Below are 57,671 nucleotides of genomic sequence, written 5' to 3'. Positions count from 1 at the left end.
CCGCCGCGAGAAGCGGCTCAGCACCCAGGTGACGGCGCCGAGACCGAAGACGAGCAGGATGGCGTCGGCCGTCATGGAACGCTGCGCGACCGAGATGGCTGCGAGCGTCGCAAGCACGACATTGAGGATGAACACCTCGCTGACGACGCGCGAGACGGTGAAGCCGTTATCGGTGGCCTGTTGATAGAAATGCGTGCGGTGCGCCGCCCAGAATGACTCGCGCCGTGCCATCCGCCGCAACAGGGTGAAGGTGGCATCGATCAGATAATAGAGCGGCAGCAGCAGCGCCGCCGCGACGTAGCCCTGCCAGGCAAGATGGAGCAGGCCCCAGCCGAGCAGCAGCCCGATCGGCAGGCTGCCGACGTCGCCAAGAAAGACCTTCGCCACGGGACGGTTGAATGGCGCGAAGCCCAGCATGGCGCCGCTAAGTGCGGCGGCGATCGCCGTTGCCGGCCACGGCAGCAATCCGGACACGCCGAACAGGGCGAGAGTCGCCGTGATCGGCGCGGCCTCGGCCACGGTCATCAGGTCGAGACCGTCCATGAAGTTGACCAGGTTGACGAACCAGAGGCCAGCGATCAGCAGCAGCGTGCGCTCGATCGCCAGCGGGATCTGAAAGAGTCTGAGATCGTCCGGCGCGGTGAAGACCACCAGGCCGACGGCAAGCCCCTGCAGGACGAACCGCGGCAGCACGGGAATCGGCCTGATGTCGTCGACCAGGCCGACCAGCGCCAGCATCGGTGCCGCGATGAACAGCATGAGCAGCGGTGCAAAGCCCGTCACGGATGCAAAGGCGCCGCCGACCACAAGCGTTGCGCCGACGACGGCAATGCCGGCACCCTGGGGCGTCGGGATCTTGTGTGAGGAGCGCGCGTTGGGCCGCGCCAGCGCGTAGCGCTGCAGCACCGGGCGCAGCAGCACGATCAGCACACCGCACATTGCGGCCGCGAGCACGGCAATGGTGACGAGAATTGCGGCTGGATGGACGATCATCCGCGCGCGTCCGGCGCCGAGGTGAGGCGGTCATAGAGCGCGACCACCGAGCGGCCGATGATCCTGGCCGAGAGCTTGTCCTCGACCAGTTGACGGGCCGCCGCGCCATAGCCGGCGCGCAGCTCGGGCGAGGTCGCCAGCTGCGCCATGGCCTGCGCCAGCGCGGGCGCGTCCTCGACCGGCACGGAGAGGCCGGTCTGGCCGTGGATCGCGATCTCGCGGCAGCCGGGTGCATTGGTGGAGATCAGCGGCCGGGCGCAGGCGGCGGCCTCCAGCAGGCTGACCGGAAGTCCTTCGCGATGCGACGGCAGCACGGCGACGTGGCAGCGGCGCCAGAGCTCGGTGATGTCCTTGATCTGGCCGAGCAGGGTGATGCCGGGTTCCTTCCGCCAGGCCTCGACCTCCTCGGCCGAGACCGAGGCAGGATTGGCCGGATCAGGCGAGCCGGCGATCAGCAACTGGTCGTCGCGGCCCTGCTGGCGCAGCATGCGGTGCGCAGCGACCAGGGCGCGGACGCCCTTGTCGGTCAGCAGCCTTCCTGCGAAGCCGAAGGTGATCGGTCCGTCCGGCTCCGGCAGCGGCTGGAAGCGATCGGTGTCGACGCCCGAGCCCGGGATCAGCGTGATCTTGTCGCCCCGGACGCCCATGGCTTGAAGCGCCTCGCGATCATCCGGATTCTGCACCAGCACGCAGCTCGGTGCCCGGTTCATCAGCCGCGGCAGCAGCCACAGCAGGCCCTGCTTGAGCAGACGCGAGCGCCAGCTCGCCGACGTGAACACATAGCCGAGGCCGGTCATGGCGTTGACGACCGGAGTGGTGCGTCCGAGCGCGGCGAGCGATCCGAGCACGCTCGATTGCAACCCGGAATGATGCACCACGTCGGGGCTGATCGCAGCCTCGACGGCGCGGATCGCGCGGATCGTGGGCAGGGCTGATGACGGCGACAGCCCGCCGCGCTGGAATGGGATCGGATGCAGCATGAAGCGCTCGGCGGTGATCGCGGCGGCACCGGCATTGACATTGGTCGCGACATGCACCTCGTAGCCGGCGTCGCGCGCTGCGCGCGCCATCGGCAGGCGATGCATCAGGAAGGCGTAATCCTCGTTGGCCACGTAGAGCAGGCGGCGCGGCGAAGGGAAGCGGGGCGAGGGCATCAAACTCACGATCTCGGGCGGTCTCGGCGCCGTATAGGCCAAGACCGGCCCCGGCGCGAGCCGTTATCTGTCCTGTGACGGGCGGAAAAACGCCTGCCGGGCACCCTTCGACCCTGAACGGCGGAGACGACGCCTCGAATGCCGCCGGTCCTCAGACCAGATGGAAGCTCGACAGGTGAGACAGCAGCTCGGCCGTCGACACGTGCTGAATCGTGATGGTGTCCAGTACCGCATCGGTGATGACGGCGTTGCCCGCCGCGTCGTCGTGGATGGCGGCCTGCAATGCGGACGGGTCTGCGAAGATGCTCTGGCTGAACGCGATCTTGTCGGTGCCGACCGCGAAGTCGGAAATGCTCACCTGACCGAAGTGCTCGGCGAACACGAAGGTGTCGTGACCCTGCAGCGACACCGATTGGGATGCCGTGCCGCCTGCTGACGCTGCCACGCCCGAGATCAAAGTGCCGGAGATCAAAGTGCCATCCTGGCCGTCAGTGGCGAAGTGGAAGTTGTCCTGCGACAGCGGGCCGACGAAATGCAGCGACGCGCTGTTCGTTCCATCGCTCAGCGACAGCATTCCGCTCGTCTCGTCGAAATGCATCTGAAGCGACGTGAATGCGATGCTCTTGAGATCGATCTGAGCGGCCGTGCCGCCGAATCCAATGAGATTGCCGCTGAAGGATGGCGCGGCGAGGACCAGGTCGACCGCGCCCGACGTCGTGGCCGCCTGTGCGCTAGCCGTCACCGAGCTGATGGTCGGGATCCCGATCGTGCCGTCGCCATTCAGGTCCTGATGGAAGCTGCTCTCGAGGGCTTCCAGGGACGACGAGCTGCCGGAAACGGCGCCGATGGCATTGCCGGTGTAGTTGCCGCTGCTATCGGTGTTCCAGACCGTGTAGAGGTCGGAGCCGTTCATCTTCCAGGCGACCTGATAGCCGCTGCCCGAGGCCTCCGCAGCGATCGCCGCCCAGCCGCTGAGCTGGCCGGCAACGATGACGTTGCCGCCGAACATGACCTGCGTTGCGGTACCTCCCGACACCGGCGCCATCAGGTAGGTCGTGCCCGACAGCGACAGGCTGGTCGACCCTAGCGCTTCGATCACGCTGCCGCCCGGTGTCACGCTCGGGGCGCCTATGGTGCCGTCGCCGTTCAGATCCTGGTGGAAGCTGGGCTCCAGCGCTTCCAGGGATGCGGAGCTTCCCGCAACCGCACCGATGACGTTGCCGGTATAGTTGCCGCTGCTGTCGGTGTTCCAGACGGTGTAAAGATCGGCGCCCGCCATTTTCCAGGCGATCTCATAGCCGCTGCCGGACGTCTCCGCGGCGATCGGCGCCCAGCCGCCGAGCTGACCGACGGTCACGATGCTGCCGCCGAACATGATCTGCGGGCCGGTGCCGCCGCCGACGGGATTGAGGAAATAGCTCGACCCGGCCAGCACCAGGCTTGTCGATCCCGCGGCCTCGATGACCGTGCTCGGAATGCCGATCATGCCGTCGCCGTTCAGGTCCTGGTGAAAGTTCAGCTCCAGCGCCTCGAGCGCGCTGCTGGTCCCATTCACTGCGCCAATGGCATTGCCGGTGTAGTTGCCGCTGCTGTCGACGTTCCAGACCGTGTAGAGGTCGCTGCCGGCCATCTTCCAGGCGATCTGATAGCCGCTGCCGACGGCCTCCGCAGCGATCGGTGTCCACCCGCCGAGCTGTCCGGGGCTGACAGTGCTGCCGTTGAAACTGATCTGCGGACCTGTCCCGCCTGCGACCGGATTGAGGAAATAGCCGTTGCCGGACTGTACGAGGCTGGTGGTCCCCACGGTCTCGATGACCGTGGTGACGACGCCGATCGTGCCGTCGCCGTTCAAATCCTGATTGAACGACGTCTCGAACGTTTCGAAAGCGGACGAGCTTCCGGAGACGGCGCCGATCGCGTTGCCGTTGTAGTTGCCGCTGCTGTCCACGCTCCAGACGGTGTAGAGATCCTGACCCTGGAATTTCCAGGCGACTTCGTAGCCGCCGCCTCCATTGGCTTCAACGCCGATCGGCATCCAGTTGCTGAGCTGGTGAACGACCACGTTGGCGCCGTTGAACCGCAGCGCGACCGAAATGCTGGTCCCGATGGTGTTGAGATCGTAGATCACGCCGTACTGGGCGAGGCTGACGGATCCGAGCGCCTCGACGATGGTGTTGGCGAAATAGGGCGCCGCACCGACGGCAGGATTGATCTGGGCCAGGCCCGCGCCCGCCACCGCCTGGTTGCTCATCGGTATGGCGGTCTGCTGCAGGATCTCCGAGACGTCGGCGTAGCTCAGCGTCGAATTGGCCGTCAGGATCAAGGCCGCGATCGCAGCAACGCTGGGGGCGGCTGCAGACGTGCCGTAAAAGGCGGTGAAACCCGAGACCGTCGTTGCGATGTTGTCGATGCCGGAGACCACGACAGGGCTGAGCTGAAGCGGCGTTGCGAGGCGTGTGCCGTCGTTGGCAAACAGGATCTCGGTTCCGGCTCCCGATGACGAAAAGCTTTCCGAGACCGGGGTATAGCCAAATGCCGGCGTATTGGCGCTATTGACCGCTCCGACGGTGATCACCCCCGGTGTCATCGCGTGACCGAAAACCGTTCCGACATTGGCGCCGGCGATGGACACGGGGACACCGTTGCCAGCCAGGATCTCCTTGATCGTCGATGGCGTGGGGCCCGAAACGTCCGCAATGACGATCTGATAGGTGCCGGACACCGAGAAATGCAGGCCGATCCACGGATTCTGATAACTGTTGGGAACGTGTCCGAGGTATTGTCCATTCTGGTACACGTTGACCGAGAGATGCGACGCGGCTTGACCCCAAGCCTGGTCCCATTGCACGAGCAGGTTGGCGCCCGCGGTCACGGTGATGGTTTGCGCGATGTTGCCGCCGAAGCTCAGCGCATTGCCATCGTAGTACATTCCTCCGATGCTGCCGGAGATCGAGGTCCAGGACGTCTGATAGGCCGAGCTTCCATTGTTGCCGGCTGACGTCACATAGGTCACGCCCATGGCCTGAACGGTCTGAATGGCCTGGGCGACAATGCCGTTCTGGAAGAACGGCTCGTCGGAGTAGCTCACATCATCGACGATGACCTTGCAGCCGGCATTGGCAAGCGCGATGATGCCGTTGGCGAAATCCTGCTCGCTCTGGAACGCCGTATAGAACGCAAGGCTCGCATCGGGCGCGATGTCGTGGATGATCTGCATCATCGCACGGCCTTCGTCACTGCCCCCGGAGGGCATGTCCTTCAAGATCTGGATCTTGGAAGCGGAGGGCAAGGCTCCGCTGGCTTCGTCAGCCGTCGCGCCGCCGAGATTGTCGAAGCTGCTGGAGAGGACACCGATCTTGAGACCGGCTCCCGTCACGCCGGTGGAATTTCCGCCGAGCGCCTGCACGACCTGGGCGCTGGTCGCACCCTGTCCATTCGCGGCCGACGCGATGGCTTCCGTCACCGCGTCCTGAAGCGACGGCGCGGGCTCGCCGCTCGGTCCGGCGTGCGCTGTCGCAACCTTTCCGGGGCCGCTCAGCGACCATGTCTGCAGCGATGCGCTGGCGCTTGACCATATCTCGACGCTGATCGAGAGGACGACTCCGCTCGAGTTGATGCTCTGCCCGGCATGCGCCGGTTCGATGGAGACGTTGCCGGCAACTGGTGTGGCCGGATCGACGGACGTCTCCTGGGTGACTTGCCAGGTCGAGCCGGCGGCCACCGTCCGAGCCGTTGGCTCTGCCGCCTCCTGAGCCGACGTTTGGGCCCGCGCGCTCACGTCCAAGAACTGTGCGACCACCGTTGCCCCGGCGTCGCCTTGCGCGAGGATGCCGGGCGTCTCGCTCGGAGTATCGGCGGTCGGCGCTGGGGCCGCAAGATCGATCTGCTCGGCCGGGCCGTGCTGCGTCTGCTCGATGGTGGAGGCCGGCTTGGGTTCGTCCGCGACGTCCGCGGCAGGCTGCTGCACATGCAACTCATGACGGCCAGCAGCAGGATCGAAAATGAGGGACTCGGCAGCTTCACGCCAACGGTCAGGGATGTCTTCGGTGCGGCCAGATTCGTAAAGCATGCATGCAACGATGGTGATCCTGTCCTCGAGGCCGACAGGTGAAATGGAATTGAAGCATCGTGTAGTGATGCCCCTCGATCTTGTATAAAATTGTACCGAAGAATGGCGGCTCCGACCATACGCCATTGTTCGATCTGTCCGATCGAGTTCAACCATTGATTGTGTTCATGAGGACGGCTATTGCCGCGGGTTCAAGCTAGCCTTCGCAGGGGGGCCACTCCGGACAGAGGCAGAGATCGGAGAGGGCGTTGCGTCGGATTGCTCCCGTCAGCCCGCCCCGAAGACTGCTGGCGTGCCGATCAGACCAGGTGGAAGCTGGACAAATGGGTCAGCAGGTCCGCCGTCGTGACGTGCTGGACGGTGATCGTGTCCTGCGCGGCATCGGTGATCACGGCGTTGCCGGCCGCATCGTCGTGAATCGACGCCAACAGCGCCGCCTGACTTGCGAACAGGTTGTGGCTGACGACGAGCGTGTCGCTGGCCAGATGGAAGTCGGCGATGCTGACCTCACCGAAATGCTCGGCGAAGACGAAGGTGTCATGTCCTGCCAAGGAGACGGCTTGTGGAGCCGGGCCGCTCGCCGGACCCGCGGTCGCGGCGATCATCGTGCCGCCCTGGCCGTCTTCGGTGAAACGGAAACTGTCCTGCGACAGCGGTCCGAGGAAATGCAGGGAGGTGCTGCTCGCGCCGTCGCTGAGCGACAGCAGCCCGCTGCTGTCATCGAATTGCGCCCGCAGCGAGTTGTAGGAGATGCTGTTGAGGTCGATCTGATCGCCGCTGCTGCCGAACCCGATCAGATAGCCGCCGAAGCTGCCGGGCACCGTCAGGACCACGTCCGGGTCACCGGCCAGCGTCAGGGCTTGCGTGCTCGCCGCGACGTGAGCGGGCACACCGATGGTGCCGTCGCCGTTCAGATCCTGATGGAAGCTGGTCTCCAGCGTCTCCAGCGCTGCCGAGCCGCCCGGGACGGCGCCGATTGCGTTGCTGACGTAAGCGCCGCCGCTGTCGGTATTCCAGACCGTGTAGAGATCGACGCCCGCCATCTTCCAGGCCACCAGGTAGCCGCCGCCGGAGCTCTCCGCGCCGATCGGGTTCCAGCCGCCGAGCTGACCCGCGGTGACGACGCTGCCGCCGAAGACGATCTGTGGCCCGGTGCCGCCACCGACCGGATTGAGGAAGTAGGTCGAACCGGATTGCACCAGGCTCGTCGACCCCAGGGATTCGATCACGGCCGAGGGGATGCCGATCGTGCCATCCCCGTTCAGATCCTGATGGAGGTTCGTCTCCAGCGCTTCCAGCCCGCTGTTGGTGCCATTGACGGCGCCGATCGCGTTGCTCGTATAGGCGCCGCTGCTGTCGGTGTTCCAGACCGTGTAGAGGTCCGCGCCGGTCATCTTCCAGGCGATCTGATAGCCGCCACCGACGGTGTCCGCCGCAATCGGCATCCAGCCGCCGAGCTGACCGACCACGAGAACAGAGCCGCCGAACTTGACCTGGGGACCTGTGCCGCCGCCGACCGGGTTCAGATAGTAGCTGGACCCGGACTGCACGAGGCTGGTCGATCCCAGCGCTTCGATGACGGTGGTCGGAATGCCGATCGTGCCGTCGCCGTTCAGATCCTGGTGGAGGTTGGTCTCGAGCGCTTCCAGGCCGCTGTCGGTCCCGCTGACAGCACCGATCGCATTGCTCGTGTAGGCGCCGCTGCTGTCGGTGTTCCAAACGGTATAGAGGTCGGCGCCGGCCATCTTCCAGGCGATCTGATAGCCGCTGCCCACGACGTCGGCGGCGATCGGCGTCCAGCCGCCGAGCTGACCGACCACCAGATTGGCGCCGCCGAACTTCACTTGCGGGCCCGTGCCACCACCGACGGGATTGAGGAAATAGCCGTTGCCGGCCTGGACGAGACTGGTCGATCCGACGGCCTCGATGACGGTCGTCGGAATGCCGATCATGCCGTCGCCGTTCAAGTCCTCATGGAAGGACATCTCGAACGCCTCGAATGCGGCCGTGCCTCCCGAGACGCCGCCGATGGCGTTGCCGGTGTAGTTGCCGCTGCTGTCGACATTCCACACCGTGTAGAGATCCGCACCCGACATCTTCCAGGCGACCTGATAGCCGCTGCCGCTGGTCTCGCCCGCGATCGGGGTCCAGCCGCCCAATTGTCCGGGCTGGACGACGCTGCCGCCGAACTTGATCTGCGGTCCGGTGCCGCCGCCGACCGGATTGAGGAAGTAGCTCAGTCCGAGCTGGACCAGGCTGGTCGATCCCAGCGCCTCGATCGTCACCGGCGTTGCGGAAACGAGATGGAAGCCGAGCGCGTCCATCTGCTTGAGATCCACGGCCGTCAACGTCTGCAGCGTGCTGTAGGTGTAGAATTCGTTGAACGGATCGTTGCCGCCCTGCACGCCGCTGTTCAGGAAGTCGCTGGGGTCCGAGGACTGGCCGTAATCCGCGAGCTTCGTATAGCCGCCGTCGAGGGAGAAATAGGCGGTCCCCGCCGTCGCGCCGCCGGTCATCAGCCGGACGCCCGGGCTGGAGAAGCGGAACAGATCGAACACGTCCGGCTGCGGCCCGTAGGGCACGCGGCCGAACGCGTGTGTCAATTCGTGCAGCGCCACGCCGACCAGCAGGTTTGAGTTGATGTCGGTCGCGAAGGTCGCGCTGCCGTCGTCGGTGGTCGCATCGTTGGCACCGAGGCCGCCCCACAGCTTCAGCTGCGAATTCCACACCGCGGCGTAGGACTGTCCCTGGATGCTGGATCCCGCCGGCAAGGCATTGAAGGTGGTATCGCCTGGGCTGGCATAGTTGATCAGGTTGGACCTGACGGAGGAGTAGCTCATCCACTGACCGCCGTCAGGACCGGCCGCCGCGCCGCCGCCGACGCCGCTATAGTCGATCTTGATATTGACGGTGATGCGATCCGAGATCATCGAGGTGAGGATCGCGGCGGCCTGCTGAATGCCGGCGCGAAAGCTCGCAGGCGCATTCATCGCCGCCGTGTCGAACAGCAGGTTGATCGTCAGTCCGCCGGCGCTCACCGCGGTGACGGCGCCGATACCCGCGAAATCGCCTTGCGCGAGCAGGGATTCGACGGCTTCTTCGGGAAGCTCGACGGGGTTGGACGGAGGAGGGCCGACCCCCTCGTCGATCGGGTCGGTGTTAGGGGAGCCCTGTAACAACGCTGGCATTGCCTCAGTCCCTGCCGTTCGGATCGACGGAGCACGGATCGCAAATGCCGAGTCTCGCTCGAGGCGATTCGCGACCGTGCCGACGTTACCTATCAGGCCGATCGTCTTGCCCGAAGGTTAATGGGCGTTGCGAGAGTGCGGAAAACGACGGGTGGCGACTGATGTGGGCGTCGATCGAACGGGCTTCGGTCGCGCGTTCATCCGAGCAATTCCGGAAGCCGATCGAGAAAATCCGGCACTGGTAATGCAGCACCAAAGTTATAGGGATTGCCGCTGAGTGCGGCGCGATAGCGATCGAGCAGGGGCCCTCCTGCGCGCAACGACCGGCCTGGTTCGTCCAGGCAGTCGAGCTTGTAGCGAACCGCTGCGGCGATGTCCTGCGCGGTATTCGGATGGATATCGAAACCGTGACGCGCCAGCACGGCTGTGTCGATCAGCAGCGCCTGCAAGGGCTGACGATAGGTCTCACGTAGCGACAGATAGCGCCGCGTACGGCGGTCGTAGACCGGGCGCACGGTGAAGTCGGTGTGCTCATGCCAGAACTGGCAGTCGTTGGAGATGCAGTTGACCAGCAGCATCGGCGTTCCCAGTGCCTGCACGGCCGTGGTCAGGCCCGATGTCGTGCCGACGAACAGACGAGCGGCGGCGCAGAGATAGACGTCCATCTCCGCCGATTTGATGTCGCTGTGCGCGTAGTCGAACACGCCGGCCATGCCGCGCAGCGGCGTCATGCTGCGATCGCCGAGCCTGACCACGGCGCCGCCGCGTGCGGTGATCGCGGCGATGGCATCGAGGTAGTCGCCGACATTGGCGGAGCGATGCTGCCGCGTGGTGCCGGGCCCGTCGCCGTGATAGCCGCCCTCGCGGATGTGCATCGCGACGAACCAGTCGGCGGTGACACCCGCGGCGCGCAGCCTGGCAGCCCCGGTTTCCATCAGCTCCGATGGGACCTTCACGATCGGCCGGCGCTGCTGTTCGGCCCAGGCGACCTGCGCACGCGACGCCGCGTGGGCCCATGGCTCGGCCAGGCCGTCCTTGCCCCGGACGGCGATGAACTGGTCGCCGACCAAACGCTGATACGGCAGCAGATCGTCGACGAGAGCGGGGTCTTCGACGATCGTGACATGCGGCGCGAACAGCCTGAGGAACGGCTGGTTGACCACCTTGCTTGGCGGGGCAAGCAGCACGTAGTTGGCGCGCGGCAGCATGCCGAGCGCGGCCATGCGCAAATGACAGTCGATGAAGCCGATGTGGCCGATCAGCGTCACCCATTCGTAGCCGAGCAGCCGGACCGGAAGCGCGGGATCGAAGATGTTGCTGGTGGAGGCGATGCGCTGGATCAGCGCGTCGGGAATCGACCATTTGGCCGCCAAGGCGTCCTGATGGTCGAGCGCGGCCTGATAGCAGCGGAACGTGTCCTCGTAACGGCCCTGGTGATAGAAGTTCTCGCCGAGCTGGATCAGATTGTCGTAGATCAGGAGCTCGCCGGCATGCTCCAGCTCCCAGGCGCTCGGCGTGTAGGTCGATGGATCATAGCCGCCGGCATAGTTCTGGTGCGCCATCACCGAGCGGGGATCGCGTGCGACTGACGCCTTGAAGCACGCGGCGGCCTGGACGTGGTCGCCCGCCAGGGCATGGACGGCACCGAGCTTGCGCAACGCGTTGCCGTCGCCCGAAGCCGCAGCCGCTGTCAGGAAATGCGCCGCGACCGGCAGATTGCCGCGATACATGTGAGCGACGCCGACCGCGAAATTGATGGCGAAGCTGTCGATCGTCTCGGCCCGTGGCACCTCGCGCACGATCCGGTCATAGGCGCTGCACAGCGCCAGGGTGGTGAAATAGGCCTGCGCGCCCACACCGGCCCGCGCGCGCACGTTGCTGCGGAAGATCAGGTTCAAGATCCGCACTGCACGCAGCGCGCTCGGCTTGCGGCTCGCGGCGAGATGAACCTGCGCCGCCGCGGCCAGCGTGGTCGAGGTCGTCAGCGCCAGAACCGGGCCGATGAACGTGCCTCGTTCGAGCTGCTTGTTCATCAGCCGCAGCAATCTCGCGCCGGCCGGTGCAACGACCAGCCTGCTGTCGACGATGTCAGCGGCGCGGGTGGTCAGCGGCAGCAATTGCCGGCGCCGCGCGCTCAGGAACGCATAGAGACGGAACGCCGATGCCGTCAGCCACGTCCGCGGCGACCAGCGGCTTCGTGGCGCCTGCAAGGGCGGTGCGGCGGGCACGCTGGGAGTCGGAGGGGACGTCAGCTGCCGCTTGCCAAAGCGATGACGCAGAGAACCGAAGGGGGCGCGCTTCGTCATGGCGCGCGGTACGCTGGCGTTGCGGAGATGATCTGACGTCGCGCCCCGTGCTGGGCGAGCAGGCGCGTCAACGACATCGGCCGCGTCCGCAGCGTGATCCAGGCCAGCGCAGCCAAATGGCCCAAGCGTCCTAAGCTCAACATCAATCCAAGCACGTACGTGTCGAATGCATTGCCGTCGATCAATGCGGATACGCGCGCGGCCCTGGCCGCCGGGGGCGTATCGCCGTCCAGCACCATCCGCGCCGCGCCGAAGCGATTGCGCCGCGCGAAGACCTCCTCATACCCTTCCGGGAACAGCTTGCTCTGAGCAATCAGTGCGCCGATGTCGGCCAGCCTGGCGTTGAGCACCGCCGGATCGGTTGCCGTCGCCGTCGAATAGTTCTGGCCGTGGATGCGCCAGTAGCCGAGCGCCTCGGCGACGAAGTAGCAGCCATAGGTCAAGGCCAGCCGCCGGGCGAGAAAGGCATCGGAGAACGAGCCGAGCTTGACGTCGAACCCGCCGAGCGCCTGCAAGGCCGTGCGGCGATAGAGCGAGGTCGTGCCGGAGAAGTAGTTGTCGCCCTGCCGCAGGATTCGGCGGACGTCCGCGGGCGCCAGCGTCGCCGATGACGACGCGGGCAGCATCATCGGCCGCAGCATCCGTCTTGCGGACGGCCCCTGAGGGCCGATGATCTCGCAGCAGGCGAAGACGAGACCGGCTTCGGGATGGTTGGCCGCCTGCGCCATCGCCTTTTCGAGATAGGCCGGATGCAGCGCGTCGTCGGCGCCGAGAAAGCCGATCCATTCGGTGTCCGCGATCGCCAGCGCCTCGTTCTGACCACGCACGACGCCCTGGTTGGCGTCGTGGCGGATCAGCCGCCAGCTCGGCCGGTCCGCTACGAAGCGTGAAATGACCGCGATGCTGTCATCCGTCGAGCAGTCGTCGATGATGATGACGCGGTCTGGGGCTCGGGTTTGGTTCGCGATGCTGCCGAGCGACTCGGGCAGGTAGTGGGCGTGGTTGAAGTTCGGGACGACCAGCGTGACGGTCGGGGAGGCGGCGCGGGCGGTCGTCGTGGTCATGGTTCAGCGAGCTTCCTGCCGCATGCTGTCGAGCCCGGCCGCTCAAACCTTGGGCAGCTCTTTGAGAACATCGTCCAGGGCGCCGAAGGCCCGCACGCGGCCGCCATCGAGATAGAGCCCGAGATTGCAGGTGTCGCGAAGCAGGCCATGATCATGGGTGGCGAGCACGACGATTCCCGAGCGCATCGTGATGTCCTGCAGCCGGCCGTGGGTCTTCTTGCGGAACTGCGCGTCACCGACCGCGATCCACTCGTCCATCAGGATGATGTCGCCGTGAATCGAGGCTGCGATCGAGAACACCAGACGCAGCAGCATACCTGAGGAATAGGTCCTGATCGGCAGCTCCAGATAGTCGCCGAGCTCGGCGAATTCGGCGATCTCCGGCACGCGCTGCTCGATCTCCTCGGGCGAGAGCCCCAGGATCAGGCCGCGAGTCCTGATGTTCTCATACCCCGACGCCTCTTCGTCCATGCCGAGACCGATGTCGAACATCGGAACGTTCCGTCCGACGACCCGCAACGAGCCGCGCGTGGGCTCGTAGATGCCGGCGAGCACGCGGATCAGCGTGGTCTTGCCGGCGCCGTTGTGGCCGATCAGGCCGAGCCGGTCGCCCTGCTTCAGGGTGAAGCTGATGTCGTCGAGCGCCTGGACGAACTGGAACGAGCCGTCGCTCTTCGAGACCCGGCCGCCGACGCGTGAGGCCGCCTTGATGGCCAGATGCCGGAATGATCGTGCGTTCGGCGGCGCGACCGGAAATTCGATACCGATTTGCTTGGCTTCAATGAGAGTCATTCGAGGCGGATCCAGAGCTCCCGGCCATGATATCAGGCCCAATACACGACGCGCGACCGATAGCGCGTGTAGATATAGATCATGGCGGCGGTCAGGACCGCGACCGATCCAATGGCACCGGCCCAGGTCGCAAGGCCGGGAACGTCGCCCATCAGCGGACCGCGCGTGACCGCCAACAGATAGGCGATCGGATTGAGCGTGACGATGAACTCGCCGCCGCGGATGCTCGACGGTTCCCAGATGATCGGAGAGACGAAGAACAAGAGCTGCAGCACAGCCGCCATGACCGGCGGCACGTCGCGATAGCGCACGCAGATCATTGAGACGATCACCGAGGCGCTGACGACGAAGACGTAGACGATCATCAGGCCGAGGATGGCCAGGACCATTCCGAATCCGATCGACCATGGATAGACGAGCCAGATGAACGGGATCACCGCGATGTTGTGCAGGAAGATGATCAGATTGCGCTGAACCATACGCATGACATGGATCAGAATCGGCATGTCGACGGCCTTGATCATGCCGCCTGCATTGATCATCGTGTAACAGGCTTCGCTGAGCGAGGACGAGATGAAGCTCCAGATGGTCATGCTGACCATGAAGTGGGGCAGGTAGGTCTTCATGTCGGCGCCGAGGAAGCGGCCGGCCACCGTGCCCATGATCAGGGCGGTGATCGCGTTGGTGGCCGTGATCCACCACGGGCCCAGCATGGTACGGCGGTATTTCGATCGGATGTCACCGGCAGCGAGCGCGCGCCAGGTGACGTGACGGGTGATGAAAGGTGCGATGTCCTCGCGGCAGCGCGCCCAGGAGATGCGACGCCGATCCGCAACCACGAACCGCTCGACCTGTCCATCGGTCAGGGTGGTCATCCTTGTACCTCGCGTGAGCCGTAAGTATTTGTCTTACCAGCCGAATGCGGTTGGACCCCCGCCACGCCGGCGGCCAATCGCCGGGGCTTGCTGGACCATGTTACGAGGGCACTGTCAACCGGTCAGCTCAGGCCGCCGCCGCGGCTCAGATCGCGACCGAGCCCGCGGCGCCGACGATCCGCGGCTCCGGCAGCGGCACCAGGAATCGGCCGCCTGCGTCCAGGTAGGCCTGGTTGCGCTTCAGGATCGGGTCCGCATAGATCCAGGCGAGGATGACGACGATGTCGGGCTTTCGCGTCGCGAGCTCGCTGGAGGGCAACACTGGGATGTGGGCGCCCGGGCTGAAGCGGCCGTGCTTGAGCTGGTTGTCGTCGACGATGAACTTGATCCGGCTCTCCAGCTCGAAATGGTAGAGCAGGGTGGTGGTGGTGGTCGAGGCGCCGTAGGCCGCGACCAGCTTGCCCGCGGCGATGGCCTCGTCGAGGGTGGCGAGCACCCTGCGCTTGCAGTTTTCGATGGCGACGAACCAGTCCCGGTAGATCTGCGGCTTGGTGACGCCGCGCCGCTCCTCCTCGGCGATCAGTTTCGACAGCTCCGCCGAGCGCGGCCGCTTGCCGGTCGATTTCGGCTGCGCAAAGGCCCGGATCGAGCCGCCCTTGGTGCCTGTCCTCTCGACATGGAACAGCGTCATGTCGTGCCGGTTCAGGAAGGTCTCGAGCGGGATCAGCGCGTGATGCGAGACGTGCTCGTGGTAGATGGTGTCGAACACCATGTTGTCGATCATGTCGACGATGTAGGAGACCTCGAAAACGAAGGCGCCGTCGTCGGCGAGCAAGAGGCGGATGCCCTTCACGACGTCGGACATGTTGTCGATATGCGCAAACACGTTGTTGGCGCAGAACAGCTTGGCTTCGCCCTGCTCCGACTTGATGCGGGCCGCCAGCGCGCTGGTGAAGAAATCCGGGATCGTCGGCACGCCTTCCTTGGTGGCGGTCGCCGCGATGTCGCGGGCGGGGTCGATGCCCTGCACGCGCATGCCCTCGTTCTTGAACGCCTTGAGCAGCGAGCCGTCATTGCTGCCCATCTCGGCGACCAGGCTGCCCTTGGGAATGGCGAGCGAGGACACCACCGATTGCGCATAACGCTTGAAGTGCTCGACGAGGCCGAGCGAGACCGAGGTGCGGTAGGTGTAGTCGCGAAACAGGATGTCGGGATCGACGACGTCGAGATTCTGCAGATGCCCGCAGTCGAGGCAGAGATAGCAGTCGAGCGGGTAGAGGTCCTGCGGCTCGCTCAGCCGGTCCGCCGTCACGAACGCGTCGCCGATCGCGGACGGCCTAATCGGCAGCACGTGATCGAGCGAGGTCGAGCCGCACAGGCGGCAATCGGTCTTGTGCTTGACGTGCTGCATGAGGTGTCGATCCTGGGTTGGCGATCCCGCAGGCGGGATGGTCGGCCGGAGAGGAGTTTGCGGCGGGTTTTACAGGCCCGCGAAGCTCTTGGCGACCTCTTCTTGCCAGACTGTGGACACTCCGCCATCCAGGAACAGGCTCTGCCCATTGATGAACGAAGCGCGCGGGCTGCAGAGGAAGTCGAGGGCGTCGGCGCATTCTTCGGCCGTCCCGAGCCGGCCCAGCGGGACCAGCTTCCGGTAGGTCTCCATCAGCTTCTCGTTCTGCTCATAGAAGATGCGCGATTCGCGCTTCAGATAGGTCAGCGGCATGATCGCGTTCACGCGGATGCCGCGCCGGCCGAGCGTCGCGGCGTAATGCCGGACCATCGCATTGAGGCCACCCTTCACGACGTGGTAGCCGACCGGCTGCGAACTGCCGACGAATTCGGCATAGACCGAGCTGACCACGCCGATGGCGCGGTCGCCATCATCGGCGAAATGGCCGGAAAAGCCCTCGATCAGGTCGCGCGAGGCGGTCAGGCCGACCTGGATTTCCCCGGCCCAGGGATCGCCCTGGCCGCGAAAGCGTTGGCTCAGGACGAGGTAGCGGACCGGGCCGCTGGCCTCGGCGATCTCACCCCAGAGCCCGGCAAAGCTCTCGCTGCGCTCGAGATCGGCGGAAAAATGCTTCAAGCCGGGCTGATCGGGAAAATCGGCCGGGCGCTGCCGCGACACGACGCTGACGGCGCAACCGCGCGCCAGGAAGCGTTCGACGACCACGCGGCCGAGGCCGCGGGTGCCGCCGACCACGACGGCATGGCTGGTCATGCGGCGGCGTCCTGCCGTGCGGCGACACGCCGGACGAGATCGGCCTGATAGGCCTCGGCCCCGGCGGTGTCGCTGTCCTCCGGCGCGAAGTCGGCGAACACGCTGGCGCCGGGGCGGAACGGGCCGTTGGTGATCTCGTGCACGATCAGCAGGTCGCTGCGGATGATCAACGTATGGAAGAACGCGTTCGACATCCGGTAGTAGAACGGCCGCGCTCCGCCCGGCGGCCCCAATTCGACCACGCGCTCGATCCGGCCGTCGTCGTCGAACACCACGATATCGACCTCGCCCTCGATGATGTGGAACGCTTCGCTCTTGCCCGGGTGCTTGTGCGGCCGGATGTAGGAGCTGGAATCGATCGCGATGATCATTTCATGCAGGGTGTCATCGCCGTCCGGATGGGCGTTGATCCGGGCCCGCCGCTTCGGGCTGGCCTTCACCGCGGCCTTCAGGGTGCTGATCTCGGATTGCCCGACCGCCGCAATCGGGCCCTCGGCGAGGAACACCTCGGGGGATTTCTGGACGAGCGTCATGCGTGATCCCTCATGATCGAATTGTCGAGCGCGGCGTAGATCGAGCGGAATTCCACGCCCCTGGCGGCAAGCGGAGCAAGCTTTTCACGCACCTTGCCCTCGATATGGGGGGCCACGGCGAACAGGCACAGCCTGATCCGTTCGTCATCCAGCAACCGTTGCGAGCCTACCACAGGCGTATGGAGGCCGGGGGGGAAAAAGCCCGCCTTGTCGGCGTCATCGTCGACGGCCACCGCGATCAGGTCGGCCAGGCCGAAGGCGTTGACGAACATGATGGCGTGATGGCCGATGCCGAACAGCGCGATCCGGTCGCGGTCGGGACCGGCCAGGGCCATCAGCTTGCTGCGCAGTTGCGCGCGGGTGGCGGCGAAATTGTCACGATAGGCCTGGAACAGGCTGGAAGGTCCGCGAGGCGCGACCGGCGGGGCGGGACTATCGGCCGGGGTGAGGACGGCGACCAGGGCATCTTCCAGGGCGCCCGGATAGCGAAGCAGGGCCAGAACGCGATAGCCGCTCACCTCAGCCAGACGCCGCAGCGTGTCCTCGACGAAGTAGCAGCTGTGCTCCTCCCACAGGAAGCAGTAGTCGCGAACCGCGAGGAACTTGCTGCTGTCGGGGACCTCGATCAGCAGCAGGCCATCGGGATTTAGCAGAACCTTGAGTGCTTGCAGCGCCTGCACCGGCTCCGGCGTGTGCTCGAGGATGTAGCGGCACGATACAATGTCGAAAGTGCCAAGCTGCGCCGCTTCTGCAGCCAGCCGTTCGGCACGGAGGGTGGCCTGCCAGGTTTCCAGATAGGGATAGCGCCCCGGAGCGCCGTCGGCACCGAGCGCAAGGGCGCTCGCGGTGAGCCCGCGGGCCTGCAATCTGCCCAGCAGGGGCCCCTCGAACGGACCGGTGCCGAGGGCGGTGCAGGCCCGCGGCTTCAACGACAGCAGTTCTCCGACCAGGGCGTCGAGATGGCCTTCCGGCTCCCGGTAGCGGATCCATGGCACCTCGGGAACAAGCACGTCTGGCGGCGGAGGCTCGCGGAGTTGGACGAGCTGACACGTGTCGCACGCGACGATGTCGAGGGTTATCCGAAGCTGGACATGGTTCTCACGCGCGAACCGGTTGCAGACCGGGAGCTCACCAAGCGGGAGCGCCTGCATGGAGATCGGCTGACCGCACAATCGGCAGCCGGATCGTGGTCCGGTGGACATGGCTCGGCTGGATCGCTCGATCAATGGACACGCTCAGGCTCGCCGCTGCGTCCAGCGCGCCGGCTGCTATGGATGTTGCCATCTGGAGGCAACCTCCATAGCAGTGTAATCGGGAACATGACAACGTAAAATGTTCGGCTTGGCACAGACCCTGGAACTCGCGTCATTTGTGATGTTTCGCGTTACTATTGCTCTTTGAGCGCTCGCATCACTCCTTCTCGGTTCAACCGACGAATCAGTGTCAAGAACGCCAGCAGATATTTGTTCTACAGTAGCGGGGATTGTGCGACTGGGCAGTCTTCCAGCGAAGATGCTACACATGATGACCAGGGGCTTTGGCGGCTATTGTTCCGCCGCATGAGATCTAACGTTGGTAAGAGGGGGCGCCGGCGTGAAGGATATGGTTTTCGTTTTAAGATCGATCTTGCGCACCGTCTGCGTGAGCACGGTCCTCTTCTGTGTTCTTCTTGCAGTCGGCGCAGGGTTCCTCAACGCCTTGCTTGCGGGATTTGTGGCTTTCGTCTTCATCTTGCTGGGGATCGGCCGGCTCGTGCTCGAGCGGCTGGCTCTGTGGTCGACAATTCTGCTGATTGTCGACAGGGCAGGGCTGTTGCCGATCACCGAGTGGGTTCACGGGATCATCACGCTCATTGGTCGCGGGTTGGCTTGACAGCCCGACAGGCATGCGGCGTGTATTGCCGACAGCCAATTCGAGACAGGCGACAAACGGCATAGCCTTCTCCTGGTCTGCCGCAGGGCGGTCTGGATGTTCGAGAACGGGGGCCTGGCCGTGAGCCGAAGACGGATTTGGGGTAGCCGATGCAGCGCTTCAAGGAGCCGCTAGTTCTGCAGAGCCCAGTGCGCAGACGCGGATTCCTTGAGCTGTTCAACGCACTGGAGACTCTGCCAGCCGAATCGGCCCGTTGGGGAGAGCGGTCTCTGCTGGGGCCGCAGCGATGGGCGCGCATCCTGATCGTCGGGACTGCCAAGCTGCTGCGCCTGCTGCCGCCGCGGCTGGCCTTCCTGATCCTCGCCTTCTTCGAGATCGGAGACCTTCGCGATCGCCGCCTGCTGCAAAGAGCCTATCAGGTCTACTGCGCGTCTCTGCTGGCGAAGGATCCGGACCTGCGGTTTTCGGGATTGCTCGGACGGTGCTTTCCAATGCTGTCAGCGGAACTGCTGCTTCGGATCGGGGCCGATTGGGAAGCCTATGATCTGGTCCTCCAGGATCAACTCGCAGCCCGCTCGCCGGAACTGGCGAACATGATGATTCGCGCGCTCTTCGAGCTCGGGGAGTTCGACAAGGCCTATCGGCTGGCCTCCCAGCTGGATCTGAGGGCAAGGTCGGAATCGGAGATACATCTCGCCTTTCTCAAGGGCATGCTCGAGATCATGGCAGGCAACGAGGCCCGCGCCGTCGAATGCATGTCGGACGCATGCCGTGGCATTCCCGACTACATGCGTCCTCACCAGAACATGGCGTCGCGGCCGGCGCGGAACTATCATCCCAACCCCCTCGATTTCACCTGCGGCTCCGCGGGCAGGCTGTTCGATCTCTGCAACTTCACCGGCCAGCGCGTGACTCATGTCGGCTCGGGCGACGTCGGCATCGGTCTGTTCACGAGAGCGCTTGCGGCGCAGTCGGAGCTGCTCGGCAAGGCGTCGCCGGCCGTATCAGCGGAGGTCAGCCACCTGTTGCGCAGGTTGGGAATTCCACTGGAGCAATTGCGGGTCCTTCCCGAGGAATGGACGACCCAGATCGGTCACCTCGGGATGCTGGACATCCTGTTCCGAATGCGCGACCTGGGGTGGTGGTCGGGAAGACCGCTGATCGTCGTGCGACCGAACTGCGTGGCGAACAGGGCGTTTCTTCGGCTGTTCGAAAGGTTCGCCGATATCGTCGTGATCGGGGAAACCATCTCTCACGCGCTCGGCGAAGAGCTGCTGTCGCTGCAGCGTTGGTACGGCATGAACTTCAATGTGTTTCGACTGCCGAACGGCGACGTGGTGCCGTGGCAGGAAGCCGGGGCGCTTGCCATCCTACAGTGGGAGCGGGATGGCCGCGGGCATCCCTTGCGCGACGAGTATGACCGCATCTACGAGGCGGCGCCGAAATTGCAGGACGACTATCGGCGGATGCGCGAATCCTGGGGCATGAAGCCGGACGACTGGTACGTGTGCCTGCACACCCGCGACGGTTCCCATTATTCCGAGGTCGACGGCACCGGCCAGACCCATCGCAATGCGCCGATCGAGACCTACCTCGATGCGATCCACGCGGTCACCCGCAGGGGCGGCTGGGTGATCAAGCTCGGTGGTCCAAATTCACCCGGACTTCCGCCGCTCGACCGTGCAATCGATTATGCTCAGAGCGGGTTCAGATCCGAACTGATGGACATCTGCCTCATCCGGAATGCCAAAGCCTTCATTGGCACGACTTCAGGATTGACGAATGTCGCGATCAGCTTCGGCATTCCAAGTGCCCTCGTGAATTGCATCACCACGGATCCACAATTGTGGAACAGCGCTGTTCGGTTTGCGCTGAAGCCGGTGCGTCTCGCCGACGGAAGGATGCTGACCCAGACTCAACTCACCTCGCCCCCCTGGCGCTGGCGCTTGTTCGACGCCTGCGTTCTCAGCCGCAACGGAGCGCAGCCGTTGAACAACACGTCAGACGAAATCCTCGCGGTCGTCGAAGAGGTCGTCGATCTCGCTTGCGGGCATGCGGCCAACACCGCCTCGCAGCAACTCCTGTCGCTCTGGAGGGAGCAGCTTCTGCTGCCTCACTATTACGGCGGCGGCACGATCAGTGCCCACTATCTCGCGAAGTACGAAAGTGCATTCTTGGTGCCTGGACCGGCTCCGCTGCGGAAGAGCCTCCCCGAGGCCGCCATGGCACGACAACGCTAGTCCGACAGCACGGCCCAACTCTTCGCGGCCGACGTCCTCAGGTGCGCGCCTGGTCCAGGCGGCATCGCTCGATGCGTTGCGCTGTCCTCACGGTTCTCTCAGCAGGTCCTGAGCGTATTTCTCGAGGAAATACCGGCTCGGCCGCGAACTGCCGAAGAAGCCCGGCACCTGGACGTGACGCTCCCATTTGCCGTCCACGCCGGGGGCGGGTCCTTTCCGCCGGGGATCGGAGATTTCGAGCACCTCGCGCACGGCTTCAAGGATTTCGTCGGAGCTGCTCTCGCTCACGACGAGTTTGGCACGCGCCATGGATTCATGGGTCGGGTAAGCCCAGCGATACTCTTCTGAGGTCCATTCGCTCAGCGAAAGCATCTGGCCGTCCGCCCTGTGCACGGGCTTGAGCGCAAAGCGGGTGTCCGTCGACCACAGCAGGCCGATCGAGCTCAATGCATTCACCATCGCGGTGGGGATGCCGAAGCTGCTTGCCACATAGGCAAAGCCGGAGGTCGTGCCGATGAACATGCGGGCACGGCGCATCAAGTGAATGTCCATCTCCGGAAACGCATCGTCGCTGCGGGCATAGTCCACCACCCGTTCCATTTGCGGGAACGGCGGCACCTTGCGACCGCCCATCCGGACAACCCATCCGCCGCATTCGGTGATGTGGCGGACCGCATCGAGATAGCTCGCGAGCGACGCGTTGCGGATGGATTCACCGACGCCTTCGGTATCATTCCGGGTCTGGGCGTCGCGCACGTGCAGGCAGACGAACCAGTCGCCGTCTGCCATGCCCCACCTGCGCCGGTAGTCCTGGTACGTCTGCTCGACGCGGTTGTCGGCAAGCAGTCGGCGGTCGTAGATGTCGCGCAGCGGAAAGCTTCGTTGCCGGCTTTCCCATTGCTTGAGCGCGAGTGAGCCCGCATCGTTCCAGTACACCGCGCGTCCGTCCTCGAAGCGGAATGCCTGGTGGGAATCCCCGATGAACGGGGTGAGGCTGGCGAGTTCGTGCCATAGTCCGGCGCTGACGTTCTCGCCCAAGGTGAGCGTCGGACAGATCTCGGAGAACAGCGACAGAAACGGCTTGTTGGCGATCCGGTCCTTGTAGGCCAGGAGCAGCGGCTGGCCCTGCCACCACTCCATCTCGCGCATCATCAGATGAACGTTGAGATGGCCGTTATGCCCGATCAACGCGCTCCAGTCCGGAGAGAGCAGCCTGACGTCCGACAGATCGGTGTCGAGCTTCTTGAGAAGGGCCTTGAGCTCGGGGCTTGGCGCGGGAAGATGACGGCGCAACCGCTTCTGTGTCTCCGTCAGCTTGGTGTAGACCTGCGGGACATGGAAGCCCTCGCCGCTGTGATATGTCGTCAGCAGAAGGTGGCGATAGGCGTAGAACAGGTTGATCTCCGACAACACCTTGCGCTGCGGATGGTCGGCGGGAAAGCGCTCCCAGTATTGGCCGCGGTCCTCGCGTGCGGCGAGGATATCGTCGTGCCGGGGGAGACCGAGCTGAGTGACGAGGGTCTCGATCAGCTCCTTGTCGCAGAAGAAGTTGGGAACGTAGCGGTCGAGCGGGGCTTCGAACAGCTCGGGGTCGCCGTCTCGGCGCGCATCGTATTGCCGTCCTTCGAAGGACGTCTGCTCGAAACGAAAGTTCCGGTGCTCCAGCATGATCTTGATCAGCTCGGCAAACCGGCGCAGGTCTTGCGGACGAAGTGCGGTCCAATTGATGGTGTGGGCCTGCGCCAGCAGCTCCATGAAGTAGCCGGACGTCAGCTTTTTCGTCAGTTTGCCGATCGCCTCCATGAACTCGTCATCGACCCGGTCCCAGTCGATTCTGGGAAACAGCTCCAGAACGCGCTTCTCCTTCTCGCACATCAGAAGGAAGAGGATCAGCTCGTTGCCGTACTGACCCGAGTGGCCGCGGGCGAGCACCCATTGCATCTCCTTTTCGATGTCGGGACCGCAGAAATAGCGAAACTGCCGGTCAAACTCGTTCCGGTGTGCATAGCGGTGGAAGACGAGCGCCACCATGAAGGCCTGTTTGAAGGTCAACAGGGCGAAGATCAGGTCCTTCAAAGATTCCGCCCGTTCCTGGCCGGCTGCATTCAGAAGCCAGCCGATCGCTCTCGCGGCACGTCCGGCGAGGTTCGACTTCAGCGCTTGTACCCGACTGCGTTGACGTGGCGCGGGATGCCCGGCTGGATCTGAGTGAACGGACTCGAAGAACATTTCCAAGGCCCCATGACGATATCGAAGGTTTCTCCGGCGCACTGCTTCTGCAGCCCAACCGCCCGGCATTGAAACGGGCCTGCCAGCTTTCCAGACCAGACAGGGATTGCGCCCAGGCGTGGCAGGAGCATAGAGCGCGAGTCGGTTGGCCGCCAGTCCAAGCACTCGCCGCCTGTCAGGAGAGGGGGATTTGAACGGACCGCTGCCAACGACGATGGCAGCTCTCCGACGGGGCCGTTCGGATGGCTGTTGGGCTCGCGAGAGCGGGTCCGGGGCCCCTGGGGCGTCGGCAAGTCCGGCGGCAGTGCTTCGCCCGATTGAACCCGGGCGCGCCGCAATTCTGACGGTCTCACCACAAGCGAAGGAGGCGAATTCACGCTGTCTCCGATGCAGGCATCACTAGGCACAACGTGCGGCTTATGTCCCCGAAGGCGGATCTCGAAGGCGGGCGCGGCGGCTCCTTCCGCCGGATTCGGGTTGATCGGGTGGGGCCTTCACAGTAATCGTTGCCTGCTGTTTCCGAGGTTGCGCCGGAGGTGCGGTTTGCCGCTCGACACCATTTCGACCGAGGGCCCGCCCGTCGGCAGCTCTCCGGTCCGCGACCTGACGCTCGCGGAACGTGCATTCGGACGGCATTATCCTCTATTGCGCCTTCTCGCGCGGCTTCCGGGTCGGCATTTTCTGCGCAATCTGGCATTCACGGTGTTGCCGTTCAGGGCGAGGTTTTGGCTGACGGTACAATTCCGCCACTTCTTCCGGCATCCGGGCCTGGACCGCCACTTCGTCTTTTTCTGCGGTCCCTTCCTGGGCCGGTACTTGCCCTGGATCTTCAACAGCTCTGTTTGGGAGCGCTACCCGAACGAGGTGGCATTCTATCTTCTACTCGCCGGGTACCGGAAAGAAGCGCTGCCGTTGTTCCGCCGGTTGAAGTGGGATGGCGAGCACCCGATTGCCGAGCTCGCCTTGCACGGAACAGGTGTCGTCGGTGACGGATACTCGATGGATATGCTGACGCAGATCCATTATCTTGACTGGCAGCAGGCTGCCGAGCGGTCGCCAGCGATGCGGACCTTCGTCCGGCTGATGTTGGAGCATCGCAACTTTCAATATGAAGAACGGGCTTTTCGCGGGCGTGTCGAGTTCGATCACGTTCCGAGGGACGTTCCGGCCGAGCAGTTCATTCCTTATTTCTTCCGCGACCGCGAGGTGATCGCGCGCCTGATGCAGGAACTCGGTCTCGTCGATTCGACGGGTGTCCTTCGAGAGCTGGATGAGTCCGGGCAGTACTGGGAAAGCCTCCCCGCGCATCTGCCTGATCGCGGGGTCTGTCTCGACATCTACTTGTTCTATGCTTATCGCGAACTCCTGCTCAGGACTTACCACAACGGTGAAGGAGATAAGGTCCCTCTCGTTTACAGACGCGGTCTGGACACGCAACGTCGCCTTCGCCGTCATCTTCCGAAGCCGTCTGCCGAGCTGAAGCGTGTGCTCGATGGGGTCGGTGCCGAGCTCGGCGATGTCAGATTGCTCTCACCCGATTGGAGCGCGCTGATCGGTCACAATGGTCATCTGAACGTGCACCTGATGATGCGGAGCATGGGGTGGTGGAAAGGACAGCCGCTCCTGCTCGCCTACAAGGATCGGATCGCCAACAAGCCTTTCCTTTCGCTGTTTTCCGAGATCTGTCCAACGCTCACCCTGGGCGAGAACGTTTCTCCCGGTGTCTGGTACGAGCTCGCCAGCCTGACGCCTTTCCTCGGTGACTCGCATCAGGCCTTCCAGTTCGAGGACGGCCGGACGATGTATTGGAACGATGCAGGCGCGATGGCTCTCCAGCAGTGGGAGCGCGAAGGCAAGGGGTTTCCTTTGCGCGACATCTATGACGCGCGCATGCAGGCGGACGACAGGACCGAGGTGCTGTACCAGGCGCTGCGTCGGAAATGGGGGCTTGCACCCGGCGATTGGTTCGTGTGCCTGCACATGCGCGACGCCGAGGCGCGCGGCGAGACCCTCGGCACGGGCGAGTCGATCCGCAGTGCCACCATCGGCAACTATCTCGAGACCGTCCGCTACATCACCCAGCAGGGCGGTTGGGTGATCCGCATGGGCGGACGCAAGGCGCCGCCGCTGCCGGACATGCCGCGCGTGGTCGACTACGCGAGAAACGAGGATCAGGTGGCGGAGATGGACATCCACCTGATGCGCCGCGCCCGCATGTTCATCGGCACGACCTCGGGTTTTGCCTATGTCGCGAGCAGCTTCGGCATTCCGACCGCCATGGTGAACGCCTTGAGCTCCGTCGGCCTGCTGTGGTCGAAGGACACGCGCTTCTCGCTCAAGCCCGTGCATACGCGCGAGGGACGCATGCTGTCATTGAGCGACGTCACCTCCGAGACGTGGCGCTGGACGTTTCCGACCTATGAGACGGTCAAGGCTGCCGGCCTCACCGTCGGCGAGAGCTCGGCCGACGAGATCCTGGAGACGACCCGGGAGGTGCTGGATCTGTCCTCCGGGGCGCCGCCCGTCATCCCGCCGGTCGACGATGCCTGGGAAAAATGTGTGAACATCCAGGGATTCTTCGGCAACTCGCGACCGTCCCGCTATTTCCTGGACAAATATGCGGCGTCGCTGCTCGATCGCTCCTGAAACGAACCGGTCCGATGAACTTTGCACAACCGAACATGTCCCTGGAAGAAGCCCGCGCCACCCCGCTCGGCTACCGCGAGGAGATCGACGGTCTGCGCGCCGTGGCCGTGCTGCCGGTTCTCCTCTACCACGCGTTTCCCTCAGCCGTGCCCGGCGGCTTCTACGGCGTCGACATCTTCTTCGTCATTTCCGGTTATCTGATCACCGGAATCATCCACAAGCAGATGCTGTCGAAGACGTTCAGCATCGCCGATTTCTATGCTCGCCGGATCCGCCGCATCTTTCCGGCGCTGATCACGGTGGTGCTGGTCACCTTCCTGATCGCCTGGTTCGTGCTGCCGCCGCGCGAGCTGAAATCGCTCGGCACCAACATCGCCGGCGGTGCCGTCTTCATCCAGAACTTCATCCTGCTCGGGCAGGTCGGCTATTTCGATCTTGCCGCCGAGAAGAAGCCGTTGCTGCATCTGTGGTCGCTGGCGATCGAGGAGCAATACTACATCGTCTGGCCGCTGCTTCTGATGCTGATCGGCTCATGGCGGCGCAGGAGCCTCGCGATCACGGTTGCGCTGGCGGCGGCGTCGTTCGTTGCGTGCCTGATCGTGCAGCCGCGCGCGCCAGAGTATGCGTTCTATCTGCCGGTGACGCGGGCTTGGGAATTGCTGGTCGGCTCGGCCCTGGCGCTCTGGGTCAATGGCCGCAGTGCGGAGGCTCGTCCGCAGCCGCTGATCGACGTCCCGTACGTCCGCGAGCTCATCGCGCTGGCCGCGCTGCTCGCGATCGTGGTCGCGTTCTGGCGCTACGGTCGCCTCACCCCGCATCCGGGCGTTCACACGTTGCTGCCCGTGCTGGGCGCAGCCGCCCTGATCGCGACCAGCGGCACGCTGGTGCATCGCTATGTACTGTCGTCGACACCGGCCGTCTTCGTCGGCCTGATCAGCTATCCGCTCTATCTCTGGCACTACCCGCTGATGGCCTATGCGCGCATCCAGTTCATCGATGCGGTGCCGGTGTGGGTCATGGTCGCGATCATCGTGGCCAGCATGGTGCTGGCCTGGGCCACCTACCGCCTCATCGAGCGGCCGATCCGCTTCGGCCGACGCCTGGTGCCGCTCAAGGTCGGTGGACTGCTCGGCGGCATGGTCGCGCTGGGCATCGTCGGTGTGGTCGCCGACCGTACCAATGGCCTGCCGGCGCGCATTCCCGCCGAGCTTCGCGGCTTCATGCTGGACGGCAGCGAGACTGCCCGCTTCTGGCGGGCCGACAAATGCCTGCTGAAGCCGGATCAGAGCGCGTCCGAATTCTCTCCGGAATGCGCGGGCACCGGCCGCCATCCGCTCATTTTGGTCTGGGGCGACTCCTATGCGGCATCGCTCTATCCGGGACTTGCTCATTTCGGTGCCGAGCGGGGATTCGAGGTCGCAGAATTCACCGCCTCCGCCTGTCCGCCACTGCTCGGTTTCGTCCATCCGGAACGGCGGTTCTGCAAGGGCGCGAACGACTTCGTCATCCAGAAGGTCGCCGAGCTGAAGCCGGATCTGGTCCTGTTCTATTCGACCTGGAGCTATGGTCCGGACGACCTGCGCAATGGGCTGGATAGAACGGTTGCCGCCTTGAAGGAGCTCAATGTTCCGAAGATCGTCCTGCTCGGGCCGCCGGCGACTTGGCTCGGCGAAAGCCTGCCCGCGAACATGCTCGACTATTATTTCCGGACGCATTCGCTGTTGCCGGAGCGCACCAAGTTCCGCTCCAACGACAACTGGACGCGGGCGCTCGACGAGTTCCTGGAGGCGCACGCGCAGCGCGTGGGCATTCAATACATCTCGGCGCGCCGCATGATGTGCAACGACGACGGATGTCTCGCCCGGATCGGCGCGGACGGATCCGACCTGACCGCGTATGACAGCGGCCATTTGACCTATCCCGGCTCCGTCTTCATTGCCAGACAGGCGCTGGAGGCGTTGCCTGGCTTCGACAAATAGCCGCGTCGTCCGCCCCGGGGCCGCCATGGATCGTCGGACAGAGCAGATCGGTTGGGCCGGGCATGAGGCCGGGGACGGCCTCGGCCGGGCAGGGCGCTATCTCGCCGGCCTGCTCGGGATGACGGCAGCGATGCTGGGCGGTGTCAGCCTGTGGCTGGCTGCGCAGGGCGGCGACCATTTCAGCGCGATCAGCAGGGCCGGGGATCGGTCATGGTACCGCAATTTCGGCGGCGACAGCGTCACCGAGATCCAGGACCAGGATCTGTTCTACCATGGCATCGGCCGCTCGATCGACAACGCCCGCCAGGCCGATGTCATCATCCTCGGCTCGTCTCTGGTGTCGTTTGCGGTCGACGAGACCGTCATGCGCGAGCGCCTCGAGCACCCCTATGGCCTCAAGTTCTACAACATGGCGTTCGTCGGCGTTGCCAGCGGCGAATTCGCGCGGCAGATCGCGCTGAAGCATCACATCCGCCCGCGGCTGTGGATTTTGAACGCCGACGATGGCGGAGGCGGCGGCAACTTCTTCCACCGCAACCTCACACGCGCGTTCGGCGCCGACGTCCGTCCGATCCCGAGCACGAAGCTCAGCCGTTTCGGCGCGACCTACGAGGTCATCCGGCGCAATCTGCGCTGGCGGTTCGAGGACGTGACGCGGCCATGGCGTCAGGCTCTCGCCGGTCCGCGGTCCGGACCGCTGCCGCGCTTCGACCGCGATGATCGCACGGGCGCGGCCGACATGAGCACGTTTCCCCGCTTTCTCGCCGAAGGCAATCCGGGCGTGAAGATGACGCGCGATCCCGACTGTCACACCACGCCCGAAGTGATCGCCAATGCGCGTGACCTCGTGCAGTCGCTCGGCGCGCCCGTGGTCTTGACTTTCGTTCCTAATTTTCACGGCTGCCTGACCCAGGTTCGTGAGATCGCGGCTGCGATCGGCGTCGAGACGGCGCTGCCGGCGCGGACCGACTATTCGAGCTGGGATGGCGGCGGCCATCTCGACGCCAGGGGCGCGGCTGATTTCACCCGCGACCTCGTCGGCGCTCTGGAAAAGACGCGAGCGTTTCAGGGAATGCGTGAGAATGGCGATCACCGAAAGCCTTGATCATGCGGCCGCAGCGGATCGCCATGAGCGGCCGATCAGCCGGGCGCACGCGCTGCTCTATCGTCCCGACATCGACGGCCTGCGCGCGATCGCCGTCGTCGCCGTGCTCGTCTTTCATACCTTCCCGCGGCTGCTGCCCGGCGGTTTTGCCGGCGTCGACGTGTTCTTCGTGATCTCCGGCTATCTGATCACGGGCATCATCGATCGGCAGTGCGCGGACAAGAGCTTCAGTTTCGCGACCTTCTACGCCCGCCGCATCCTCCGGATCTTCCCGGCTCTCATCACCGTGGTGCTGGCGACGTTCGTGATCGCCTGGTTCGTATTCCCGGTCGCCGAGATGGAAGCGCTCGGGTCCAACATCAAGGGCGCCGCCGCCTTCATCGAGAACTTCATGCTGCACGAGCAGATCGTGGGCTATTTCGATCCCGGTGCGGAGCGCCTCCCGCTACTGCACCTGTGGTCGCTCGGCATCGAGGAGCAGTACTACATCGTCTGGCCCGCGATGTTCGTGCTGATCTCCCGATGGCCGTCACGGAAGGCGGCCATGGTGGCCGCGCTCGGGCTCGGGTCGCTGGTGGTCTGCCTGTCGACCCCTGCAAGGGAGGCGGCGTGGGCATTCTATTCGCCGACCACGCGGGGCTGGGAGCTGCTGGCAGGCTCGCTCCTGGCGGTGTGGCTGCGGCAGCGTGCCGATCGCCCGATCGGTCCGACCACCAGCAGCATGCTAGCGGCTGTTGGTGTGGCGGGCCTCGCCGTCGCCTTCTTCGCGTTCAGCGCAGCCTCGCCATGGCCCGGCATTCGCACCATCGTCCCCGTGCTGGCGACCATGGCCCTGATTGCGGCCGGCGGCACGCTGGTTCAGCGGATGTTGGCGTGGCCCGCGCTGGTGTTCGTCGGCCTGATCAGCTACCCGCTCTATCTCTGGCACTTTCCGCTGATCGCCTTCACCAAGCTGCAGTTCGGCGGAGCGGCTCCGGCGTGGATCCTGCTCGCGGTGCTCGGGCTGAGCGTCGTGCTGGCCTTCCTCACCTATCGCTTCATCGAACTGCCGATCAGGTTCGGAGCCGCGCCCGTCGCGTGGCGGGCGTGGTCTTTGCTGGCCGTGATGGCGGCGATGATCCCGATCGGCGTCGCGGCGACGAGCACGCGCGGCCTGCCGGTCCGGTTCGCGCCGGAGATCAGGGGCTTCATGCTGTCGGGCAGCGAGACCAATTCGCATTGGCGCCGTGGCCGCTGCCTGCTGCTCCTGCAGCCTGCCTCCGCATTCGGCGCCGACTGCGCCGGGCAGGGACGCCGGCCGCTGCTGCTGATCTGGGGCGATTCCTACGGCGCGGCGCTCTATCCGGGGCTGCTGCATCTGTCGACGGAGCGCGGCTATGACGTCGCGCAATATACGGCCTCCGCCTGCCCACCGCTGATCGGCTACACCTTGGAGGCCCGGCCGTTCTGCAAGAGCATCAACGACGACGTCGTGTTGCGGATCGGCCGTCTCCGGCCGGACGTCGTCATCCTCGACGCGACCTGGGGCCACGCCGAGTCCGTGCTGCGCGAGGACCTGCCGCGCACGGTCGCGCTGCTCAGGGCCAACGGCATTGCGAAGATCGTGCTGATGGGACCGCCGCCGAGCTGGCAGGGCGTCGGCCTGTCGCACAACGTGCTCGACTACTACCGGCAGACCGGAATGGTGTTGCCGGAGCGGACCCTGTTCCGCTCCAACGACGAATGGACGCGCGGCCGCGACGCGCTGTTTCGCGAGCTGACCCGTGAGCTCGGCATCGATTATATCTCCGTGCGCGACGTGTTCTGCAACGACGAAGGCTGTCTCAGCCGGATCGGTCCGGACGGCTCGCAATTGACGGCATTCGATCCCGGGCACCTCACGGTGCCCGGTGCCGTCTTCCTGGCGCGCCACACCATCAACAGCCTGCTTGGCCCGGCCCGGCGGCCGTCGCCGTGAGCCGCATTACTCCGGATCAGCCGGGACGCCGCGATAGGCGTGGATGATGAAGCGGGTGCCGCCGACCGAATAGTCGCCGCCGTTGGAGGCCTCGATCGCGAACATCTCGACCAGCTCCTTCCAGGCCTGCCGTTCGCCCGTGGTCGGAATGGCACGATTGGCGTTCCAGTCGTCGAAGCAGATGACGGCGCCGGTCGAGATCATGCCACGCTCGAACAAGGGGACGAGCGCATCCATGGTCGACTGGTAGAGGTCGCCGTCGAAATGGATCATCGCAAACCGCGTCTCGGGCGGCAACGTCTTCACGGTGTCGGCGAACCAGCCTTCGTAGAGCTGAAAGCGGTGCGGCGGAATGATCTTGCCGATCACGGCGCGCAGCTGCGGCGCGGCCAGCACCTTGCAGCCGCCCTTGGCCCACGCGCCGGAGATGACGTGCGGAGCGACCTGGTCGACCGGCGAGGTGATCTCGGGCAGGCCCTCGAAGCTGTCGAACAGGCGTAGAATACGGAACGGGTTTTCTCCGGACGCGCTCTTGCCGAGCGGCTGGCGCTGCAGGTCGAACACCATCGACGTGGCGATCGCGCGGGCGCTGAAGCCGCCCATCGTGCCGAACTCGGCGATATCGCCGTTCACATGGGCGCTGTTGATGTATTGGACGCACAGGGTGAGCGTCTTGGCGATCTCCTGTGCCGGCAGGATCAGCACGTCGGCATAGCTGTAATATGCGCCGGGCGAGGGAAGCTGCCGCGCGCTGTATTTCTCCAGCGCGATGTCCTGGATGATGCGTCCGTCATCGACCGTGTCGGCGGACGGGGCTGCGATTGCCACGGCCGGAGGCCTGTCCTGTACGGTGGCGCTGCTGCCGTTCCCGTAGGGCCAGGGCAGCGGCGGCTCGAACATGATCGCCCGTTTGACCGAGCGCATCCAATACAGCGCGTCCGGCGGCAGCGAGGTGGCGAGCGCATTCTTCAACGGTTGCAGCATTCAAATTCTCCAACGCGGCGCTGTTCGATGACCGCAAAACGGCCTTGAGGGATGGCGCAGATGCGACGCTGCGCCGAAGAGAGGTGTTCGCCTGGCAACGCCCGACAGGCGGCGTCACGTCGAGACGGGATCGCGCGCTCGGTGACGGCGATATCGGCGGTGAGTGCGCGCCTTCTGCGTCGCGCGCAAGCCCACCTGCTGCCTTCTGGCTTAGCCGTCCTCCATCCATGGTGCAAGCGGGCGGCCATGCGTCAATAGAGGCTGGCAGCCCGGCGTCCGTCGGCCAATGCGTCGTGGGCGTCGGCGGGCCGCTCCTTCGGCAGCTTGACGAAGAACGGGTCGGCGGGCCAGTGGTTCATGCCGACGACCATGATTGTCATCTCCTCGTCGGGCATGCGCGGCATGAACACCAGATCGATCGCGGAGCGTGTCTTGTGCGATGGCGGGCTGCCGCGATGCATGAGGCGGGTCGCATCGAACACCAGCAGATCACCAGTCTTGCCCAGAACCGTGTGCTCCCGGTAATTCGCGTCGCGATACTGGAACGGACCGGTCTGCTCGTCGACATCGCAGAGATAGAGCACGCCGCGGATGACGCCGGCCGGGCAGCCGTCGCTGTGCCATTGCTGGGGACCGATGCCCTCGGTCAAATGCGGCTTCGAGCGCACCAGCCGGACATTGGCGACCTTGGCGGGGCAGCCGAGCACGCCGCGGAAGAAGGAATCGAAATCGCCGCCGCTGAACAGCGCGTGCAGATAGTCGACGAGCGCCGCCGAGGGCATCCCGGTCTGCAGATCCTGCGTGTAGGGAGCGACGCTGTTGCCGGCCCAGTCCCATGCCGAGTGGCGGTTGCTGACGTCGCGGTCGAAGCTCTCGGTTTCCCGGAACATGGCCGCCTTTTCCGGATTCGTGCTGATCACCGTGACGCCGTTCTGCTGGAAGGCGACGATCTTGTCGGCGAGCTGGCTCGGCGTCTTCTGCGGATCGAACTTCGGCGCATAGGCCGTGCACATCGGCGGCGCGCTGTTCGCGGCCGGCAGCAGCGTCAGCTGGCGCGGCTGCGCCGTGCCGTTCTTGTCTGCAGGGGCTGCGTCTGGACTGAGATGTCCGTTCAGGCGGTCGAACGTGTCGGCCCGCACCAGGCGGTAGCCGAGAGCGCTGAGCGCCTGGTTGACGCCGCCCTTGAGCCGCTGCTTGGCAGTGCTGATCATCGGTCCCAAGGCCATGATGTCCTCATGCTGCGTTCGGCTTGGTGGGCTGGAACGGATCCAGGCCGCACGCCATTCGATAATAGAGTTCGTATCGCGGGTGATTGGCGACGAGGCCGCGGCTGTCGATCGCATGATCGATCAGCGACTCGAGCAGGAGACGGGCGCCCTTGGGCGGCAGATGCACCCCGTCGAAATCGAACTCCGGACGCAAGAGATCGCCCTCGGTCAGGTCGGGCCAGCGGTCGACCGTGAAGAGGTTCACCGAACGCACCTTCTGCGCCAGCTTCCAGTTGAACGCCTGAACCAGCTTGGTCCGGACGGAGACAGGGCAGTCGTAGTTCTGCAGCTCTCGGATGCGCGCTTCCTGCCGGGTCGGGGGAACGACGCTCTGCACGTAGACGCGCTTGAAGCCGGCCTTGACCAGCTGATCGAGCCCGGCGACGAACGGCCCGAGCCGTGCCTCGATCGCCTCGTCGATGAGATCCCACGGCACCAGCGGCTTGTCGAGCAGAGGCAACGTGGTGGCGAACGGCGGAACGAAGTCGTGGGTGTCCTTGAGGAGTTGCAGGAGCGGACCGCGAACGTCGATCTCGCCGACGGTGATCATGATCAGCGGCGGCCGCACGGCCTGGCCGACCGCCTTGGCAATGGCGAAATCGACCTCGTCCATCGACAGATGCGTCGCGCGTCCGTTGCGCACCAGGCCTTCATATTCGAGGAAGGCGATGAAGTCAGGATGAAACTCGCCGGTGGCGGGATCATAGAACTCCCGCGCCGTGGCGCCGGGGATGTACTTGGTACGGGCCATCACCCAGGCGCCGGTCCACCGCTCCCGGAACACCATGTTCCGATACGGCAGGGAATGGCTGTCGCCGACGATATAGACCGGCAGAACCGCTTCGAGCTCGGTGTCCACGCTGATACGTCCCCCCTCACATCACAGGCTCGGCCGCGGCCGCCGCTCGTCCTCAGTTGTTACGGCTCGCGGCCAGTGCGCGGTAGAACTCGTCCTCGTCGCAGATGATCTGCGGCGCGGCCGGAGGAGCCGCCGGTTGCATTCGTTCGTCATCACGTGCGGATCGCACCTCTGCGCCAGCGTCCTCGCCGGTGAACTGCGCGAAGAACAGCTTCATCGCGCGCGCGACGCCCTCGGACGTGACCGAGCGCGCATCGTCGGCGAAATACGCCCCCGCGTTCTTCGCATTGGTGATGATCTCGTAGGACGCGAAGTAATGCACGTTGTCGAAGCGCCGGACCATCTCCTCGGCGGCGACGCGCAGCACGCTCTTGGAATAGGTCGTGGCCTGCAGCACGTGGCGCGGCTCCATGGTGGCCGCGAGCGGGACCGGCGAGACCGTCAGGATGATCTGCAGGCGCGGATTGGCTGCCGACATCAGGTTGATCGCCTCGGCAAGATAGCCGGTGGTCTCCATGACCGAGAGATTGTGGAACGCGTATTTGGCATCGTCGAAGTCGCCAGCGCTGCCGCACCCCGGACAGGTCGGATACACCGTGCCGTCGAGCTTGGACACCCAGCTCTCGGTCAGACCGAGCGTGAAGATGAAGATGTCGGTGGTTTCGAAGAGCCGCCGCACCGCCTGCAAATGCTGCTTCAGATCGGCCTCGGCCTCGACCATCGAGATGTAGCCGCGCGGCGTGATGCGGGGGCGCAGCAGATCGAACACCCAGCCGTCGCTGTCGGTCCAGAACTGATCGGCTGGCCGGAAAGCTCCGAACGCCCGCTGCAGCAGTTGCAGCAGTTGCAGGGTGCTGTAGACGTTGCCGTAGCGCGCGGAGAACACGCCATAGCCGAAGCGTTCCTCCTGCTCGGGCGTCAGATGCGGCGGCGCCGGCTCGGTGACAAAGTAATTGTAGCCGCGCTCCTTCAGGGCGCGCGAGATGTGCTGCGCGAAGCAACTGCCGGCCGAGGCGACGCGCTGATCAGGACCGAAGCGGAGCCGCGCGGTCAGATGAGGATCGAGATCGGATGGGCTGCGCTCGGCAACGGCCTGACGCCAGAAGCTGCTCGCGGGCAGCGTGGTGTAGGGACAACTCATGCACTCACCCTCTGACCGCATGGGGCCGCGACGCAACGAAAGCGAAGCGCATGCTGCTCAAGCCCTCGGCTTCATTCCGAGATAGGAATGAATGATGAACTTGGTGCCCTGGATCGAGTAGTCGCCGGAATGGCTGGCGACGATGTTGAAGCGGCTGACGAGGTCGGCCCAGGCCTTGCGCTCGCCGGCCTCGGGGTCGGCCTCGTTGCAGTTCCAGTCGTCGAAGCAGAGCACGGCGCCCTTCGAGATGAAGCCGCGTTCGAAGCACGGCACCAGAGCATCCATGGTGGATGAGTAGAGGTCGCCGTCGAAATGGATCAGTGCAAAGCGCGTGTCGTCCGGGAGCAGCTTCACCGTGTCGGCGAACCAGCCTTCATAGATCTCGACCCGGCTGGGCGGAATGATGGCCTCGACCATGGTCCGCAGATCCGCGGCGCTGAGAATCCTGCAGCCGCCCTTCGACCAGGTGCCCGATTTCACGTGCTGCGACTCGAGGTCGACCTGCGCCGTGATTTCCGGCAGGCCCTCGAAGCTGTCGAACAGGCGCAGCTTGCGCAGCGGCTGGTTCGGCTGATAGCGCGGGTCGAACACCATCGCGTTCGCCAGGGTGCGCGCGGTGAAGCCGCCCATGGTGCCGAATTCGGCGATATCGCCTTTGACATCGGCGCTGTTGATATACATCACGCTCAAGGTCAGCGTGCGCGCGATCTCCTTGGCGGGCAGGATCAGGACGTCGTCGATATCGAAGAACAGGTACGGCGCGCTAATCTTGTGGGCGTCGAGCCGTTCCAGGGCTTCGGTCTGCCGCGTCCGCGGCTCCGACCCCGCTCCGGCGGCCGGCGCGGGGACCGGTTGAGGCTCGGGTTCGGGCTTTGGCTCCAAAGCGGCCTGCGGCCGTTCCGGAGGCGGCTGCCCCATCAGCGCGCGCTTGATCGAGCGCAGCTTGAACAGGGTCTGGGGGGGCAGGCCTTCGGCGATCGCCACCTTCAACGACTTCGTCATGACAGCCCCGTTCCCTGCCGCTCGCGATGTTTCGCTGCCAATCTATAGATACATTTTGCAAAGATCGCAAAAGCGGCATGCGGGATCCGCACTCGTTTTGCGTGGGTCTTCAGCCGGGGAGGCCGACAAAGCCGCAATCCGGGTCGCCGGCGCTCGAGCCGGTTCCGACGTGCGCGTCGACGACGAATTGGCTCGCATCTTCAGGTGCATCACCCTTGTCCAGTCAGGTGACGAAAAATATTCTTCTTTCGTTTTTCCAGAAAACGTGGTTTTCTCTCGCCATCCCGCCTCGTGCAGAGGGACGTACGCGTCGTCACGATACGTGGAGGTGGGCTGCGATGGACGTGACGGCTGCGCCAGACGAGTGCAGCTGGCGCGGACGGCGAAGTCGTGTGGTCCTGGCCTCTCGACGCTGAGGTCTGCGCAACGCGCCAAAGGCGCGTTGTCGCAAAATGGGGGCAAGAACGCCGATCCCCAGGGAGAGCACGAAGGACACCGTTAAAACCGATCGCGCGGGGAAGGCCGGGATGTCCCAGCCGAACCTGTGGTACCTGCCGCCTGCATTTCTTTCTGCAGGCGGGCCATGGGGGCGGCAGGCTCCCGGCCTTCCTCGCGCCCTCTCAATCGAGAGGGCGATGGTCAACTCATAGCTCGGACGCCAATGCGTCGCGAGAGCGCCTGTCGACGCTCTCAGCTCACCCTCATTCGAAGAAGATGAATTCGTGGTCGCCGGTGTAGCCGGAGCGCTTGAATTCGAACGCCCATTCCTCGGGGGTGTGGAAGATGCGGCAGGTGAGCTGCCAGTACATCAAATTCACCTTCTCGCGCTCGTTGCGGTAGCCCTCGACGCAGAGATATTTGGCGCCGCGGCTGACGCGCTCCATCTCGCGCAGGGCGGCATCGAGATCGTAGTTGTAGAGGTTGTGCAGCGTGTTGATCGAGATGACCAGATCGAAGTGCTTGTCGGGGTAGGGCAGCTTGGCCGCGCTGCCGACCTGGCAGAACGGCTTCACGCTCTCCATCGTGTGCTCGACGCCGTAGGACGAGACGTCGATGCCGGCGACCTCGAGATCCGGGATGGCCTCGCGGAAATCGTGCAGAATGAAGCCCTTGCCGGAGCCGACGTCGAGCACGCGCATGCCCGGCTTGATGCCGTACGTCTCGATCATCGCGTCGGCGACCTTGCGCCAGCGGCCGTCATATTTGTAGCCGCCATAGCCGGTCTCGCGGCTGCCGTCCCAATAGTCGTAATCGTACTTGATCGCCATCTCCGCGACATCGGCCTTGTCGCGCTGGGTGACGCGCGCGAGATAGTCGCGCTTGGTCGATTTGTGGACGAGACTGACGAACTCGCGGTAGGCCATGAAGATCTCCGGGCGTGGGGATGGCGGTTAGTCGGATGTGGCGCCGATCAGGTCGAGCTTGGCGTCGGCCTTGGCGAGCTGCGCGGCGCAACGCTGCGCCCAGGCGCCGGTGTCGGCGAAGGCGCGCCTGGTGGCGCCGAGCGGCAGGAAGTCGTTCAGGATGATGCAGGTCCACTTGACCTGGTAGGCATCGAGCAGCAGCCGGCAGCGCGCCACGCTGGCCGCGTCGAGCCCGAGGCCCTCGGTCAGCCGCTCGGTGAAATGCTCATGCACGGCCAGCGGCACCGGCACCTCCGGCTGGCAGAAGAAGTCCGACGCCAGCTTGGCCGGATCGTCGCGGCCGGCATATTCGAAATCGAGGAAGGTCAGCTTGCCCTGGTCGTCGATCAGCGCGTTGTGGAAGCCGAAGTCGGACGGCGACAGGCAGACCTGATCGGCGGGGATGGCGGCCTCCAGGCCGAGCCCTTCGGCCGCGGCGCCGCTCAGAATGGTCGCCTTGACGTCTGCCCAGGCCGGCTGCAACTGCGTCGCCACGAATTGCCGGGCCTCGGCCACATGCGGTACGTCGGAATCGAGTGTCGCCAGCCGCGCCACACGGCGCTCGACGGTCGCGATGTGCTCGGCCAGCGAGAAGCAGGCTTCCGAGCCCGGCGCCAGCGCAGGGCGGGGTGGGGCGTTCACCGCGAGCACGAAATCGATCGCGGCCTCGACATGAACAGGTGCCAGCTCGGCAGCCGTCAGCTTGCGTCCTTCGACGAAGCTGTAGAGGCCAGCCTGCTCGGCGCGGTCGCAGGCCAGCGGTTCCGGCACGACGCGAACGCCGCGCGACCAGGCATGGCTGATGAAGCTCCATTCAGCGCCGAGCCGGTCGCGGGTATCACGGGCATCGGTGAAGTAACGCTTGAGCACGAGGGGACCGGCCTCGGTGTCGACGCGAAAGACCTGGTTGTTGCGGCCGCCGGCCAGCCGCGTCAGTCCCGTAGGGCTGGCCTTGCCGGCCTGCGCGGCGAGGCGCTGGGCGAGCGCCAGCAGGGCGGCGTCGGCGTTGGCCTCAGCCGCGGTCACGGACGACATCCGCCGCGATCTCGGCCCAGGAGGCGCGGCGCTCATAGCCCGTGGCCTTGGTCGCGAACTGGTCCTCCGGATCGAACAGCACCTTGCGCATGCCTTGCGGAAATCCGGCCATGGCCAGGATCTCCGGCAGGTCGTCGACGAACAGCTCGCAGGCCAGCGCGTGGGCGCGGGCAACCTTGTCGTCCTTGGTCAGCTCGAAGAACACCCGCTCCGGCGCGATCTGGCCGGGCGCTGATCCCATCAGGCCGCGGTCGGTCAGGAAGCCGCGCGCTGCGGCATGCATGTCGTGCTTCGGTCCGAGAATGGGGTGCCGGGTCTTATGGCTGACGATGAACAGGTCATGGCCGGCGGCACGGGCCGCATCGACGAACTCCGCGAAGCCGGGGTAGGGCGACACCAGGTCCATGCGGGCGCCGTAGACATAGCCCTGCAGCTCGGTGAAGTCGTCCTTGCGCCCGCTGCCGTTGAGATGGTCGCGGACGCTGTTCTTGTCGCGGCCGAGATCGGCCGGGATCAGGCCGCGCTCGAGCGCGGCCGCATGAAACACGCCGTCATAGCAGGCGATCGTGTTGTCGAAGTCGATCCCGATCCGCATGGCCTGGACTTAACGCAGCGACATGTCGATCAGCGGACGGCCGACCTTGCCGGCCGCGAGATCCTGCAGCGCCTGGTCGGCCTGGGCGAGGCTGTAGGGCTTCGACAGCAGATCCCGCACCGGGAAGCGGCCGGAGCTCAGCAGCCGGCCGTAGCGCCCGTAGTCGCGATCCGGCACGCTGTCGCCGCCCCAGGTGCCGAGCAGGCTCTTGCCCTGGTTGAAGACGCCGGGATTCAGCGTGAGCGCCGCGCCATGCTTGGCATTGCCGATCACGACCGCGCGGCCGCCCTGCTGGCGCGTCGAATTGATCGCCTGCTCCATCACGGCAGGAATGCCGGAGGATTCGACCGCGAGATCAACGCCCTGCGGCACGATCTTCTTGATCTCGGCCAGCACGTCGCCGCTGGCATCGATGATGTGAGTCGCGCCGTAGATCTGGGCGAGCGCGCGGCGGGTCGGGTTGGGATCGATGCCGATCACCGGCATCGCGCCGGCCAATGCCGCTGCCATCAGCGCGTTGAGGCCGATGCCGCCGGTGCCGAACACGGCGACGGCGTCGCCCGGCTGGACCTTGAGCACGTTGTAGACCGCGCCCATGCCGGTCGGCGCCGCGCAGCCGAGCAGCACCGCGACATCCATCGGCAGGTCGGGCGGCAGCAGGGTCAGGCGGTTCTCGCTGACGACCGCATGGCGCTGGAAGGTGGTGACGCCGCCGGCGTTGACCTTCTTGCCGTCCCAGTCATAGACGGCGCCGCCGGCCTCGATGCCCGTGCCCTTGATCCAGGACAGCACGACCTTGTCGCCGACCTTGACCTTGGTGACGGCGCTGCCGGCCTCGATCACCGTGCCGGTGCCCTCATGGCCCAGGCAGTGCGGCACCCATTTGTCCTCGCCCTTGTCGCCGCGCCACTCCATCACCTGCGTGCCGCAGGCGCCGGAATAGGCGATCTCGACCAGGACCTGCCCCGGCTTCAGGGCCGGCGTCTCGATCTCGGCCAGGACGAGCGGCTGGCCGGTCTGGACCAGGAGGGCAGCTTGGGTCTTCATGTGATGTCTCAGCTCAACGCGTGGATGATCTTGTCCGCGATCTGGTGGCCGGTCAGTCCCAGCACCTCGCGGGCGTATTCCTGTTCGCCTGATTTCTTGAAGAAGGCGTCCGGCGTGCCGAAGCGCAGGAACTTCTGGTGCTTCGTCTCGGTATCGGCGAGCCATTCGGAGACGGCGGAGCCGAAGCCGCCAATCAGCGAATGCTCCTCGATGGTCGCGACCAGCTTGAAGCGGCTGAAGGCCTGCTTGAGCTTGTCCTCATCCAGCGGCTTCACGGTGTGGAAGCTGACGACCTCGGCGGAGATGCCCTTCTCCTTCAATCTATGTGCGGCTTCAATGACTTCCGGCAGCATGTTGCCGGTCGAGAGCAGGCAGACGTCGGAGCCTTCCTCGATCGTGATCGCCTTGCCGATCTTGAAGTCCGTGATGGGGCCCTTGTGAACGACCGGCTCACCCTTCTTGCCCATGCGGATGTAGACCGGGCGGTCCTGCTGCATGGCCGCGCGCAAGGCGCCGCGCACCTCGAAGGCATCGCCCGGGCAGATCACGACCATGTTCGGGATCGAGCGCAGGAACGAGATGTCCTCGCAGGCGTGGTGGGTCGGGCCGAGGCCGGAATAGGCGAGGCCGGCGCCGACCGCGACGATGGTCACGGGGACCTCGTGATAGCAGACGTCGGTGCGGATCTGCTCCAGGCAGCGCGTCGTCACGAACGGCGTGATCGTGTAGGCGACTGGGCGCAGGCCGTTCATGGCCATGCCGGCGGCGACGCCCATCATGTTGGCCTCGGCGACGCCGCAGTTGAAGAAGCGGCTGGGGTGCTTGTCCTTGAACTTGTCGAACAGGCGGTTGCCGATGTCGCCCGAGAGCATGACGACGCGGCTGTCCTCGTTGCCGAGCTTGGTCAGTTCGTCAGCGAACGCGTTTCTCATGACAGGCCGAGCTCCTTGAACGACTTGACGACTTCCTCAGCGGTCGGGGCGCGATAGTGCCAGTTGTTGTCGTCCTCCATGAACGACACGCCCTTGCCCTTCACGGTGTGGGCGATCAGCGCCACCGGCTTGCCCGAGCCGTTCGGGATGTTCTGCATGGCTTCCGCCAGCGCGCCGATGTCATGGCCGTCGATCTCGTGGGCGTCCCAGCCGAACGCCGCCCATTTGTCGCGCAGCGGCGCCAGCATCAGGGTTTCGTTGGAGCGCGCGGTCGCCTGCCACTTGTTGTAGTCGACGACGACGCAGACATTCTCGAGCTTCTGCGCGGCGGCGAACATCGCCGCCTCCCACACCGAGCCCTCGTTGTTCTCGCCGTCCGAGAGCAGGGCGAACACGCGGTAGTTCTCGCCCTTGATGCGCCCTGCGAGCGCCATGCCGCAGCCGAGCGGCAGGCCGTGGCCGAGCGAGCCGGTGGCCGCCTCGACGCCGGGCAAAAGGTTCGCCGGCGGATGCTCGGCGAGCCGGCCGCCGTCCTGGCAGTAGGTGTCGAGCTCCTCGATCGGGAAGTAGCCCTTCATCGCCAGCGTCGCGAACAGCGCCGCGGCGGCATGACCCTTGGAGAGGATGAAGCGGTCGCGCAGCGGGTCGGTGGGATTCTTCGGGTCGATGTTCAGCACATGCCAATAGGCTGCGGTCATCGCATCGGCGCAGGACAGCGACGAGGCCAGATGCGCGGCCTGCGCCTTGTGCGACATCTCGATGATCTTGCCGCGCAGCCTTGCGGCCTGCGCCTTCAGGGCGGCGGCGTCAGGCTTGGCCGCCGGGCTCCGGACTGCAACGTTCATCGTGCTCTCCAGTCGCGCTTCTCCGGGAAGCGCAGGGGTCGATCAGGGTTTATGTTCGTACTTGGTCGGCAGCTTGGCCATGACATCCTCGAAGCGTCGCGCCCAGGCGATGACGTCGTCGATGCCCTGTTCCAGCGAGAACGTGTCGCGCCAGCCGAGCTCGGTGCGCAGCTTGAAGCTGTCGAGCGTATAGGCGGTGTCCTTGCCCGGCCGCTCCGGGCCGATCTCGACGCAATCCTCGAACGACTTGCCGAGACGCGCCAGGATCATCTCGACCAGCGTGCGGATCGAGACCAACTCGTAGCCCGAGATGTGATAGGTCTCGCCGAGCTTGCCGCTGCGACCGATCTTCACCGTCGCATCCGACACGTCGGTCATGTGGATGAAGACGCGGATCGACTTGCCGCCGCCGTCGAGCCGCAGCTTCTGCCCGGTCATCGCCGCCACGATGGTGCGCGGCACGATGCGATAGAGCTGCTGGCCCGGGCCGTACACATTGGCCGCACGTGTGAAGACCACGGGGAACTGGTAGTTGGCGAAATAGGTGCGCAGGCTCATGTCGCCGGCCGCGCGCGACACCGCGTAGGGCGTCGACGGGTTGAAGGCTGCGTCCTCGCGCACCCAGCCCTCGGTCGAGCCGTAGACCTCGGGCGTCGTGACGTGGACGTAGCGGTCGAGGCCGTCATAGTTGCGCAGGATGTCGTGCAGCCGGACCGCGGAGACGACGTTGGTCATCATCCAGTGGTCTGGATGCAGCCAGCTCTCGCCGACCATGCTCTGCGCCGCGAAGTTCACGACGTGAGTCGGCCGCTCCGAGGCCAGCAGCGCCTTGAGCGCATCGAGATCGTGATTGAGATCGACGCGCTGGAAGCGGACCTTGCCGGGACGCTTCTGCCATTTGTACGGCAGGAAGGCGTCATGCGGCTCGTCCGAGCGGCTGGTCGCGATCACGTCGTGACCGGCGGCAGCCAGGAAGTCGACGAAGGTTGCGCCCGAAAACGAGTTCGAGCCGAGGATCAGGTACTTTTCGTTCGCAGCCATCGTCCCTGTCCGTCAGACCTCGCGCGTCGTGATGATGTCGCCGCGCTGGGCGTACAGCCACTGCATGATCATGTGGCCGATCACCATCTGCGCGTCCTCGGCGATCTGCATGTCGTCGACCGCGAAATGGATCGGCACGTCGGCGAGCGCCTTGGCCTTGCCGCCGGAAAAGCCCAGCACGGCATAGCTGGTCATGCCGATCTTCTTGCCTTCTTCCAGCGCCTTCAGGATGTTCGGCGAGTTGCCGGAGCCGGAGAAGGTGATCAGCACGTCGCCCTTGCGCGCGAGCACCGCGAGCTGCAGCGAGAACACCTGGTCATAGCCTTCGTCATTGGCGAGGCAGGTGATCACGGATGGGTTCGACGACAGCGAGTGCACGCGCAGACCCGAGCCTGGCGTCTTCGAGAGCGCGTAGAGGAAATCGTTGGCGAGGTGGTTGGCGTTGCCACCGCTGCCGCCATTGCCGCAGAAGAACACCTGCCGGCCGGTCTGCCAGCAGTCGCGCAGATCATAGGCGAGCTTCTCGACCGGGCTCCAGTCGAAATCCTTCAGCACGGTGCTGAAGCGGCTGGTGTAGTCGGCGAACAGGCTGCCGGGGGTCTTGAAGGCCAGGACGTTCATTTCACGACCTCCTTCTCCATCCATTTCAGATTGTACCAGCGATCGTCGTTCTTGAGCTGGCCCTGCGAGTACATGCCGATGATTTCCTTGATCGCGTCTTCCACTGTCTTCTTCGGGCGGAAGCCGGTCGCGAGCAGGCGATCGGAGTTGACGCGATAGCTGCGCGGGTCGTTCGAGGGCGTCACGATGACCTCAGCCGGCACGTGCTTGGTGACCAGATTGGCGATGTCGAGGATCGAGATGTTCTCGAAGCCCGCATTATAGATCCCGGTGTGCTCAGGATGATCGAGCAGGAAGAGATAAAGGTCGGTGATGTCGTCGATGTGGATGTTCGGCCGGGTCTGGTCGCCGCCGAACACGGTGATGCGGCCGTTCATCAGCGCCTGCATCGTCAGCATGTTGACGGAGACGTCGAGCCGCTGGCGCGGAGAGTAGCCGCACACGGTCGCGGGACGGACGATCTGCACCACCATGTCATCCTTGTAGGACAGCACGATGCGCTCGCCGCACATCTTGGTCTTGTTGTACTCGGAGATCGGCAGCAGCTCGAGATCCTCGGTGACCTGCTCCTCTTCCTTCACGCCGTAGACGCTGCCGGAGGACGCGTAGATGAAGCGCTTGATGCCGTGGCGATAAGCGCGATCGGCGAGCTGCATCGTGGCGAGGCAGGAGATCTCCCAGGTCAGCTTGGGGTCGAGATCGCCGCAGGGGTCGTTGGCAACGCTGGAGAGATGGATGATGGCGTCGACCCCGGTCAGGTCGATCGCGTCGGGATTGCGGACGTCGCCCTGGACGACGGTGAGATCCGGATGCGGCTCGAGGAAATTGCCGAACCACATGATGTCGAACGCGACCACCTTGTGGCCGGCCTTCAAGAGCTTCGGCACGAGCACGCTGCCCTTGTAGCCGCACGCTCCGGTCACGAATATCTTCATCTGAGCAATCCCCGTGGCTCGCCTGTCGTGTCGCCGGCTGGCGCGTCGCGCGCACCTTTATACAAATTGGCTAGGGAAGGCGACCAGCCCGGCGGCGCAAGCCGCCCGTCAGACGTCCCCGCCACGGCGCGGTTCGTGATTAAACTCCAAATGGGCCCGGCGCAAGCTTTCCGGGTTACCGATATCCCGATGATAACCGCTGGTTTCCACGCACAAAATGCGTCCGAGATAGTTGGGGATGATTTCGGTGGAGAGATCGACGATCGGCTTTCCCAACGCGGCGATGTCGGCGATGACGGCAGGATCGAACACGTAGACCGCGCCATTGGCGAGGTTCCCAGGCGGATTCTTGACCTTCTCGTGGAAGGCGATCACCCTGTGCTGATCGTCCAGCTCGAGAATCCCGCACGAGCTCGGATCATCGGTGCGGAACGCGAGCATCGTCATGATGCAGCCATCAGGGCGGTTGCGATGGGCGGAGAGCAGCCCCGCGGCGTCGAAATCCGTCAGATTGTCGGCGTGAGCCACGAGGAAGGGCTGGTCGCCGAACCAGGCGCGGTTGGCAAGCACGGTGCCGCCCGTCCCGAGCAGTTCATCTTCGTGAACGAGATCGATGCGGTCCCGCCAGCGCGATTGCGCCACGTGCGCGCGCACCTGTTCGGCGAGCCAGTGTGTGTTGAGCAGCGCGCGCTCGATGCCGCCTTCGAACACGAGATCGAGCCAGTAGTCCAGCAATGGCCGGTCGTGCACACGCACCAGGCATTTCGGCGTCGTATTGGTCAGCGGGCGCAGCCGGCTTCCGATCCCCGCCGCGAGCAGGAGGGCACGCATGACGATATCCTACTCCTGGCTGAACCCGGTCTCGTCGATTTCCCGCACCAGCTCCGCCGTCGTCAACGGCAGGTTGCCGACGCGGGAGACCTGGAGGGCGGCCGCCAGCGATCCGAGATAGGAGGCCCGCCAGATATCGGCGCCCGCGCGCAGGCCCATCGAGCAGGCCATGAAGAAGCTATCGCCGGCGCCGGACACGTCCTTCGGCGACGGATTGAACGCCGGCAGCCGGTCCGAGGTGAAGGTGCCATCCGCCAAGGTGTTGATCAGCGCGCCTTCGGCGCCGAGCGTGATCACCAGATTCTTGGTGCGGGCCCGCTCGACCAGCCGCTCGCTGATCACGGCGAGGCCCGAGATGAAGTCGTTCAGCGCGACGCGCGCCTCGCGCTCGGTCGGCGTCAGTAGGGTCATGCCCTTGAAGCGGGAGACGTCGCCGGTCTGCGAGGACACCTGGCTGTCGGCCGCCATCATCACGCCCTGTGCGCGGGCGCGATCCGCGATCGCGTCGACCAGATCCTGCGGCAGGCAGCCATAGTTGAAGCAGGAGAACAGCAGCAGATCGCAGGTCTTCAAGGCACGCTCGACCGATGTCAGCATTTGCCGCTGCAGGTCGGCGTCCGAGGCGTGCTGGCGCAGATGGTTGACCCGCAGCAACGTCTTGTTGAGCGCGCGAAAACGCTGTTTGCGCGTGGTCGGCCGGCTCTGGTCGGTGAAGGCGTTGAAGTTGACGCCATGCTGTTCCAGCGTGTTGCGCGCGAATCGCGCCGCCTCGTCGTCGCCGACGAGCGTGAAGAACTTCACGTCCGCGCCGAGGCCATGGGCATGCGCCGCAACCGCGCCGGCACCGCCGACGAAGGTGCGGGTCATCAGCGGCGTCACCACGATGGTCGGATCCTCCTGGGACATGCCGACCGCATCGCAGGTGACATATTCGTCGACGATCAGGTCGCCGATGACGGCGACCCGCATGCCGGAGAGCTTGCGGAGCAGATCCTTCAGATTCGTGATCTCGAAGCCGTGGCGCTTGGGAAATTCCTGCGGTTTGCGAACCGTGGAGATGTCGATGTTGGCGTCGCGTTCCAGCAGCGACAGCGACGCAAAGCGCAACTCACCGGACGAGAAGATCAGCCGCCCGCCATAGACGTCCACGGCCTCCTGCTCGGGATTGGCGCGATCCTCGAACTCCTTGCCCTTGACGACGACGGTCGGCTTCAGATGCGCGATGAAGTCGGACGCCGACGTATCCAAGCGCACGGCATGGTGCACAAAGGCGATGGAACGCACATTTTCGAGGCGCATGTCCTGCGCCAGGGTCACGCCGGGCGTCGAATCGGGATTGACGCCCACGACCAGCACGTCGGCCTGCTCGGCGGCGAACTTCAAGAGCCGTAGATGTCCGGGGTGCACGACGTTGAAGTTGCCGGACACGAACGCAATCGTCTCCCCGGAGTCACAAGAGGCGCGAACAGTCTGGCAGGCCAGATCCATCTCACTCATATCGATCACCTGATCCAAGGAATTCACCTCCGGCTCGATCGGGCTGAGGTAGGACATCCGGCCAGGGTGTCATTCGCCGGCCGAAGAACTCCGATGCAAAGCGTCGCTGTCGCCCGGCACATCTGCACCGCGAATCCCGTTCCGATCTGCATCTTTCATGCCCGACATTGATTTCGTTGCGAAAAAAACAAGCGCGACCCCGAGATCGGAGCGATGGAGGGGCCGGCGGCCGATCATTTCCAATGGTCTCTTTATCAGGTGTGCGCAGCAGCACAAACAGTCCTGTTAGCTTGCGGTTGTGTGGTCGCGTCGGAATGCGGCTTCCGGAGAGCTCATCGTCCTTCACGGCAATGCTCGGCGCTGTGCAGACGAATCAGGCGAAGGATGGATCCAAGAATGCTCCGGCGAGAGACGGACTGCGTTGCGCTGGTCGGCGGGCCACGCGGAAAAGCCTCGGGGACGCCAGTCTCTCGCAGGACGTCTCAGTGATAGAGGTCGAACTGTTCACCTTGTCCTTTTTCAAGATCGGCCGTCAACGCGCTGCGGTCGATCAGCGGAAACAGCTTGCTGAACTCGGGGCGGTCCAGCAGTGCGAGGTAGGTCTTGAGCATGCCCCGTTCCGAAGGATGCGCGGGATCGAAGAAGTTGCCGGCATCGCGCGATATCTCGGTGCGGCTCATGTCGAAGAACTGAATGCCTAGCTGCGCAAATCTTTCGACGGTCTCTGGACTCCTGATCTCGCGCCAGAGTCCGGAATAGGGCCAATAGGCCTCATCGGTGTCGAGAAAGGCGGCAGCGCTCTCCAGGAGCGGATACTGGATTGCAATCACCGAGAACCCGCGCTCGCGGGACAGCCGAGACAGCCGCTCGATCTCGCCAAATTCGCGTTCGCTGAGATGGGGCGCGCCCGGAAACGAGGAGGTGACGTATTGAGCGCCGCGCGCCAAGGTTTCGCCTGCTGCATTCCGGTAAGGTGGCGCGACCATGACGGAACCATCCTTGCGGAACCCGAACTTGCCACGGATCGCCTCTGTTCCTATCAGCCTGTTGTTGTCAACAGGCTCGAGCTGCGGCGTCATCATGGCCGAACGGATTGCATCGAGGTCTCCGTGGGCCCGCGTGACGAAGTCTGCGACGTCGTGCAGCTTCCGCCGATGCGAATCGATGCCCTGGGCGAAGTCCATCGTGCGTTCTTTCCGCCAGACGTCAGCGAGGAAATCGCCAAACAGGAAGTAGTCCAGCGCTACGACGACTACGCGCGGCTTCGCCACCGTGGTTGCGCGATCGACAAAGTCCACAACGTGCGTGAGAGGCCAAGCCGTCAGGCACGCATTGTAGGTCACATAGGGGCGGAACATCTGCTCGCGCGCCTGACCGCACCGCGAACTTCCTACCAGCAGAACCTCAGGACGGACCTGTTTGATTCGTTCGAGCTTGTAGGGTGCATAGTCCTTGAAGGTGCCGAGCCAGACCAGCCGTTCTGTGCGCGATTGCTGGGCTGCAATCATGGAGAGCGGAACGGTCGCGCCCAATCGCCAGCCGGCCCATTCGAAAACAGCCAGCAGCGGCAGGAAAACGACAGCAAACAGCGCCACTACGATCGCAAGATACCGCGCCAAAGTTCGAGCCCGCCTTGATGATTGTGCTTCGGGAGTTAGCGAGTTTGGCTCGCAATCCGCGTCGTGCTGGGAGTTGATTGCGCTAGAATCAGGCTAATAGCTTGGCGTGGTTGCCGCAAGCGGATGATGCGCCAGCGCCACGCCGCCTGCCTGGACAGCTTCGACGAGAACATATTCGGATTCCTCAGCAGGATCGGCGCGATCGACGGCCCTTCTGCGTTCACTAAGCCAGAATGTCGGTGGCGAGGGCTCGAGGCCCGTCGCTTGCCACGCCCGGCTCGTTCAGAATTGGAAGTAGAGGAACTGCGAGGTGTCTCCGGCAATGATGTTCATCAGAACTGCCGCCACGAGCGCGATGGAAGTTCCGATTGCCCACGGCAAGGACGGTCGCCACTTCAGGTTCAGAATGCTCCAGGGACGAGGGTTGTGGTAGGTTTCCAGCCCGACCTTCCAACGCTCGAACATTGTGTTCACGTTGGGCAGGGTGAAACAGGCGACATAGCCTGCCAGGATCGCGATCATGACGCGCGGATCGACGAGGTTCGTTGCCGTGATCTTCTCCGGGTTGGACAGGGCGAGCATCCCCTTGATCAGCCTGACCGCGGCATTCGGATTGTCGGCCCGGAAGAAAACCCATGCCAGAACCACGACGAACTGTGTCAACAATAGAGCCGCCACCGCATACCAGGCGGTCGCCGACAGGCGGGTGAGGGCCGGTCGCTGCGCGACGAATTTGCTCCAGCGATGATTGACGATCAGAAACAGCCCGTGCAGGGCGCCCCAGATGATGAAGGTGAAGCCGGCGCCGTGCCAGAGACCGCCGAGCAGCATGGTGGCGAAGAGGTTGGCGTTTCTCCGGTGCTCGCCGTAGCGGTTGCCGCCAAGCGGGATGTAGAGATAGTCGCGCAGGAAGCGCGACAGCGAGATATGCCAACGGCGCCAGAATTCGACGATGCTCAGCGACTTGTAGGGGGAATCGAAGTTGAAGGGCAGCCGGATCCCAAACATGATCGAGATGCCGATCGCCATGTCCGAGTAGCCTGAGAAATCGAAGTAGATCTGCAGCGAGTAGGCGAGCGCGCCGCCCCAGGCGTCGATCAGGTGAAGGTGGCTCGAATTGGCGGCCTGGAACACGGGATTCGCGATCAGGCCGAACCCATCCGCGATGAACGACTTCTTGAATAGCCCAATGGTCAGAATCGTGAGGCCGATCGCGACTTTTTCGAGCGAAATCCTTCGGCTCTCCTCCGAGCCGAATTGCGGCATCATCTCGCGGTGATGGAGGATCGGGCCGGCGACCAGATGCGGGAAATACGTGACGAACAGGCCGTATTTCACGAAGCTTCGTTCATCGGAATACCCCCCGTAGACGTCGGCGAGGTAGGCGATCTGGGTGAAGGTAAAAAACGAAATGCCGAGCGGGAGAACGATCGCGAGCGAGGGGTGCTTCGACGCGGTGATCGCATTGAGGATCTGGATGCCGAAATTCGTGTATTTGTAGAACGCGAGCGCAGCCAGGTTGAGCGTGATGGCAGCTGAAAACAGGCCAGTGCGGAGCTTTCCGGTCTGTCCGGCAATCAGCAGACCCATCGTATAATTGAAGACGATGGAGACCAGGATGATCGGGACGAAGTGAATGTCCCAATAGCTGTAGAAGGTGAGCGACGCCGCGGTGAGCCAGCTGAGGCGCACGACGGGGGCGGCGAAAAAGCGAGCCAGCAGAAAATAGCCGACCAGGGTCACCGGCAGGAACAGGAACAGAAACTCAAACTGCGTGAAAAGCATAACAAGTTTCTTGATGTTGCTGCATATTGCGTTGCTTTATCAATGATTGAGGGCGCTGCCAAGTTGGGTGCACCTCTCCCGCTGCGAATTTCGGGGGATGCCGCCTCCTGACGGCAGCGACGTGCGGCCGGCCTCTCGAAAAGGGCGGGCCCTTTTCGATCAATGATTCTTCTGCTATGGCAGCTCGAAAATCTGACCAACGACGCCAATCCGACGACGCCATGATGGGGTTTCGCGCAATCACTCTCGCCGATGATCGCAGCGGCGAGGAAACCCTCTATGGGCCATGCAGATGACATCCCGATAGGTCTGCGCTCTCGCGCGCAAAGCAAACTGGGGAGGAGCGGGAAACCCTCTGTTCCACCGGCTGACGTCGTGTCTAGACTCTCGTTGTCGAAGCCGAAAGCAGCTGCCACGACACCCACCGAGACAACCTATCGAGCGGGAATTGCGTCATGTCGACAGTCGGCCGGTCTGCACCGGAAAAGTCAGCTGAACCGGGTGGATTCGGGCGCTATCTCATCGCAGTCGGAATTGTGGGCCTGGCGGCCGCGTTCGCGTTTTCGCTCGGTTTGTCGCTGTTCTCGTCCGACGTGTGGACGTTGCGCGACGGAGTGCTGCAGATTCCGCGCCAAGGCGACACCAACTGGTATCGTGATTTCGGAGGCCGCAGCATTCCGCAGATCCAGGACCAGGATATCTTCTACAGCAACCTCGGAGGATCGGTCGAAGCCGCCAAGCGGGCTGACATTGTCTTTCTTGGTCCGTCCTTCGTCAGCTATGCCGTGGACCGGCAGACGCTCGCGCAATCGCCGGTGCTCGGTCGATTGGGGATCTACAACATGGCCTTCGTGGGCATTCGCGGCGGTGAGTTCTCGCGGCTCGTGATCCAACGTTGGAAAATCCGTCCGCGTCTGTGGATCATCAATGCCGACGATCAGTTCGTGCACTTTTTCAGCAACGATCTCAACGTCACTCTTGGTCCGCAGAAACAGCCCATTGCCGCCGTCCAGCGCAATCGAATGCGGGGGTACCTGACGGTGATCGGCCGCAATTTGCACTGGCGTATCGAGGACTTGGTTGCGGCGTATCAGAATGGCTATTTCTCGCCCACCGGCCTCTATCGCAACATCACTGATGGTGACATGGCGCTGGATGCCAATCCGGGCTACGTCGCCTTGGGCAACAAGCCGATGCTGTCGGCCCGCAATCCTGACTGCCATACGACCCCCGCGATTGTCGACTATGCGAAGAGATTTCTCAATGAGGTGGGCGGACAGGTCGTGCTCACATTGGTCCCGCATAGCCAGTCTTGCGTCCAGCAGGCCGCGGAACTGGCGAAAGAATTGAACATCGAGTTGATCGCGCCGCCATTCGATGGCCTGACGACGATTGACGGCGGCGGCCATTTGGATCGGCAGGGCGCTCAGGTCTTTACGAGCCATCTTGCTCGCGAGATCGTCAAGACGGCGGCCTTCAAACGGGCATTTCCCGACGGCAAATGATTGTGCGGGATTTCAGCAAAAGGCGACGCCGGCGCCATGCCGGTTCGTCCGAGACGTCGACGTCTCCCTGCCATCAGGGGCGATGTGACCAGGTGCGGTTGGATGCCGGAATTTCTGAATTCTCCTCTCTCTTAGGTTTGCTCGCGTTCATCCCCATGTTCGGCTTGGAAAATTCCCGACACCTCTGTTATAGGTGCGATCCAAACGGTTCAATCCCTGGTTGGCATTTGCGGGGCGATGTCTCCTTGGGGGAATCTCGCATTCGACCCGGCGAGCGTGCTGTCCTCATCCCGAGAAGTGATCCCGGGCGCGCAGCGCAGGCGACTTGAACGGCCGGTCGTCCAAGCTCTGCCTTGATCCGAACGCGCGGAATCGGGGATTTCAAGGTTGTGTGGAACTTGGTCGTATGAAACTGCAAAAGCGAAGGCCGATGCGCGGCGGGCGCCGACGGTTTGTCTACCAGGTCTTTGTCATAGTCGGGGCGACCCTCAATCTGCTGCCGCGACGCGTGGTGTTCCTTGGTCTGGTGATCGCCTTCGCCGCGAGACTTCCGCTCAGGCGGCGCCTGGCTCAGGCGTATTTTCCCTATGTGACGTCATATCTTGCAACTCGGCCGGAGTTTCGTTTTTCGACGGCTCTCAGCCGCCATTTTCCCGCTGCCTCGCTTCGAGCCCTGAGCAGCATCGGTGCCTATCGCGAGGCCGCCGGCATGGTCGGCCGCGATGCCTTGGCGTCCGATGACGCGGAGACCAGATACGCGCTGGTTCGATCCTTGTTCGAGCTGGGCGAGTTTTCGGAGGCGCGCGACGCCGCGGCAGGAGCGAAGCCCGAACAGCTCGAGGCGATGGTCGATCTCGCCTTCTACAAGGCCATGGTCGACCTCATCGAAGGGGATGAACCGGCGGCGCTCGATGCGATGTTCTGGGCGTGTCGGAGCAGCCTGCATTTTTTCCGTCCCCACCAGAACATCGCGGCTCGGAATTCACCGCGTTACTTCCCGAACAGCCTCGATTTCCTCTGCGGGGCCCGCGGCCGGCTGTTCGACCTGTGCAACTTCACGGGCCAGCGCGTGATGCATGTCGGTCGCGGCGAGATTGCAATTCGCTTGTACGAGCGGGCTTTGAACGTGCAGCAGGAACTCCGGGCATCGCCGCCACCGCTTTCTGATGAGTTGAGGCGGCTGCTCGACCGGCTCGGCGTGACCCTGGATGCGCTGCGGCTCGTTCCTGAGGAATGGGCGACGCAGATCGGCCATCTGGGCATGCTCGACATCCTGTTTCGCATGCGAGAGCTGGGCTGGTGGTCAGGCGAAGCCGTGATCGTCGTCCGCCCCGACAGCATCGCCAATGCGGTCTTCTTCAAGCTGTTTGAAAGTTTCGGCAAGGTCGTGGTGATCGGTGAAACCGTATCGGAGCGACTGGGTGAAGAACTGCTGTCCTTGCAGCGCTGGTACGGGTTGAATTTCAACGCGTTCAGGCTGCCGGACGGGCGGGTCGTACCTTGGCAGGACGCCGGTGCGATCGCCATCGAACAATGGGAGCGCGAGGGAAGAGGGCATCCGCTGCGTGACGCCTACGATCGGAGTGCGGCCGCCGCAGCGGCTGGCTTCGACGCGTTCCGTTCCAGCCACGGCATGAAGCCCGACGACTGGTATGTGTGCCTGCACACGCGGGACGCTGCGCACTATTTCGAGTTCATGGGCACAGGGCAGACCCATCGCAATGCGCCGATCGAGACGTCTTTGGACGCCATTCGTCTGATCACCACCCATGGCGGATGGGTCATCAAGCTCGGTGGTCCGAACTCGCCGAGGCTTCCGCCGATGGCTCGCACGATCGATTACGCGCTGAGCGAATTCAGATCGGAGCTGATGGACATCCACCTGATTCGCCATGCCCACGCATTCATTGGGACGACGTCCGGGTTGACGAATGTCGCTGTCAGTTTCGGCATTCCTTGTGCGATCGTGAATGCGATCACGACCGACGCCCAGCTGTGGAACAGCAACGTCCGTTTTGCCCTCAAGCCCGTCAGGCTAGCAGACGGCACCGTGCTGACGCAGCATCAACTGACGACGTCGCCCTGGCGCTGGCGCGTGTTCGATGCGGCCGTGCTGGGCCGGAGCGGTGCGCATCCGGAGACCAACTCGGCGGACGACATCCGCCACACGGCCGATGAGGTCCTGGCCATCGCCGACGGTCGGTTGGCTGAATTCGAAGGCGATCACGATGGCGCAGGACTGTTGTCGCGCTGGAGGCGTGCGCTGGGGCTGCCCTATTACTACGGCACCAGCCGTCCGAGCCTCGGTTTCCTGGCCAATCATGAGACGGAGTTGCTGCGCGACGCCGTCGAGGGCCACTGAGCCATGCAGATGGGGGACGGGGTGGCGGAGATGGCACCATGTGCGGCATAGCCGGCCTGCTTCGCCCCGGCGGAGCCGACGAGGCCCAACTGACCGGAATCATTGATCGCATGACGACGGCGCTGGCGCATCGGGGGCCAGATGCGTCCGGCAGTTGGATCAGCGCTGCGAGGGGCCTCGCCTTCGGACATCGCCGTCTGGCGATCCTCGATCTCTCCGAGGCCGGGGCGCAGCCGATGCACAGTGCCTGCGGGCGCTACACCGTCACCTTCAACGGCGAGATCTACAACCATCTCGATGTCCGTGCCGAGCTGGAGGCCGGTGGCGACGCGCCGAATTGGCGCGGTCATTCCGATACCGAAACGCTGCTCGCCGCGATCAGCCGATGGGGCGTTCGACCGACGCTTCAGCGCCTGATCGGCATGTTCGTCTTCGGGCTGTGGGACGCCGAGACTCGGCAATTGATCCTGGCACGCGACCGCTTCGGCGAAAAGCCGCTGTTCTACGGCTGGAGCAACGCTGATCTGGTGTTCGGCTCCGAGCTCAAGGCGCTGGCGGCGCATCCCTCCTGGGCGCCGTCGCTCGACCGAGCGGCGCTCACGGCGTTCATGCGCTATTCCTACGTGCCGGCGCCCGCCACGATCTGGACCGGCATACGCAAGCTGCCCGCGGCGTCGTTCGTGAACTTCCCCGCGGATGCGACTCCTGGCGGCTGGCCGCTGCCGCAACCCTATTGGTCGCTGCGCGATCGTGTCGCCGCCGCTCAGGACGATCGCATTGCCGACGAGGGCGAGGCGGTCGAACGGCTGGAGCAGCTGCTGTCGGTGGCCGTGAAGCGACAGTGCTTGTCGGACGTGCCGCTCGGCGCGTTCCTGTCCGGCGGCGTCGATTCGTCGACGATTGTCGCCCTGATGCAGGCGCAGGCGGGCCAGCCTGTGCGCACCTTCAGCATCGGCTTCGCCGAAGGCGGCTACAACGAGGCCGAGGACGCGCGCAACGTCGCGCAGCATCTCGGCACCGATCACACCGAGCTCTATGTCGATGCGCGTACCGCGATGGACGTGGTGCCCAAGCTGCCGCGGATCTATGACGAGCCGTTCGCCGACTCCTCGCAGATCCCGACGCATCTGGTCGCGCAGCTCGCGCGCCGGCATGTGACTGTCGCATTGTCAGGTGACGCGGGCGACGAGCTGTTCGGCGGCTACAACAGGCATGTCTGGGGCGGCGCGCTGCAGGCGCGCCTTGGTCGCGTGCCGATGTCGCTGCGGCGTGCGATTGGTGCCGTTCTCGGTGCGATCGCCCCAGAGCCGGCCGATACGGTTCTCAGGGCGCTGCAGCCGGTGTTGCCGGCCCGATTGAAGGTTCGGCATGCCGGCGATCAGGCGGCCAAGCTCGGCCGCGTCATTGCCGCCGACGGCTTTGATGGCCTCTACCGGGCGCTGTGCTCGATCGATCAGGATCCGGCCGGGACGGTGGTGGGCGGCATGGAGCAGGAAAGTTGGGCAGGGAACGAGATGCGGCAGCTTGCGGCACAGCTCGACCCGCTCGACCGCATGACCCTGGCGGACTCCCTCAGCTATCTCAGCGACGACATCCTGCAGAAGGTGGATCGCGCGGCGATGGCGGTGGCGTTGGAGACGCGCGTGCCGTTCCTCGACAAGGACGTCGTCGAGTTTTCAGCCAAGGTTCCTTCCGGCATGAAGGTGCGGGACGGCCGCGGCAAATGGCTGGTACGGCAGGTGCTGTATCGCCACGTGCCGGCTGAGATGATCGATCGGCCGAAGACGGGCTTCAGCATTCCCCTCGACGCGTGGCTGCGTGGGCCGTTGAAATCGTGGGCCTCGGACCTGCTGTCGCCGGAGCGGCTGAGGCGGCAGGGTCTGTTCGATCCGGTGCGGGTGACGCGCATGTTCGACGAGCATCTCAGCCGCCGCCACAATCATTCCTACTGGCTTTGGAACGTGCTGATGGCGCAGGCCTGGCACGACGAATGGGCGCGCGCCGCTTAGAGCATGATCCGGAAAAGTGGAAACCGGTCTTCCGAAAAGATCATGCTCAAACAAAGAGGTGAGATCATGATGCGATTCCGTGGAATCGCATCATGATCCAGGTCAGTCTTCGACCGTCGCGGGAACGGCGAGGCGGCCAGCGCCCTTTTCGGCGCTGAGAATCCACACGAGGCCACCCATGCCGCCGACGATGAAGTAGACCACGCCGAACAGGATCGAGACCACGGTGCCGTCGGCCGGCGCAAGCCCGGCATAGCCGAATGCGACCATCATCGTCGCCTCGCGGACGCCCCAGCCAGCGATCGAGATCGGCAGCATCGTGATCAGCATGATCGGCGGGGTCAGCAGGAATAGCTGTTCGAATGCGGCTGGCGCCGCGATGGAGCGCACGGCGCACCAGGCGATGACGACGGCCAGCACGTGGATCGAAAGCGACAGCACGGCGATCTTCGCGGCCGTGGTCCGGCCGAAGATCACCCTGTTCGCGATCACCGAGCAGGCATAGACGTGGCGCGTCGGCCACCACGCCTTCATCCACGCCGCCGGCAGATGGCCGATGGTGAGGAAGCCGACGCCGGCCGCCAGTGCGGCGGCGTCGACCAGCACCAGGGCCAGGCGCCCGTGCTGGTCGGCGATCATGCCATAGCTCCACGGCAGGCTCGCGACGATGATCAGCGCCAGCGCGATGAAGCCGACGGCGCGGTCGGTCAGGATCGAGTAGCTGGCTGCGCGCCAGCCGGCGCCGGTGCGCCCGATCAGCCACAGCCGCACGGCGTCGCCGCCGATCGAAGACGGCAGGGTCTGATTGAAGAAGGCGCCGATCATGTTGTAGCGGAACGCCTGCATGTCCGTCAGCGGCGCGCCGCACAGCGCGGAGATCTCGCGCCACCGCAGGGCGCCGATGAAGATCTGCACCAGCGTGATGGCCACCGCCAGCCCGATCCAGCCGATGTTGATCTGACTGAGCCGCTCGCGGATCGCCGCAAAGTTGATCCCGCGCAGAGCGAGATACAGCAGAGCCAGCGACACCACGATCCGGAGGAGAAGAATCAAAAACGCACGCATGCCAGGCTGGCTTCGCTCTTGGTTGAAACGGTCCAAGCCGAGTGCGATACGCGCAACGCCCGTCCTG

At 64.5% G+C, this 57,671-nt stretch carries 41 protein-coding genes (1 of these 41 cut by a window edge); 9 read left to right on the top strand and 32 right to left on the bottom strand.

All coding sequences use genetic code 11. The features are described from left to right. From QX132_RS16605 to QX132_RS16550, 12 genes are all read right to left on the bottom strand, one after another. Positions 1 to 993, bottom strand: partial view of a glycosyl transferase gene (locus QX132_RS16605; protein WP_316161996.1) — the 5' portion only. It extends 9 nt beyond the left edge of the window; the window shows 993 of its 1,002 coding nt (coding positions 1-993); the start codon lies at positions 991 to 993; its stop codon lies off the left edge, out of view. Next, a complete protein-coding gene (locus QX132_RS16600) occupies positions 990 to 2,147 on the bottom strand; it encodes a glycosyltransferase family 4 protein (protein WP_316161994.1) in 1,158 nt (385 codons plus the stop codon). The genes QX132_RS16605 and QX132_RS16600 overlap by 4 nt, the downstream gene beginning before the upstream one ends. A gap of 151 nt (positions 2,148 to 2,298) precedes the next feature. Then, positions 2,299 to 6,216, bottom strand: coding sequence for a S8 family serine peptidase (locus tag QX132_RS16595; RefSeq protein WP_410052867.1), 3,918 nt, complete (start codon positions 6,214 to 6,216; stop codon positions 2,299 to 2,301). Between the two features lie 299 nt (positions 6,217 to 6,515). Then, positions 6,516 to 9,404 (bottom strand): NF038122 family metalloprotease, encoded by a 2,889-nt coding sequence (locus tag QX132_RS16590; RefSeq protein WP_316161990.1) that lies wholly within the window; start codon positions 9,402 to 9,404, stop codon positions 6,516 to 6,518. 197 nt (positions 9,405 to 9,601) lie between these two features. Beyond that, complete coding sequence (locus QX132_RS16585; RefSeq protein WP_316161988.1) at positions 9,602 to 11,710, bottom strand: TIGR04372 family glycosyltransferase; 2,109 nt, start codon at positions 11,708 to 11,710, stop codon at positions 9,602 to 9,604. Then, positions 11,707 to 12,774: a glycosyltransferase family A protein gene (locus tag QX132_RS16580; protein ID WP_316161986.1), complete on the bottom strand. Its 1,068-nt coding sequence runs from the start codon at positions 12,772 to 12,774 to the stop codon at positions 11,707 to 11,709. The genes QX132_RS16585 and QX132_RS16580 overlap by 4 nt, the downstream gene beginning before the upstream one ends. A 42-nt stretch (positions 12,775 to 12,816) precedes the next feature. Next, the gene (locus tag QX132_RS16575; protein ID WP_315738923.1) at positions 12,817 to 13,566 is read right to left on the bottom strand and encodes an ABC transporter ATP-binding protein; all 750 of its coding nucleotides are present in this window, start codon (positions 13,564 to 13,566) and stop codon (positions 12,817 to 12,819) included. Between the two features lie 32 nt (positions 13,567 to 13,598). Further along, positions 13,599 to 14,441, bottom strand: a complete 843-nt coding sequence (locus tag QX132_RS16570; RefSeq protein WP_315738922.1) for an ABC transporter permease — start codon at positions 14,439 to 14,441, stop codon at positions 13,599 to 13,601. 145 nt (positions 14,442 to 14,586) lie between these two features. Continuing rightward, positions 14,587 to 15,852 carry a class I SAM-dependent methyltransferase gene (locus QX132_RS16565; RefSeq protein WP_315813008.1) on the bottom strand — a complete coding sequence of 422 codons (1,266 nt, stop codon included), beginning with the start codon at positions 15,850 to 15,852 and terminating at the stop codon, positions 14,587 to 14,589. A 69-nt stretch (positions 15,853 to 15,921) separates the two neighbouring features. Beyond that, positions 15,922 to 16,662 carry an SDR family oxidoreductase gene (locus QX132_RS16560; protein ID WP_315782733.1) on the bottom strand — a complete coding sequence of 247 codons (741 nt, stop codon included), beginning with the start codon at positions 16,660 to 16,662 and terminating at the stop codon, positions 15,922 to 15,924. After that, a complete protein-coding gene (locus tag QX132_RS16555) occupies positions 16,659 to 17,195 on the bottom strand; it encodes a WbuC family cupin fold metalloprotein (protein WP_315738919.1) in 537 nt (178 codons plus the stop codon). Before QX132_RS16555 ends, QX132_RS16560 begins: the two co-directional genes overlap by 4 nt. After that, positions 17,192 to 18,397, bottom strand: coding sequence for a class I SAM-dependent methyltransferase (locus QX132_RS16550; protein WP_316161982.1), 1,206 nt, complete (start codon positions 18,395 to 18,397; stop codon positions 17,192 to 17,194). The genes QX132_RS16555 and QX132_RS16550 overlap by 4 nt, the downstream gene beginning before the upstream one ends. Before the next feature lie 400 nt (positions 18,398 to 18,797). On the opposite strand from QX132_RS16550, the gene QX132_RS16545 reads away from it, so the two are divergent. Further along, on the top strand, positions 18,798 to 19,067 hold the full coding sequence (locus QX132_RS16545; protein ID WP_315777190.1) for a hypothetical protein: 270 nt from the start codon (positions 18,798 to 18,800) through the stop codon (positions 19,065 to 19,067). A gap of 149 nt (positions 19,068 to 19,216) precedes the next feature. Next, positions 19,217 to 21,307, top strand: coding sequence for a TIGR04372 family glycosyltransferase (locus QX132_RS16540; protein WP_316161981.1), 2,091 nt, complete (start codon positions 19,217 to 19,219; stop codon positions 21,305 to 21,307). A gap of 87 nt (positions 21,308 to 21,394) precedes the next feature. Here the strand turns inward: QX132_RS16540 and QX132_RS16535 are convergent, their stop codons facing one another. Beyond that, a complete protein-coding gene (locus QX132_RS16535) occupies positions 21,395 to 23,701 on the bottom strand; it encodes a TIGR04372 family glycosyltransferase (RefSeq protein WP_316161979.1) in 2,307 nt (768 codons plus the stop codon). 378 nt (positions 23,702 to 24,079) lie between these two features. Here QX132_RS16535 and QX132_RS16530 point away from each other — a divergent pair, with 378 nt between their 5' ends. Genes QX132_RS16530 through QX132_RS16515 form a run of 4 tightly spaced genes read left to right on the top strand, consistent with a single transcriptional unit; the run spans position 24,080 to position 31,223 of the window. Further along, complete coding sequence (locus QX132_RS16530; protein ID WP_316161977.1) at positions 24,080 to 26,182, top strand: TIGR04372 family glycosyltransferase; 2,103 nt, start codon at positions 24,080 to 24,082, stop codon at positions 26,180 to 26,182. A 14-nt stretch (positions 26,183 to 26,196) separates the two neighbouring features. Beyond that, entirely contained in the window at positions 26,197 to 28,161 is a 1,965-nt protein-coding gene (locus QX132_RS16525; protein ID WP_316161975.1) for an acyltransferase family protein, read from the top strand. A 25-nt stretch (positions 28,162 to 28,186) separates the two neighbouring features. Further along, positions 28,187 to 29,266, top strand: coding sequence for a hypothetical protein (locus QX132_RS16520; protein ID WP_316161973.1), 1,080 nt, complete (start codon positions 28,187 to 28,189; stop codon positions 29,264 to 29,266). Next, positions 29,244 to 31,223: an acyltransferase family protein gene (locus QX132_RS16515; protein ID WP_316161972.1), complete on the top strand. Its 1,980-nt coding sequence runs from the start codon at positions 29,244 to 29,246 to the stop codon at positions 31,221 to 31,223. The genes QX132_RS16520 and QX132_RS16515 overlap by 23 nt, the downstream gene beginning before the upstream one ends. A gap of 6 nt (positions 31,224 to 31,229) precedes the next feature. Here the strand turns inward: QX132_RS16515 and QX132_RS16510 are convergent, their stop codons facing one another. From QX132_RS16510 to QX132_RS16425, 18 genes are all read right to left on the bottom strand, one after another. Then, complete coding sequence (locus tag QX132_RS16510; protein WP_316161970.1) at positions 31,230 to 32,207, bottom strand: TylF/MycF/NovP-related O-methyltransferase; 978 nt, start codon at positions 32,205 to 32,207, stop codon at positions 31,230 to 31,232. Positions 32,208 to 32,458: 251 nt separating this feature from the next. Further along, positions 32,459 to 33,433 (bottom strand): hypothetical protein, encoded by a 975-nt coding sequence (locus tag QX132_RS16505; RefSeq protein ID WP_316161969.1) that lies wholly within the window; start codon positions 33,431 to 33,433, stop codon positions 32,459 to 32,461. A gap of 7 nt (positions 33,434 to 33,440) precedes the next feature. Next, positions 33,441 to 34,334, bottom strand: coding sequence for a hypothetical protein (locus tag QX132_RS16500; RefSeq protein ID WP_315738908.1), 894 nt, complete (start codon positions 34,332 to 34,334; stop codon positions 33,441 to 33,443). Positions 34,335 to 34,386: 52 nt separating this feature from the next. Continuing rightward, a complete protein-coding gene (locus tag QX132_RS16495) occupies positions 34,387 to 35,475 on the bottom strand; it encodes a GSCFA domain-containing protein (RefSeq protein ID WP_315798940.1) in 1,089 nt (362 codons plus the stop codon). Positions 35,476 to 35,532: 57 nt separating this feature from the next. Beyond that, positions 35,533 to 36,477, bottom strand: coding sequence for a TylF/MycF/NovP-related O-methyltransferase (locus tag QX132_RS16490; protein WP_315738906.1), 945 nt, complete (start codon positions 36,475 to 36,477; stop codon positions 35,533 to 35,535). A gap of 701 nt (positions 36,478 to 37,178) precedes the next feature. Then, positions 37,179 to 37,841: a class I SAM-dependent methyltransferase gene (locus tag QX132_RS16485; RefSeq protein WP_315738905.1), complete on the bottom strand. Its 663-nt coding sequence runs from the start codon at positions 37,839 to 37,841 to the stop codon at positions 37,179 to 37,181. 27 nt (positions 37,842 to 37,868) lie between these two features. Then, positions 37,869 to 38,915, bottom strand: a complete 1,047-nt coding sequence (locus QX132_RS16480) for an aminoglycoside phosphotransferase family protein (RefSeq protein WP_316161967.1) — start codon at positions 38,913 to 38,915, stop codon at positions 37,869 to 37,871. Then, positions 38,893 to 39,510: a hypothetical protein gene (locus QX132_RS16475; protein WP_316161966.1), complete on the bottom strand. Its 618-nt coding sequence runs from the start codon at positions 39,508 to 39,510 to the stop codon at positions 38,893 to 38,895. Before QX132_RS16475 ends, QX132_RS16480 begins: the two co-directional genes overlap by 23 nt. Before the next feature lie 9 nt (positions 39,511 to 39,519). Continuing rightward, a complete protein-coding gene (locus QX132_RS16470) occupies positions 39,520 to 40,557 on the bottom strand; it encodes a zinc-binding dehydrogenase (protein WP_316161965.1) in 1,038 nt (345 codons plus the stop codon). An 8-nt stretch (positions 40,558 to 40,565) separates the two neighbouring features. After that, positions 40,566 to 41,489, bottom strand: a complete 924-nt coding sequence (locus tag QX132_RS16465) for a transketolase family protein (RefSeq protein WP_315738900.1) — start codon at positions 41,487 to 41,489, stop codon at positions 40,566 to 40,568. After that, entirely contained in the window at positions 41,486 to 42,334 is an 849-nt protein-coding gene (locus tag QX132_RS16460; RefSeq protein ID WP_315777122.1) for a transketolase, read from the bottom strand. The genes QX132_RS16465 and QX132_RS16460 overlap by 4 nt, the downstream gene beginning before the upstream one ends. A 42-nt stretch (positions 42,335 to 42,376) precedes the next feature. Further along, complete coding sequence (locus tag QX132_RS16455) at positions 42,377 to 43,375, bottom strand: NAD-dependent epimerase/dehydratase family protein (protein ID WP_315777123.1); 999 nt, start codon at positions 43,373 to 43,375, stop codon at positions 42,377 to 42,379. 12 nt (positions 43,376 to 43,387) lie between these two features. Then, on the bottom strand, positions 43,388 to 43,996 hold the full coding sequence (locus QX132_RS16450; RefSeq protein ID WP_315712798.1) for an SIS domain-containing protein: 609 nt from the start codon (positions 43,994 to 43,996) through the stop codon (positions 43,388 to 43,390). After that, a complete protein-coding gene (locus QX132_RS16445) occupies positions 43,993 to 44,931 on the bottom strand; it encodes an SDR family oxidoreductase (protein ID WP_315738896.1) in 939 nt (312 codons plus the stop codon). The genes QX132_RS16450 and QX132_RS16445 overlap by 4 nt, the downstream gene beginning before the upstream one ends. A gap of 108 nt (positions 44,932 to 45,039) precedes the next feature. Next, positions 45,040 to 45,762: a nucleotidyltransferase family protein gene (locus QX132_RS16440; protein WP_316161962.1), complete on the bottom strand. Its 723-nt coding sequence runs from the start codon at positions 45,760 to 45,762 to the stop codon at positions 45,040 to 45,042. Positions 45,763 to 45,771: 9 nt separating this feature from the next. Beyond that, on the bottom strand, positions 45,772 to 47,259 hold the full coding sequence (locus tag QX132_RS16435) for a PfkB family carbohydrate kinase (protein WP_409997764.1): 1,488 nt from the start codon (positions 47,257 to 47,259) through the stop codon (positions 45,772 to 45,774). 482 nt (positions 47,260 to 47,741) lie between these two features. Beyond that, positions 47,742 to 48,854, bottom strand: coding sequence for a hypothetical protein (locus QX132_RS16430; protein ID WP_316161961.1), 1,113 nt, complete (start codon positions 48,852 to 48,854; stop codon positions 47,742 to 47,744). 306 nt (positions 48,855 to 49,160) lie between these two features. Further along, on the bottom strand, positions 49,161 to 50,663 hold the full coding sequence (locus QX132_RS16425; RefSeq protein WP_316161959.1) for an MBOAT family protein: 1,503 nt from the start codon (positions 50,661 to 50,663) through the stop codon (positions 49,161 to 49,163). Positions 50,664 to 51,118: 455 nt separating this feature from the next. On the opposite strand from QX132_RS16425, the gene QX132_RS16420 reads away from it, so the two are divergent. The 3 genes from QX132_RS16420 to asnB all read left to right on the top strand — a co-directional run bounded on the left by QX132_RS16420 (position 51,119) and on the right by asnB (position 56,539). Continuing rightward, complete coding sequence (locus QX132_RS16420; RefSeq protein WP_315777126.1) at positions 51,119 to 52,168, top strand: hypothetical protein; 1,050 nt, start codon at positions 51,119 to 51,121, stop codon at positions 52,166 to 52,168. Positions 52,169 to 52,574: 406 nt separating this feature from the next. Beyond that, positions 52,575 to 54,530, top strand: coding sequence for a TIGR04372 family glycosyltransferase (locus tag QX132_RS16415; RefSeq protein WP_316161956.1), 1,956 nt, complete (start codon positions 52,575 to 52,577; stop codon positions 54,528 to 54,530). 38 nt (positions 54,531 to 54,568) lie between these two features. After that, positions 54,569 to 56,539 (top strand): asparagine synthase (glutamine-hydrolyzing), encoded by a 1,971-nt coding sequence (asnB, locus tag QX132_RS16410; RefSeq protein ID WP_316161955.1) that lies wholly within the window; start codon positions 54,569 to 54,571, stop codon positions 56,537 to 56,539. Between the two features lie 102 nt (positions 56,540 to 56,641). On the opposite strand, the gene QX132_RS16405 is transcribed toward asnB, so the two are convergent. Further along, positions 56,642 to 57,604, bottom strand: a complete 963-nt coding sequence (locus tag QX132_RS16405; RefSeq protein ID WP_316161953.1) for a lysylphosphatidylglycerol synthase transmembrane domain-containing protein — start codon at positions 57,602 to 57,604, stop codon at positions 56,642 to 56,644. Between the last annotated feature and the right edge of the window lie 67 nt (positions 57,605 to 57,671).

Origin of the sequence: Bradyrhizobium sp. SZCCHNRI20481 (genome assembly GCF_032485055.1) — a bacterium.
Lineage (GTDB): Bacteria > Pseudomonadota > Alphaproteobacteria > Rhizobiales > Xanthobacteraceae > Bradyrhizobium.
This window is presented reverse-complemented; position numbering and strand designations above follow the sequence as displayed.

What these genes read in the sequence shown, in the direction of transcription:
- QX132_RS16600 (WP_316161994.1), bottom strand. Translation starts at nt 2,147, where the DNA reads ATGCCCTCGCCCCGCTTCCCTTCGCCGCGCCGCCTGCTCTACGTGGCC.
- QX132_RS16595 (WP_410052867.1), bottom strand. Translation starts at nt 6,216, where the DNA reads ATGCTTTACGAATCTGGCCGCACCGAAGACATCCCTGACCGTTGGCGT.
- QX132_RS16590 (WP_316161990.1), bottom strand. Translation starts at nt 9,404, where the DNA reads ATGCCAGCGTTGTTACAGGGCTCCCCTAACACCGACCCGATCGACGAG.
- QX132_RS16585 (WP_316161988.1), bottom strand. Translation starts at nt 11,710, where the DNA reads ATGACGAAGCGCGCCCCCTTCGGTTCTCTGCGTCATCGCTTTGGCAAG.
- QX132_RS16580 (WP_316161986.1), bottom strand. Translation starts at nt 12,774, where the DNA reads ATGACCACGACGACCGCCCGCGCCGCCTCCCCGACCGTCACGCTGGTC.
- QX132_RS16575 (WP_315738923.1), bottom strand. Translation starts at nt 13,566, where the DNA reads ATGACTCTCATTGAAGCCAAGCAAATCGGTATCGAATTTCCGGTCGCG.
- QX132_RS16570 (WP_315738922.1), bottom strand. Translation starts at nt 14,441, where the DNA reads ATGACCACCCTGACCGATGGACAGGTCGAGCGGTTCGTGGTTGCGGAT.
- QX132_RS16565 (WP_315813008.1), bottom strand. Translation starts at nt 15,852, where the DNA reads ATGCAGCACGTCAAGCACAAGACCGATTGCCGCCTGTGCGGCTCGACC.
- QX132_RS16560 (WP_315782733.1), bottom strand. Translation starts at nt 16,662, where the DNA reads ATGACCAGCCATGCCGTCGTGGTCGGCGGCACCCGCGGCCTCGGCCGC.
- QX132_RS16555 (WP_315738919.1), bottom strand. Translation starts at nt 17,195, where the DNA reads ATGACGCTCGTCCAGAAATCCCCCGAGGTGTTCCTCGCCGAGGGCCCG.
- QX132_RS16550 (WP_316161982.1), bottom strand. Translation starts at nt 18,397, where the DNA reads ATGTCCACCGGACCACGATCCGGCTGCCGATTGTGCGGTCAGCCGATC.
- QX132_RS16545 (WP_315777190.1), top strand. Translation starts at nt 18,798, where the DNA reads ATGGTTTTCGTTTTAAGATCGATCTTGCGCACCGTCTGCGTGAGCACG.
- QX132_RS16540 (WP_316161981.1), top strand. Translation starts at nt 19,217, where the DNA reads ATGCAGCGCTTCAAGGAGCCGCTAGTTCTGCAGAGCCCAGTGCGCAGA.
- QX132_RS16525 (WP_316161975.1), top strand. Translation starts at nt 26,197, where the DNA reads ATGAACTTTGCACAACCGAACATGTCCCTGGAAGAAGCCCGCGCCACC.
- QX132_RS16520 (WP_316161973.1), top strand. Translation starts at nt 28,187, where the DNA reads ATGGATCGTCGGACAGAGCAGATCGGTTGGGCCGGGCATGAGGCCGGG.
- QX132_RS16515 (WP_316161972.1), top strand. Translation starts at nt 29,244, where the DNA reads ATGGCGATCACCGAAAGCCTTGATCATGCGGCCGCAGCGGATCGCCAT.
- QX132_RS16510 (WP_316161970.1), bottom strand. Translation starts at nt 32,207, where the DNA reads ATGCTGCAACCGTTGAAGAATGCGCTCGCCACCTCGCTGCCGCCGGAC.
- QX132_RS16505 (WP_316161969.1), bottom strand. Translation starts at nt 33,433, where the DNA reads ATGGCCTTGGGACCGATGATCAGCACTGCCAAGCAGCGGCTCAAGGGC.
- QX132_RS16495 (WP_315798940.1), bottom strand. Translation starts at nt 35,475, where the DNA reads ATGAGTTGTCCCTACACCACGCTGCCCGCGAGCAGCTTCTGGCGTCAG.
- QX132_RS16490 (WP_315738906.1), bottom strand. Translation starts at nt 36,477, where the DNA reads ATGACGAAGTCGTTGAAGGTGGCGATCGCCGAAGGCCTGCCCCCCCAG.
- QX132_RS16485 (WP_315738905.1), bottom strand. Translation starts at nt 37,841, where the DNA reads ATGGCCTACCGCGAGTTCGTCAGTCTCGTCCACAAATCGACCAAGCGC.
- QX132_RS16480 (WP_316161967.1), bottom strand. Translation starts at nt 38,915, where the DNA reads ATGTCGTCCGTGACCGCGGCTGAGGCCAACGCCGACGCCGCCCTGCTG.
- QX132_RS16475 (WP_316161966.1), bottom strand. Translation starts at nt 39,510, where the DNA reads ATGCGGATCGGGATCGACTTCGACAACACGATCGCCTGCTATGACGGC.
- QX132_RS16470 (WP_316161965.1), bottom strand. Translation starts at nt 40,557, where the DNA reads ATGAAGACCCAAGCTGCCCTCCTGGTCCAGACCGGCCAGCCGCTCGTC.
- QX132_RS16465 (WP_315738900.1), bottom strand. Translation starts at nt 41,489, where the DNA reads ATGAGAAACGCGTTCGCTGACGAACTGACCAAGCTCGGCAACGAGGAC.
- QX132_RS16460 (WP_315777122.1), bottom strand. Translation starts at nt 42,334, where the DNA reads ATGAACGTTGCAGTCCGGAGCCCGGCGGCCAAGCCTGACGCCGCCGCC.
- QX132_RS16455 (WP_315777123.1), bottom strand. Translation starts at nt 43,375, where the DNA reads ATGGCTGCGAACGAAAAGTACCTGATCCTCGGCTCGAACTCGTTTTCG.
- QX132_RS16450 (WP_315712798.1), bottom strand. Translation starts at nt 43,996, where the DNA reads ATGAACGTCCTGGCCTTCAAGACCCCCGGCAGCCTGTTCGCCGACTAC.
- QX132_RS16445 (WP_315738896.1), bottom strand. Translation starts at nt 44,931, where the DNA reads ATGAAGATATTCGTGACCGGAGCGTGCGGCTACAAGGGCAGCGTGCTC.
- QX132_RS16440 (WP_316161962.1), bottom strand. Translation starts at nt 45,762, where the DNA reads ATGCGTGCCCTCCTGCTCGCGGCGGGGATCGGAAGCCGGCTGCGCCCG.
- QX132_RS16435 (WP_409997764.1), bottom strand. Translation starts at nt 47,259, where the DNA reads ATGAGTGAGATGGATCTGGCCTGCCAGACTGTTCGCGCCTCTTGTGAC.
- QX132_RS16425 (WP_316161959.1), bottom strand. Translation starts at nt 50,663, where the DNA reads ATGCTTTTCACGCAGTTTGAGTTTCTGTTCCTGTTCCTGCCGGTGACC.
- QX132_RS16420 (WP_315777126.1), top strand. Translation starts at nt 51,119, where the DNA reads ATGTCGACAGTCGGCCGGTCTGCACCGGAAAAGTCAGCTGAACCGGGT.
- QX132_RS16415 (WP_316161956.1), top strand. Translation starts at nt 52,575, where the DNA reads ATGAAACTGCAAAAGCGAAGGCCGATGCGCGGCGGGCGCCGACGGTTT.
- asnB (WP_316161955.1), top strand. Translation starts at nt 54,569, where the DNA reads ATGTGCGGCATAGCCGGCCTGCTTCGCCCCGGCGGAGCCGACGAGGCC.
- QX132_RS16405 (WP_316161953.1), bottom strand. Translation starts at nt 57,604, where the DNA reads ATGCGTGCGTTTTTGATTCTTCTCCTCCGGATCGTGGTGTCGCTGGCT.